The sequence below is a fragment of the Georgenia sp. AZ-5 genome (assembly GCF_043952095.1).
Lineage (GTDB): Bacteria > Actinomycetota > Actinomycetes > Actinomycetales > Actinomycetaceae > Georgenia.
In genome coordinates, this window is the sequence record NZ_JBINOU010000001.1 from 502757 (window position 1) to 559052 (window position 56296).

The 56296-nt window shown below is 71.3% G+C and carries 51 protein-coding genes and 3 pseudogenes (2 of these 54 cut by a window edge); 34 read left to right on the plus strand and 20 right to left on the minus strand.

Annotated features, from left to right (window positions below; all coding sequences use genetic code 11):
• The 8 genes from ACF0H8_RS02390 to ACF0H8_RS02425 all read left to right on the plus strand — a co-directional run.
• On the plus strand, positions 1-1389 hold the 3' portion of the coding sequence (locus ACF0H8_RS02390) for a transglycosylase domain-containing protein (protein ID WP_395287399.1). Its footprint begins 1107 nt before the window's first position; 1389 of the gene's 2496 nt are visible here — the last part of the coding sequence; its start codon lies off the left edge, out of view; it ends in the stop codon at positions 1387-1389.
• Positions 1390-1664: 275 nt separating this feature from the next.
• Positions 1665-1955 (plus strand): 30S ribosomal protein S6, encoded by a 291-nt coding sequence (gene rpsF / locus ACF0H8_RS02395; RefSeq protein WP_395287400.1) that lies wholly within the window; start codon positions 1665-1667, stop codon positions 1953-1955.
• A 46-nt stretch (positions 1956-2001) separates the two neighbouring features.
• Positions 2002-2547, plus strand: coding sequence for a single-stranded DNA-binding protein (locus ACF0H8_RS02400; RefSeq protein WP_395287401.1), 546 nt, complete (start codon positions 2002-2004; stop codon positions 2545-2547).
• A 57-nt stretch (positions 2548-2604) separates the two neighbouring features.
• Positions 2605-2841, plus strand: coding sequence for a 30S ribosomal protein S18 (rpsR, locus tag ACF0H8_RS02405; RefSeq protein WP_123915777.1), 237 nt, complete (start codon positions 2605-2607; stop codon positions 2839-2841).
• A gap of 15 nt (positions 2842-2856) precedes the next feature.
• On the plus strand, positions 2857-3309 hold the full coding sequence (gene rplI / locus ACF0H8_RS02410; RefSeq protein WP_395287402.1) for a 50S ribosomal protein L9: 453 nt from the start codon (positions 2857-2859) through the stop codon (positions 3307-3309).
• Positions 3310-3494: 185 nt separating this feature from the next.
• Entirely contained in the window at positions 3495-3902 is a 408-nt protein-coding gene (locus tag ACF0H8_RS02415; protein WP_395287403.1) for a VOC family protein, read from the plus strand.
• Positions 3903-4209: 307 nt separating this feature from the next.
• Positions 4210-4914, plus strand: coding sequence for a peptidoglycan-binding protein (locus ACF0H8_RS02420; RefSeq protein ID WP_395287404.1), 705 nt, complete (start codon positions 4210-4212; stop codon positions 4912-4914).
• A gap of 69 nt (positions 4915-4983) precedes the next feature.
• Positions 4984-7455 (plus strand): hypothetical protein, encoded by a 2472-nt coding sequence (locus tag ACF0H8_RS02425; RefSeq protein WP_395287405.1) that lies wholly within the window; start codon positions 4984-4986, stop codon positions 7453-7455.
• Between the two features lie 89 nt (positions 7456-7544).
• Here the strand turns inward: ACF0H8_RS02425 and ACF0H8_RS02430 are convergent, their stop codons facing one another.
• Both ACF0H8_RS02430 and ACF0H8_RS02435 read right to left on the minus strand, forming a co-directional pair.
• Positions 7545-8033 carry a VOC family protein gene (locus tag ACF0H8_RS02430; RefSeq protein WP_395287406.1) on the minus strand — a complete coding sequence of 163 codons (489 nt, stop codon included), beginning with the start codon at positions 8031-8033 and terminating at the stop codon, positions 7545-7547.
• 111 nt (positions 8034-8144) lie between these two features.
• The gene (locus ACF0H8_RS02435) at positions 8145-9527 is read right to left on the minus strand and encodes an MATE family efflux transporter (protein ID WP_395287407.1); all 1383 of its coding nucleotides are present in this window, start codon (positions 9525-9527) and stop codon (positions 8145-8147) included.
• A gap of 310 nt (positions 9528-9837) precedes the next feature.
• On the opposite strand from ACF0H8_RS02435, the gene ACF0H8_RS02440 reads away from it, so the two are divergent.
• A complete protein-coding gene (locus tag ACF0H8_RS02440) occupies positions 9838-13704 on the plus strand; it encodes a replicative DNA helicase (protein WP_395287408.1) in 3867 nt (1288 codons plus the stop codon).
• Positions 13705-13968: 264 nt separating this feature from the next.
• Here ACF0H8_RS02440 and ACF0H8_RS02445 read toward each other — a convergent pair whose 3' ends face one another.
• Both ACF0H8_RS02445 and ACF0H8_RS02450 read right to left on the minus strand, forming a co-directional pair.
• Positions 13969-14532, minus strand: coding sequence for a dihydrofolate reductase family protein (locus ACF0H8_RS02445; protein ID WP_395287409.1), 564 nt, complete (start codon positions 14530-14532; stop codon positions 13969-13971).
• A 222-nt stretch (positions 14533-14754) separates the two neighbouring features.
• A pseudogene (locus ACF0H8_RS02450) lies at positions 14755-15216 on the minus strand (transposase); the annotation flags it as partial.
• 1 nt (position 15217) lies between these two features.
• Between ACF0H8_RS02450 and ACF0H8_RS02455 the strand changes: the two are divergent.
• A pseudogene (locus ACF0H8_RS02455) lies at positions 15218-15739 on the plus strand (transposase); the annotation flags it as partial.
• Between the two features lie 127 nt (positions 15740-15866).
• The gene (locus ACF0H8_RS02460) at positions 15867-17174 is read left to right on the plus strand and encodes an ISL3 family transposase (RefSeq protein ID WP_395287198.1); all 1308 of its coding nucleotides are present in this window, start codon (positions 15867-15869) and stop codon (positions 17172-17174) included.
• Between the two features lie 179 nt (positions 17175-17353).
• Here the strand turns inward: ACF0H8_RS02460 and ACF0H8_RS02465 are convergent, their stop codons facing one another.
• The 6 genes from ACF0H8_RS02465 to ACF0H8_RS02490 all read right to left on the minus strand — a co-directional run bounded on the left by ACF0H8_RS02465 (position 17354) and on the right by ACF0H8_RS02490 (position 24769).
• Positions 17354-18283 (minus strand): sugar phosphate isomerase/epimerase family protein, encoded by a 930-nt coding sequence (locus tag ACF0H8_RS02465; protein ID WP_395287410.1) that lies wholly within the window; start codon positions 18281-18283, stop codon positions 17354-17356.
• 149 nt (positions 18284-18432) lie between these two features.
• The gene (locus ACF0H8_RS02470) at positions 18433-19260 is read right to left on the minus strand and encodes a helix-turn-helix domain-containing protein (protein ID WP_395287411.1); all 828 of its coding nucleotides are present in this window, start codon (positions 19258-19260) and stop codon (positions 18433-18435) included.
• A 133-nt stretch (positions 19261-19393) separates the two neighbouring features.
• Positions 19394-20698, minus strand: coding sequence for a TRAP transporter large permease (locus tag ACF0H8_RS02475; RefSeq protein WP_395287412.1), 1305 nt, complete (start codon positions 20696-20698; stop codon positions 19394-19396).
• On the minus strand, positions 20698-21210 hold the full coding sequence (locus ACF0H8_RS02480; protein ID WP_395287413.1) for a TRAP transporter small permease: 513 nt from the start codon (positions 21208-21210) through the stop codon (positions 20698-20700). Before ACF0H8_RS02480 ends, ACF0H8_RS02475 begins: the two co-directional genes overlap by 1 nt.
• A gap of 8 nt (positions 21211-21218) precedes the next feature.
• Positions 21219-22241: a TRAP transporter substrate-binding protein gene (locus ACF0H8_RS02485; RefSeq protein WP_395287414.1), complete on the minus strand. Its 1023-nt coding sequence runs from the start codon at positions 22239-22241 to the stop codon at positions 21219-21221.
• Positions 22242-22255: 14 nt separating this feature from the next.
• On the minus strand, positions 22256-24769 hold the full coding sequence (locus tag ACF0H8_RS02490; RefSeq protein WP_395287415.1) for a TIM-barrel domain-containing protein: 2514 nt from the start codon (positions 24767-24769) through the stop codon (positions 22256-22258).
• Between the two features lie 365 nt (positions 24770-25134).
• Here ACF0H8_RS02490 and ACF0H8_RS02495 point away from each other — a divergent pair, with 365 nt between their 5' ends.
• The 4 genes from ACF0H8_RS02495 (at position 25135) to ACF0H8_RS02510 (ending at position 29395) form a co-directional block, all read left to right on the plus strand.
• Positions 25135-25296, plus strand: coding sequence for a gamma-glutamyltransferase (locus tag ACF0H8_RS02495; protein ID WP_395287416.1), 162 nt, complete (start codon positions 25135-25137; stop codon positions 25294-25296).
• Between the two features lie 17 nt (positions 25297-25313).
• The gene (locus tag ACF0H8_RS02500) at positions 25314-25604 is read left to right on the plus strand and encodes a gamma-glutamyltransferase (RefSeq protein ID WP_395290794.1); all 291 of its coding nucleotides are present in this window, start codon (positions 25314-25316) and stop codon (positions 25602-25604) included.
• 292 nt (positions 25605-25896) lie between these two features.
• Entirely contained in the window at positions 25897-27561 is a 1665-nt protein-coding gene (locus tag ACF0H8_RS02505) for an FAD-dependent oxidoreductase (protein WP_395287417.1), read from the plus strand.
• Positions 27562-27898: 337 nt separating this feature from the next.
• Positions 27899-29395 carry an amino acid permease gene (locus ACF0H8_RS02510; RefSeq protein ID WP_395287418.1) on the plus strand — a complete coding sequence of 499 codons (1497 nt, stop codon included), beginning with the start codon at positions 27899-27901 and terminating at the stop codon, positions 29393-29395.
• A 15-nt stretch (positions 29396-29410) separates the two neighbouring features.
• Here the strand turns inward: ACF0H8_RS02510 and ACF0H8_RS02515 are convergent, their stop codons facing one another.
• A complete protein-coding gene (locus tag ACF0H8_RS02515; protein ID WP_395287419.1) occupies positions 29411-29698 on the minus strand; it encodes a DUF664 domain-containing protein in 288 nt (95 codons plus the stop codon).
• A 301-nt stretch (positions 29699-29999) separates the two neighbouring features.
• On the opposite strand from ACF0H8_RS02515, the gene ACF0H8_RS02520 reads away from it, so the two are divergent.
• A complete protein-coding gene (locus tag ACF0H8_RS02520) occupies positions 30000-31577 on the plus strand; it encodes a methyl-accepting chemotaxis protein (RefSeq protein WP_395287420.1) in 1578 nt (525 codons plus the stop codon).
• Positions 31578-31620: 43 nt separating this feature from the next.
• Here ACF0H8_RS02520 and ACF0H8_RS02525 read toward each other — a convergent pair whose 3' ends face one another.
• The 3 genes from ACF0H8_RS02525 to ACF0H8_RS02535 form a co-directional block, all read right to left on the minus strand.
• Positions 31621-31917, minus strand: coding sequence for a hypothetical protein (locus tag ACF0H8_RS02525; RefSeq protein WP_395287421.1), 297 nt, complete (start codon positions 31915-31917; stop codon positions 31621-31623).
• 451 nt (positions 31918-32368) lie between these two features.
• Entirely contained in the window at positions 32369-32980 is a 612-nt protein-coding gene (locus ACF0H8_RS02530) for an NADPH-dependent FMN reductase (RefSeq protein WP_395287422.1), read from the minus strand.
• A 304-nt stretch (positions 32981-33284) separates the two neighbouring features.
• On the minus strand, positions 33285-33872 hold the full coding sequence (locus ACF0H8_RS02535) for a TetR/AcrR family transcriptional regulator (protein WP_395287423.1): 588 nt from the start codon (positions 33870-33872) through the stop codon (positions 33285-33287).
• A 583-nt stretch (positions 33873-34455) separates the two neighbouring features.
• Here ACF0H8_RS02535 and ACF0H8_RS02540 point away from each other — a divergent pair.
• The 12 genes and pseudogenes from ACF0H8_RS02540 to ACF0H8_RS02595 all read left to right on the plus strand — a co-directional run bounded on the left by ACF0H8_RS02540 (position 34456) and on the right by ACF0H8_RS02595 (position 48049).
• Positions 34456-35445 carry a phosphotriesterase gene (locus ACF0H8_RS02540; RefSeq protein WP_395287424.1) on the plus strand — a complete coding sequence of 330 codons (990 nt, stop codon included), beginning with the start codon at positions 34456-34458 and terminating at the stop codon, positions 35443-35445.
• Positions 35446-35508: 63 nt separating this feature from the next.
• Positions 35509-36441: a phosphotriesterase gene (locus ACF0H8_RS02545; RefSeq protein WP_395290795.1), complete on the plus strand. Its 933-nt coding sequence runs from the start codon at positions 35509-35511 to the stop codon at positions 36439-36441.
• 65 nt (positions 36442-36506) lie between these two features.
• The gene (locus ACF0H8_RS02550) at positions 36507-37619 is read left to right on the plus strand and encodes an FAD-dependent oxidoreductase (protein ID WP_395287425.1); all 1113 of its coding nucleotides are present in this window, start codon (positions 36507-36509) and stop codon (positions 37617-37619) included.
• A gap of 4 nt (positions 37620-37623) precedes the next feature.
• Positions 37624-38547 (plus strand): alpha/beta hydrolase, encoded by a 924-nt coding sequence (locus ACF0H8_RS02555; protein ID WP_395287426.1) that lies wholly within the window; start codon positions 37624-37626, stop codon positions 38545-38547.
• Between the two features lie 34 nt (positions 38548-38581).
• Positions 38582-39520, plus strand: coding sequence for an MBL fold metallo-hydrolase (locus ACF0H8_RS02560; RefSeq protein WP_395287427.1), 939 nt, complete (start codon positions 38582-38584; stop codon positions 39518-39520).
• 24 nt (positions 39521-39544) lie between these two features.
• Complete coding sequence (locus ACF0H8_RS02565; RefSeq protein ID WP_395287428.1) at positions 39545-41290, plus strand: CocE/NonD family hydrolase; 1746 nt, start codon at positions 39545-39547, stop codon at positions 41288-41290.
• A gap of 115 nt (positions 41291-41405) precedes the next feature.
• Positions 41406-42488: pseudogene (locus tag ACF0H8_RS02570) on the plus strand (maleylacetate reductase); the annotation flags it as partial.
• 555 nt (positions 42489-43043) lie between these two features.
• Entirely contained in the window at positions 43044-44573 is a 1530-nt protein-coding gene (locus ACF0H8_RS02575) for a sugar ABC transporter ATP-binding protein (protein ID WP_395287429.1), read from the plus strand.
• A complete protein-coding gene (locus ACF0H8_RS02580; RefSeq protein ID WP_395287430.1) occupies positions 44570-45604 on the plus strand; it encodes an ABC transporter permease in 1035 nt (344 codons plus the stop codon). The genes ACF0H8_RS02575 and ACF0H8_RS02580 overlap by 4 nt, the downstream gene beginning before the upstream one ends.
• 55 nt (positions 45605-45659) lie before the next feature.
• Complete coding sequence (locus tag ACF0H8_RS02585) at positions 45660-46868, plus strand: sugar ABC transporter substrate-binding protein (RefSeq protein ID WP_395287431.1); 1209 nt, start codon at positions 45660-45662, stop codon at positions 46866-46868.
• A gap of 379 nt (positions 46869-47247) precedes the next feature.
• Positions 47248-47772, plus strand: coding sequence for a CarD family transcriptional regulator (locus ACF0H8_RS02590; RefSeq protein WP_395287432.1), 525 nt, complete (start codon positions 47248-47250; stop codon positions 47770-47772).
• 112 nt (positions 47773-47884) lie between these two features.
• Entirely contained in the window at positions 47885-48049 is a 165-nt protein-coding gene (locus tag ACF0H8_RS02595; RefSeq protein WP_395287433.1) for a hypothetical protein, read from the plus strand.
• 13 nt (positions 48050-48062) lie between these two features.
• Here ACF0H8_RS02595 and ACF0H8_RS02600 read toward each other — a convergent pair whose 3' ends face one another.
• Entirely contained in the window at positions 48063-48500 is a 438-nt protein-coding gene (locus tag ACF0H8_RS02600; protein ID WP_395287434.1) for an ATP-binding protein, read from the minus strand.
• A gap of 111 nt (positions 48501-48611) precedes the next feature.
• Complete coding sequence (locus tag ACF0H8_RS02605) at positions 48612-49457, minus strand: TIGR02569 family protein (protein ID WP_395287435.1); 846 nt, start codon at positions 49455-49457, stop codon at positions 48612-48614.
• A 199-nt stretch (positions 49458-49656) separates the two neighbouring features.
• On the opposite strand from ACF0H8_RS02605, the gene ACF0H8_RS02610 reads away from it, so the two are divergent.
• Together ACF0H8_RS02610 and ACF0H8_RS02615 are read left to right on the plus strand one after the other, a co-directional pair.
• Positions 49657-49914: a hypothetical protein gene (locus ACF0H8_RS02610; RefSeq protein WP_395287436.1), complete on the plus strand. Its 258-nt coding sequence runs from the start codon at positions 49657-49659 to the stop codon at positions 49912-49914.
• A 25-nt stretch (positions 49915-49939) separates the two neighbouring features.
• Complete coding sequence (locus ACF0H8_RS02615; protein WP_395287437.1) at positions 49940-50350, plus strand: hypothetical protein; 411 nt, start codon at positions 49940-49942, stop codon at positions 50348-50350.
• 125 nt (positions 50351-50475) lie between these two features.
• Here ACF0H8_RS02615 and ACF0H8_RS02620 read toward each other — a convergent pair whose 3' ends face one another.
• Together ACF0H8_RS02620 and ACF0H8_RS02625 are read right to left on the minus strand one after the other, a co-directional pair.
• A complete protein-coding gene (locus ACF0H8_RS02620; protein WP_395287438.1) occupies positions 50476-50901 on the minus strand; it encodes a hypothetical protein in 426 nt (141 codons plus the stop codon).
• Between the two features lie 40 nt (positions 50902-50941).
• Positions 50942-51139, minus strand: a complete 198-nt coding sequence (locus tag ACF0H8_RS02625) for a hypothetical protein (protein WP_395287439.1) — start codon at positions 51137-51139, stop codon at positions 50942-50944.
• A 287-nt stretch (positions 51140-51426) separates the two neighbouring features.
• Here ACF0H8_RS02625 and ACF0H8_RS02630 point away from each other — a divergent pair, with 287 nt between their 5' ends.
• The 4 genes from ACF0H8_RS02630 to ACF0H8_RS02645 all read left to right on the plus strand — a co-directional run bounded on the left by ACF0H8_RS02630 (position 51427) and on the right by ACF0H8_RS02645 (position 55489).
• Positions 51427-52170, plus strand: a complete 744-nt coding sequence (locus ACF0H8_RS02630; RefSeq protein ID WP_395287440.1) for a hypothetical protein — start codon at positions 51427-51429, stop codon at positions 52168-52170.
• A gap of 224 nt (positions 52171-52394) precedes the next feature.
• Positions 52395-53057, plus strand: coding sequence for an ABC transporter ATP-binding protein (locus ACF0H8_RS02635; RefSeq protein WP_395287441.1), 663 nt, complete (start codon positions 52395-52397; stop codon positions 53055-53057).
• Positions 53058-53240: 183 nt separating this feature from the next.
• Positions 53241-55115, plus strand: coding sequence for an NHL domain-containing thioredoxin family protein (locus ACF0H8_RS02640; RefSeq protein WP_395287442.1), 1875 nt, complete (start codon positions 53241-53243; stop codon positions 55113-55115).
• Positions 55116-55192: 77 nt separating this feature from the next.
• Positions 55193-55489 carry an antibiotic biosynthesis monooxygenase family protein gene (locus ACF0H8_RS02645; protein WP_395287443.1) on the plus strand — a complete coding sequence of 99 codons (297 nt, stop codon included), beginning with the start codon at positions 55193-55195 and terminating at the stop codon, positions 55487-55489.
• A 42-nt stretch (positions 55490-55531) separates the two neighbouring features.
• Here the strand turns inward: ACF0H8_RS02645 and ACF0H8_RS02650 are convergent, their stop codons facing one another.
• Both ACF0H8_RS02650 and ACF0H8_RS02655 read right to left on the minus strand, forming a co-directional pair.
• Positions 55532-56101 (minus strand): hypothetical protein, encoded by a 570-nt coding sequence (locus ACF0H8_RS02650; RefSeq protein ID WP_395287444.1) that lies wholly within the window; start codon positions 56099-56101, stop codon positions 55532-55534.
• Between the two features lie 11 nt (positions 56102-56112).
• Positions 56113-56296, minus strand: the 3' portion of a protein-coding gene (locus ACF0H8_RS02655; protein WP_395287445.1) for a zinc-dependent alcohol dehydrogenase. Its footprint extends 965 nt past the window's final position; the window shows 184 of its 1149 coding nt (coding positions 966-1149); its start codon lies beyond the right edge, outside the window; the stop codon is at positions 56113-56115.

The following is a 56296-nucleotide window of genomic DNA, read 5'->3' on the forward strand; positions in this document are numbered from 1 at the left end:
GACCGGGCCGGCATGACCGACGACGAGATCGACACCCTGGGCCTGGACATCGTCACCACGATCGACCAGCGCAAGCAGGACGCCGCCGTGCAGGCCGTGGACGACCTCCCCGACGACCGGCCGGCCAACAACAAGGTCAACATCGTCTCGATCGACCCCTCGTCGGGCGCGATCGTGGCGCTGTACGGCGGTCCCGACTTCGTCTCGGAGCCGCTGAACGGTGCCACCCAGGGCCACGCGCAGGCGGGCTCGACCTTCAAACCGTTCGGGCTCATCGCCGCCCTCGAGCAGGGCATGTCCCTGTACCAGACCTACAACGCGCCGGCGACGATCGAGATGCCGGGTGGCTGGGAGGTCGAGAACTTCAACGGCCGCAACTACGGCCGGGTCAACCTCATCGAGGCGACCGCCGACTCGATCAACACCGCCTACGTCCAGCTCAACCAGGACGTCGGCCCTCAGAACACCCTCGACGCCGCCGTGCGGGCGGGAGTGCCGGAGGACACCCCCGGCCTCGTGGCCGACGGCTCGAACGTGCTCGGCCCCGCCTCGCCCCGCGCCATCGACATGGCGACGGCGTTCGCGACCTTCGCCGCCCAGGGTGTGCGTCACGACCCCTTTATCGTGGCCGAGGCGCGCGACACCGACGGCAACGTCGTCTACACCGGCGCCGGTCGGGGCGAGCGCGAGTTCGACGCCGACGTGATGGCCGACGCCACCTACGCCATGCAGGCCGTCGTCGAGGACGGCGGCGGCTCGGCGGCGGCGCTGCTCGACCGGCCGGTGGCGGGCAAGACGGGCACCTCGACGGGCCTGAAGTCGGCCAACTTCGGCGGCTACATCCCCCAGCTGGCGACCTTCGTGAACATGTACCAGGTGGCCGAGGACGGCAGCGAGGAGTCGCTGGAGGGCTTCGGGGACATCTCGACGAGGAACATGGGCGGCGGTCAGTGGCCCGCCCGCATCTGGAACGACTACATGGAGGTCGCCACCGACGGCATGGAGGTCGAGGACTTCCCCGAGCCGACGTCGCGCCCGCGCCCGCGGGTCACCGAGGCGCCGGAGCCCACGGTCGAGCCGACGCCGGAGCCGACGACGGAGGCGCCCACCGAGACGCCGTCGCCGACGCCGACCCCTACGCCGACGCCGACCCCCACGCCGACGCCGACCCCCACGCCGACGCCGACCCCCACGCCCACGCCGACCCCCACGGCGCCGGACACCGATGGAGACGGCATCCCTGACAGCCAGGATCCCGACGCCAACGGCAACGACATCCCGGATGCTCAGGAGGCCGCGACGACGCAGCGGCAACGGACGCCGGGTACGTCGCAGCCCGGTGGTGACAACGACGCTTTGGGCAACTTCAGAGATCCCAACGAGTCGTAGCTGATCAGGACGACGGCGGCACTTCGGTGCCGCCGTCGTCGTTTGTGCGGCGAGAGATTGCCTCCGGGAGGCGTCCTGCTCGACGACCGTGCCGTCGCCGTCGTCCACAACGCTGTGACGAGGCTCGCGCCATGTCGGCGCCCGTCCCTACGGTAGGGTTGCCCGTTGGTCCTACGTCCTCGCGTATCCGCGCGCGGCCTGGGACCGACGACGCATCACCCTCCTGTCACGGAGAGACCGTGACCGCCTGAGTCCAGAGGAGGTGGGTACCAAGCATGCGTAGCTACGAACTGATGATCATCCTCGACCCGCAGGTCGACGAGCGCACGGTCGCCCCGTCGCTCGACAAGCTGCTCTCGGTCGTCAAGACCGGCGGCGGGACCGTCGAGAAGGTCGACATCTGGGGCAAGCGCCGCCTTGCCTACGACATCAAGAAGCGTTCTGAGGGCATCTACGCCGTCGTCGACATGAACACGACGCCGGAGCTGGCCCAGGAGCTCGACCGTCAGCTCGGCCTGAACGAGGCCGTCCTGCGCACCAAGCTCATCCGCCCGGACGCTCACTGAGCCACGGCTCGGTCGAGCACCACCGCAAGCCACCAGGGAGCACAGCATGGCAGGAGAGACCGTCATCACCGTCGTCGGGAACCTGACGGCGGACCCCGAGCTGCGATTCACCCCGTCCGGGGCGGCCGTGGCCAGCTTCACCGTGGCGTCCACGCCGCGCACCTTCGACCGCCAGGCCAACGAGTGGAAGGACGGGGAGACCCTGTTCCTGCGCTGCTCGGTGTGGCGTGAGGCCGCGGAGAACGTCGCCGAGTCGCTGACCAAGGGCACCCGCGTGATCGTCCAGGGCCGGCTGGTCCAGCGGTCCTTCGAGACCCGCGAGGGCGAGAAGCGCACGGTCGTGGAGATGCAGGTCGACGAGGTCGGTCCCTCCCTCCGGTACGCCACGGCCAAGGTCACCCGCGCCTCGCGCGGCGGTGGCGGCGGCTTCGGCGGCGGCCAGCAGGGCGGCTTCGGCGGCGGCCAGCAGCAGGGTGGTTTCGCCGGCGCGCGGCAGGGGGGCGGCTACGACGCCCCCGGCGGCGGACAGGCGGACGACCCGTGGGCCACGGGCGGCGGCTCGAGCGCGTTCAACGACGAGCCCCCCTTCTAAGTCAGACCTTTACGTGAGCGCCCGCGGGCGCCGCGCCGATCATCGAGGAGCACCACCATGGCGAAGCCCGTTCTTCGCAAGCCGAAGAAGAAGGCCAACCCGCTCAAGGCGGGGAAGATCGACAACATCGACTACAAGGACACCGCGCTGCTTCGGAAGTTCATCTCCGACCGCGGCAAGATCCGCGCCCGCCGCGTGACCGGCGTGTCCGTCCAGGAGCAGCGCCTGATCGCGAAGGCCGTGAAGAACGCCCGCGAGATGGCCCTGCTGCCGTACTCGAGCTCGGCTCGCTGAGACTAGGAGTCCGAAATGGCAAAGCTGATCCTGACCCACGAGGTCTCCGGTCTCGGTACCGCTGGCGACGTGGTCGAGGTCAAGGACGGGTACGCCCGTAACTACCTCGTCCCGCGCGGTCTCGCCACGAAGTGGACCAAGGGCGGCCAGAAGCAGGTCGACCAGATCACCGCGGCGCGCAAGGCCCGCGCGATCGCGACGATCGAGGAGGCCCGCGACGTGCGTGACCGCCTCCAGGCCAACCCGGTCACCATCGCGGTGCGCTCCGGCGACAACGGCCGCCTGTTCGGCGCCGTGACCACCTCGGACGTCGCGGAGGCCGTCAAGGCCGCCGGCGGCCCGCAGCTGGACCGCCGCAAGATCGAGGTCCCGACCCCGATCAAGTCCCTGGGCGACCACAAGGTCCTCGTGCGGCTGCACGAGGACGTCCAGGCGACGCTCGAGGTCACGGTCGTCCCGGCCAAGTGACCTTCCGCCGGCAGGCCGGCAGCAGCGCGCAGCGGCCCGGTCCCCTCACGGGGGCCGGGCCGCTTTGCTGTCCCGCGCCGCGTCCCGGCTCTGTCGTCCCGCCTCTGTCGTCCCGCCTCTTGCGCCCCCCGCCCGCGTCTCCGCCCCTGGCGTGTCGCCGGGGCGCCCGCGTACCGTCCGGGCGCATGGGAACGGGAAAGGTGCAGCACTTCGAGATCCCCGCGGAGGACGTCGGCCGCGCCCGCACGTTCTACGGCGAGGTGTTCGGCTGGTCCTTCGAGGACATCGAGGGCTACGAGGACGTCGAGTTCATCCAGCCGGGCGGGGAGGAGGGCGAGGTCGGCGTCATCGGCGGCGACATCTACAAGCGCTCCACGCCCGAGCCGCCGACCGTCGTCATCACCGTCGACCGGATCGAGCCCGCCCTGGTGGCCGTGGAGCAGCACGGCGGGCGGCGCCTCGGCGACGTCGAGTCCATGCCCGGCATGGGCCGGTACGCCTACTTCGAGGACACCGAGGGCAACCGCCTGGGCCTGTGGGAGGAGGCGGCGGACTCCGCCGAGGTCTCGCCCGGGCAGGCGGAGACCGGGTAGCCCCCGCGCCGCCGCCGTGCGGCGGGCTCGGTCCCGCTGCGCGACGGGACCCGATTGCCCGCGAGCGTTTTGCGGGGCCGATCGCCACTTGCGCGGCCTTCCTAGCCGGGCATGGTCTGTGCCGCACCTGGCCGTGGTCGCCGGCGCCTCCTGGACGCGGTGGGTGAGCGGCGCCCGTCAGGCGGGCCCGGAGGCGGCCGGGCGGCTCCTGTTGCGGACCCCGGCGAGGCCTGCAAGTTTGGGCATGCTTTTTCGGGATTCCCGCGAGCGAAAGGCGTGAGCGCATCACGTCGGGAGGAGCGCAACGATGAGCGACGAAGAACTCGCACCGCTGTCGGACGACGAGCTGGCGGCTGAGGCCGGCACCGCACTCCCCGACAAGGAGGTCATCAGCCTCCTGGACCTCAACGCCGACCTCGACCTGGGCCTCGACGCCGCCGCGCCCATCGACCTCGCCGTGGCGGCGAACGCCAACGTCGCCGCCCCGATCGACGCCGCCGTCGGCGCCAACGTCCTCTCCTCCGGCTCGGAGGCCCAGGCCCTGGCCGACCAGGGTGTCATCGTCGACCAGGGCATCACCGGCCAGGCCGTGGCCGAGGGCACCCAGGACAGCACGATCGATCAGGCCGCCGACGGAGCGGGCACCTCGGGGACGACGGCTGACCCGGCCGCCCCCGCGGACGGCGCGGCCGCCCCGACCGACGAGGCCGGCTCCACGACGCCGTCGGACACGGAGGTCGAGGACCCCACCGACACCGGGTCGGTCCTGGACGGCGACCTACTCGACGTGGACGTCGACCTCGCCGCCGACCTCGACCTGGCCGCCCCCATCGGCGGCGCGGTCGCGGCGAACGCCAACGTCGCCTCCCCGATCGACGCCGCCGTCGCGGCGAACGTGGGTTCCGTGGACTCGCAGGCCACCGCGGTCGCCCAGCAGGACGCGATCATCACCCAGGACATCGACGCCGACGCGCAGGCCACGGTCGAGCAGAGCTCGCAGATCGAGCAGTAGGACCCCGTGAGCTCGACCGAGGTCAGTACCTCGCCGGGAGGCGCCGGGGGGACGGGCCCGCCTCCCGGCGTGCCCGCGCGCGCGAGCGGCCTCCAGCTGCTCGGCGAGGTCGCCGGTTCCGGCTACCGCGAGCCGCCGGCCCTGGTCCGGCGCTCGGACGGGCAGACCATCCAGCTGACGCGGCTGCTCTACCTGGTCCTGTCAGCGGTCGACGGTGAGCGCAGCCACGGCGACATCGCCGAGCTCGTCGGGCGGCAGGTCAGCCGTGCCGTCACGGCGGACAACGTGCGGGCGCTGTGCGACCGGCTCCGCACGCTCGGCGTGCTGCGACGGGCGGACGGGTCCGAGCCCGAGCTCAGACGTTCGAACCCGCTGCTCGCCCTGCGGTTCAAGTACGTGGTCTCCGACCCAGAAGTGACCAACCGGCTCACCGCGCCGTTCGCCGCGCTGTTCGCGCCGGTGGTCGTCGCCCTGGTCTGCCTCGCCTTCGCTGCGGTCTGCGCATGGCTGCTGCTGGAGAAGGGCCTGGGGTCGGCCACCCACCAGGCATTCGACAGGCCTGGCCTGCTGCTGGTGGTCTTCGTCCTCACGGTGGTCTCGGCGGGGTTCCACGAGGTCGGGCACGCGGCCGCGGCCCGCTACGGCGGCGCGCGGCCCGGTGCCATGGGCGCTGGCCTCTACCTCGTCTGGCCGGCCTTCTACACCGACGTGACCGACAGCTACCGGCTCGGACGTGCCGGCCGCGTCCGTACGGATCTCGGCGGGTTGTACTTCAACGCGGTGATCGCCGTCGTGATGTTCGGGGCCTGGTGGCTGAGCCGGTGGGACGCCATCCTCCTGATCATCGCGACCCAGGTGCTGCAGATGCTGCGCCAGCTCGCGCCCATCGTCCGGTTCGACGGCTACCACGTCCTCGCGGACCTCACCGGCGTCCCGGACCTGTACCGCCGGATCAGGCCGACGCTCCTGGCCCTGCTTCCAGGGCGGTGGCACGACCCCGAGGCCGGGGCACTCAAGCCCTGGGCGCGCGCCGTGGTCACCGCCTGGGTGCTGGTCGTCGTCCCGGTCCTGCTCGGCACGCTCGTGCTGATGGTCCTGGCCCTGCCCAGGCTTCTCGGCACGGCCGCGAACAGCCTTCGCGACCAGGCGGCCCTGCTGGGTCAGCATCTCGGCGACGGCGACGTGCCCGGCGCCCTGGTCCGCCTGCTGGCCGTCGTGGCCATCGCCGTGCCGGTGCTCGGCGTCGTCTACCTCCTCGGCCGCACCGTCCGCCAGGTCCTCGAGCACACCTGGGGCAGCACCGAGGGCCGGCCCGGACGGCGCACGCTGGCCGCCGTCGCGGCGCTGACCGTGGCGGCCGGGCTGGCCTGGGCGTGGTGGCCGGCCCCGGGCACCTACCGTCCGGTCCAGGCCTACGAGCGCGGCGCCCTCCAGGACGCCCTGCCCGCCGCCCTGCTCGAGACTCTGCCCGTGACCCTGGACCGGGGGACGCCCACGGGCCTCGTGGAGGGAAGGCCCGGCCAGGCGCAGGCCGTGTGGCCCGCCGGCACGACCCTGCCAGCCGCAGACGCCCCCGCGCTCGCCGTCGTCCTCGTCCCACGGAGCGGCGCGGACGCGGCGACGCAGGGTTCCTCGACAGACTCGGGAACGTCCGCCGCCCCCGCCGCGCCGACCTGGGTGTTCCCGTTCGACCGGCCGCTGCCGCCGGCGGAGGGCGACAACCAGGCCCTCGCCGTCAACACCGAGGACGGCGGAACGCTCTACGACGTCGCCTTCGCCCTTGTCTGGGCCGACGACGAGACCGTCGCGAACACCAACGAGGCCTACGCGCTGGCCAGCTGCACCGATTGCCGGACGGTGGCCGTGGCCTTCCAGGTGGTGCTGGTCGTCGGCCAGGCCGACGTCGTGGTGCCGCAGAACCTCGCCGCGGCCGTGAACTACAGCTGCGTCGAGTGCGTCACCCACGCCCTGGCCACCCAGCTCGTCGTCACCCTCGCCGGACCGCTGGAGGACCCGACCACCGCGCAACTCCAGGAGCTGTGGCGCGAGATCCAGGCGTTCGGCGCCTCCGTCGAGGGCATGCCGCTCTCGGAGCTGCAGGCCAGGCTCACCGCCTACGAGGAGCGGATCCTCGAGATCATCCGCGAGGATCCCGCGGCCCTCCCCGCCGACGATGCCCCCACGTCCTCGCCCCCGACCTCATCGGGCACCTCGCCCAGCCCCACGTCCTCGCCCGCGCCGACCGGGGCGGCATCCACTCCCCGGCCGGCGCCGACGGCCGGCACCACTCACGGATCGTCCCCCTCCGGCGCACCGGGCACGACCGACTCTCCATCCCCCGCACCCACGGCCGGCCCGACGGGGAGCGTCGCGCCCGACCCCACGCCCGCGCCCGCGACGACCGGGGACGACGCCACCACGCCCACGCCGTCCGGGGACGACGCCACCGCGCCTACGCCTTCCGGGGACGACACCCCGGCGCCCACGACGACCGGGGACGACGAACCGGCACCCACCACGGGCGGCGTCACGACGCCCTGACCCGCCGGTCGAGTGGGGCCGAGGCCGCGCCTGGGCGGGTTGCTCAGCGCCCGCACCCGCGGGTCGAGCGGCCGCCCGAGGCGCCGCACCTAGGCGGGCTGCTCGGCGCCCTCGAACGCGGCGCGCAGGGTGGCGACGTCGAACTTGCCCTGCGTGGCGAGCATGGCCTTCATGGCCCGCCGGACCTTCTCCGGGTCGGGGTCGGTGGCCATCGCGTACCACTCCTCCGGCACGACCTGCCAGGACAGGCCGTAGCGGTCCTTCAGCCACCCGCAGGGCCCGGGCTCGCCGCCCTCGACCAGGGCGTCCCAGAAGTGGTCGACCTCCGCCTGGTCCCTGCAGCGGATCTCGAAGGAGACGGCCTCGGTGAACCGGAACTCGGGGCCGCCGTTGATGCCGACGAACTCCTGCCCGCGCAGCTCGAACTCGACGGTCATCACCTGGCCCTCCGGGCCCGGCATGTCCGGCCCGTAGTGCGTGATCTCCTTGACCCGGCCCTCACCGAAGACGGAGATGTAGAAGTTCGCGGCCTCCTCGGCCTGGGTGTCGAACCAGAGGTTCGGGATGATCTTCTGCACGGCCGGCTCCCTCGGCGTCGTTGTGGACGGTGTCGGAGCCCCGGGCCGGTGCCACGGCGGCTCCACCCCCACGTCGAACGAGCGGTCCGGGGATCGACACAGCGGCTCCGGTCAGCGCTGCGCGCCGAGCACCATCCACGCCGTGCCCCGCGCCCGCAGCCCGGTCGTCGCGGCCCGGGCGAGCATGAAGGCGCCGCCGAAGGCCAGCCACAGCCAGGCCTCGCCGGCGGCGCCGGCGGGCGCGTAGCGCTGCACCGCCCACGCCAGCGGCAGGTACACGACCAGCGTCGCGACCCCTGCCCGCGCCAGGTACCGGCCGTCCCCGGCGCCGATGAGGACGCCGTCGAGCATGTACACCCAGCCCGCGATCGGCAGGCACGCCCCCGCCACCGCGAGCCCGACGGCCGCGGCGAGGCGCACGTCGCCGTCGGCGGAGAACAGCGGCGCCAGCCACCACCCGCCGGCGGCGAACACCAGGCCAAGCACCGCCCCGGCGCCCGTGCCCCACTGCAGGCAGCGGCGCATGACGGCGCGGACGTGGCCGACGTCGCCCGCCCCGAGCCCACGGCCCACCAGCGCCTGGGCCGCGATGGCCAGGGCGTCGAGCGCGAACGCGGCCAGGCCCCACATCACGTTGACGACCTGGTAGCCGGCCAGCGTGACGGCCCCGAGGGAGGTGGCCACCGCCACCGTGGCCAGGATCGCGAGGCGAAGCGTGAGGGTGCGCACGAACAGCGGCGCGCCGGCGAGGGCGCTGCGCCAGATGCCGGCGGCATGCGGGCGCAGCCCCACGCCCAGGGCCCGCGCGCCGTGCACCACGACCACGCCGAGGGCCACGCCCATCCCGGTCTGGGCGAGGGCGGTGCCCAGGCCCGAGCCGGCCACGCCGAGCCCCAGCCCGTAGATGAACAGGGCGTTGAGGGCGACGTTGGCCAGCGCTCCGGCGACGGCGACGACCAGCGGGGTGCGGGTGTCGAGCAGCCCCCGCAGCGTCCCGGTGGCGGCGAGGACCACCAGCATGCCCGGCAGCCCGGGGGCGGAGGCGCGCAGGTAGGCGACGGCGTGCGGCGCCACCGCGTCGGGGGCGCCCATGGCGTCGACGATCCACGGCGCGGCCAGATAGGCGGCAAGGGCGGTGACGGCGCCCAGGCCGACGGCGAGCCACATGCCGTCGACGCCGGCCGAGACGCCACCGGCCCGGTCGCCCGCACCGAGACGCCGGGACGTCGCGGCGGTCGTGGCGTACGCCAGGAAGATGAAGATCCCGACGGCGGTGGTCAGCAGCGTCGAGCTGAGCGACAGGCCGGCGAGCTCGGCGGTCCCCAGGTGCCCGACCATCGCCGTGTCGACCAGGATGAAGAGCGGCTCGGCGACCAGGGCCCCGAGGGCCGGCACGGCCAGGGCGAGGATCTGCCTGTCGAGGGCGCGGCCCGCGGGCCTCGCCGCCTCAGGGGCGAGTGGAGGGTTGCCGCCCCGCCCGGGTGTGTCGTCCACGGATTCGCCGACCTCTTTCTGTCCACACTGTGTGCACGGCCCCGGGGATGGAAATTCGCCCGCTCGCGCGATTCGGCGCGGCCTTCTCCACAAAGTTGTCCACCGGCTGTGCACAACGCTGGGGATAGCGTCCACACGCCGTCCACAGGATAGGGGCCGGTCGTGCACAGGGACGTTTTCCCAGGTGGCCCCGGGTGGGCTTACCGTTCGCGTGGCGCGGTGCGCGCCCGCCGACCCGTGTGGGTGGGTGGCGGTAGAACGGTGCCGTGGCGGCCTCGGGGCCGCGAGCGGTGCGGGCTGAGGAGGTCGGTTGTCTCTCGTCGACGAGCAGGTAGGTAGTCGGGAGGGCTTCGACCGGACGCCCCCGCAGGACATCGCCGCCGAGCAGAGCGTGCTCGGCGGCATGCTGCTGTCGAAGGACGCCATCGCGGACGTCGTCGAGGAGCTGCGCGGCAACGACTTCTACCGGCCCGCGCACGAGATGGTCTACGAGGCGATCCTCGACCTGTACGGGCGGGGGGAGCCGGCCGACGCCGTCACGGTCGCCGCCGAGCTGACCAAGCGGGGCGAGATCGCGCGTGTGGGCGGGGCGCCGTACCTGCACACGCTCATCTCCTCGGTGCCCACGGCCGCCAACGCCGGCTTCTACGCGCGCATCGTGCGCGAGCAGGCGGTGCTGCGCCGGCTGGTCGAGGCCGGCACCCGCATCGTGCAGCTCGGGTACTCCACCGACGGCGGGGACGTCGACGAGCTGGTCAACAACGCCCAGGCCGAGGTCTACGCGGTCACCGAGCGGCGCACCAGCGAGGATTACGTCCCGCTGCGGGACACGATCAACCTGACGATGGAGGAGATCGAGCGCGCCGCCGACCGGGGCGAGGGCATGACCGGTGTGCCGACGGGGTTCACCGATCTGGACGCTCTCACCAACGGCCTGCACGGCGGCCAGATGATCATCATCGCGGCCAGGCCGGCCATCGGGAAGGCGCTCGCGCTGGACACGCCCCTCCCCACCCCCACCGGGTGGACGTCCATGGGGGAGGTCCAGGTCGGCGACGAGCTCATCGCCGCGGACGGCACCCCCACGAGGGTGGTGGCGGCCACCGAGGTCATGGTGGACCGTCCCTGCTTCGAGGTCACCTTCGACGACGGCACCACCATCGTCGCGGACGCGCAGCACCAGTGGCTCACCGAGACGCGGGCGTCGCGCAAGTCCGCGCAGGCCGCAGCAACGGGCTACAACAGGTACCGCAACCAGCGAACCTTCGCCGAGGTGCGCACCACCGAGGAGATCGCGCGGACGCTGCGCTGCGAGACCGTCGATCGCCGCCTCAACCACTGCGTCACCAACGCCAAGCCCCTCGAGCTGCCCGCGGCCGCCCTGCCGATCGACCCCTACGTGCTCGGGGTGTGGCTCGGCGACGGGCACAGCGCCGGCGCCCGGTTCACCTCAGCCGACGCGGAGATCCCGGCGTTCGTGCGTTCCGCGGGCTACGTGGTGCGGGCCGGTGCCGCACTCAATTTCTCCATCGGCCTTCCGCGGGACCCGGAGGTCCCCGGGCGGGCACGTCCCACGATGGTCGCGGGCCGGCCCGCGACCACCACCATCGCTCAGGCATCCTTGGCGCCGCACGACCGGCCCGCGAGGCGGGGCGGGTGGAGGTGTACCCACTGCGGCGGCCCGACCTCCACCGCGTCCGCCCGGCTGTGCATGCCGTGCTGGCGGGACCGGGGAAACGTCCAGGCCCAGCTCCGCACTCTGGGCGTGCTCGGTAACAAGCACATCCCGTCCCTGTACCTGCGGGCCGGCGTGAGCCAGCGGCGTGCGCTCCTCGCCGGCCTGCTCGACACCGACGGCACCGTGAATCCCACCGGGTCCGTGCAGTTTGCAGTGAGGAGCCGGCGGCTCGCGGAGGACTTCCGGGAGCTCGTCCACAGCCTGGGGTACCGCACAGGGTGGTCCGAGAAGACCGTGCACGGTCGCCACGCGGAGACCTCCACCGCATACACCATCACCTTCACCACCGACGACGAGGTGTTCAGGCTCGCGCGCAAGCAGCGCGCGCAGCGAGAGCGGCGACGGTCGGCGACCCCGCGGCGTACCTCGCGGTTCATCACGAGGGTCCGTCGGGTGGAGAGCGTGCCGGTCAGGTGCGTGCAGATCGACCATCCGAGTCACCTGTACCTGGCCTCACGGGCGATGATCCCCACCCACAACTCGACCCTCGCCCTGGACATCTGCCGATCGGCGTCGATCAAGAACGGCCAGACGTCGGTCATCTTCTCCCTGGAGATGGGCCGCACCGAGCTGACCATGCGTCTGCTCTCCGCCGAGGCGCAGGTCCCGCTGCAGAACATGCGCAAGGGCACCATGCGCGAGGAGGACTGGACCCGCATGGCCACCGCCATGAGCCGGGTGTCCGAGGCGCCGCTGTTCATCGACGACAGCCCCAACATGTCGCTGATGGAGATCCGCGCCAAGTGCCGCCGGCTCAAGCAGAAGCACGACCTGAAGCTCGTGGTCGTCGACTATCTCCAGCTGATGACCTCCGGCAAGCGCGTCGAGTCCCGCCAGCAGGAGGTGTCGGAGTTCTCCCGCGCGCTCAAGCTGCTGGCCAAGGAGGTGGAGGTGCCGGTCATCGCCGTGGCCCAGCTGAACCGTGGTCCTGAGCAGCGCACCGACAAGAAGCCGATGATGTCGGACCTTCGTGAGTCGGGCTGCCTCACGGCGGACACGCGCGTGATGCGCGCCGACACCGGCGCCGAGGTCACCATGGGGGAACTGTTCCTCTCCGGCGGGAAGGACCTGCCGGTGTGGGCCCTGGACGACCGCCTGAAGTACGTGCGACGCCACATCACGTCGGTCTTCTCCACCGGGGTCAAGCCGGTCTTCCGGATGAAGCTCGCCTCGGGCCGGGAGATCACGGCCACGGGGAACCATCCCTTCCTCACCTACACCGGGTGGACCGCGCTGGAGGAGCTTCAGGTGGGCTCCCGAATCGGTGTGCCACGACACGTGCCGGCGCCTGATCACGAGGCCGACTGGGACGACCGGAAGGTCGTCATGCTTGCTCACCTGCTTGGCGACGGCTCTTTCGTCCGGCGCCAGCCGATCAGGTACGCGTCGATCGACGAGCAGAATCTCGCTGCGGTGCAGGACGCCGCGACGGTCTTTGGGATTACCCCTGTGCGAGACGACTACGCGGCGGCCCGTTGCGCCACGCTGCGCCTGCCGGCGCCCCATCGGCTCACGCATGGCAAGAGCCACCCCATCGCCGAGTGGCTGGACGGGTTCGGCCTGTTCGGGATGCGCAGCCACGAGAAGTTCATCCCCGATGAGGTGTTCCACCTCCCCAAGCGGCAGATCGCGCTCTTCCTGCGCCATCTGTGGGCTACCGACGGCTCGATCGTGCTGCACCCGAACGGCCGGGCCGGGCGCGTGTACTACGCGACCACCTCCCGCCGTCTCGCCGACGGCGTGGCGAACCTGCTGCTGCGCTTCGGGATCGACGCGCGGATCAGCTCCGCGACGAAGCCGGGTTATCCGCCCGGGTACGCAGTAGACGTCTCCGGGCTCGAGGAGAAGCGCGTCTTCCTCGAGCGGATCGGCGTGCATGGTGAGCGAGGACGAACCGCGGCCGTGCTCCTCGAACGGATCAGAGACATCAAGGCCAACACCAACGTCGACACGGTGCCGCTTGAGGTGTGGCACGACGTGCGCCGCGTCCTGACCGAGCAAGGCATGACCCACCGCGCCTTCCAAGCCGCGCTCGGCACGCAGTATTGCGGCAGCACGCTGTTCACGACGGCGCCGTCACGGGAGCGGCTGGGACGGATTGCCGCGGTGCTCGAGAGCGACGACCTCGAGATGATGGCCGTCAACGACTTGCTGTGGGACCGCATCGTCTCGATTGAGCCTGTTGGAGAGGAGAAGGTTTTCGACGCGACGGTCGCCGGGAGCCATAACTTCATCGCCAACGGCATTGCCGTGCACAACAGCCTGGAGCAGGACGCTGACGTGGTGATGCTCCTGCACCGCGAGGACGCCTACGAGAAGGAGTCGCCGCGAGCGGGAGAGGCAGACATCATCGTGGCGAAACACCGTAATGGTCCGACGGACACCGTGACGGTGGCATTCCAGGGGCACTACTCGCGATTCGTCGACATGGCGCGGTAGTTGTGCCGAGGGTTCGTTGTTCCTGCAATTTAGGCAGTCACCACTGCAAGGGCTGCAAGAACGGCCCGAAACTGAGGGCGTTCCCGCAAAGACCTCTCGACGCGTCCGGCCTAAGACCTGGTCTCAGAACCTGCTCGGCAGTCTCATATGGGGATCCCTTACATACACGGTCTGTGATCCGGGACGGGTATCACGATCGCCTCGAAACACAGCGCCACGAGATCCTTGGGCGGCCCGAAGCCCGGCCGATCCGAGGTTGGGTACTCAGCGCCTGGTCTCGTACCTGGTCAGGACCACGCCGTCAGGGAACGTCCGGGTCTCCACCAGGGTCAGGTTCACCCAGTTGTCCAGCGCCGCAAAGAACGGCGTGCCGCCACCTACCAGGACCGGATGGGTGACGATCGCGTACTCGTCGATCAGCCCGTCCCACATGGCCACTGCGGCGAGTGTGGCGCCGCCGATATCCATGGGGCCGCCGTCCTCGGCCTTGAGCCGGGTGATCTCGGTGACCGCGTCGCCGGTGACCAGGCGGGTGTTCCAGTCGACCGTGCTGGTCGTCGAGGAGAACACCACCTTCGGCATGTCCCGCCAGCGGCGGGCGAACTCGATCTCCGCCGGTGTGGCACCCGGCTGCTGGTCGGCGGTCGGCCAGTGGGAGCTCATCGTCTCCCACAGTTTGCGCCCGTACAGCGCCATGCCTGTCGCCCTCACCCGGTCGGACCACCACTGGAACAACTCGTCGCTCGGCACACTCCAGCCGAGGTCGTCGCCGGGCGCGGCGATGTAGCCGTCCAGGCTCAGGTTCATGCCGAAGGTCAGTTTTCGCATGGTGTCAGGCTCCCGTGAGTCGGTACTCGGTGTACAGACCAGCACGGCGCGGAAAAATCATCGGTCAGGCCACACCGAGGGCCGGTTCACCACCACGCCAAGCGGATGTGCGTGGGTACGGAAGGGAACCCCAATCGGACAGCAGCTGATCGGTGGCGGCAATCCGTTGAGCTGCACCCCAGCTGACCAGCGTCGTTTCAGATACCTGGTACGCATTGATTCTCAGTGACCGGGGGCCAACCGTACAGCTACCGTTTGCGAGCGGAGCGGCCGCGGAGCAGGCTCTGCTTGGATCAGGCGTCGTAGGTTGATGATTGACGAGGCGAGGGTCAGCAGCGGGCGCAGGGTTGCCTCGGTGAGGTCGTAGCGCAGCCCGAGGCGTTTGAACCGCAACAGCCAGGACACCGTGCGCTCGACCACCCAGCGCACGCGGCCCAGCCTGGCCTTGTCTTCGACACCGCGGCGGGCGATGCGGACACCGATTCCACGGCGGTGAAGATGGCTGCGGCACCGGCGGTAGTCGTAACCCTTGTCGGCGTGCGCCTTGTCCGCACGGCGGCGTGGCCGTCCCGGCCGTCCGCGACTGCTGCGCACGCCCGGGTTGGTCTCCAACAGCGGAACGAACATCTGGCTGTCGTGGGTGTTGGCCGCCGATGCCAGCACGCGCCCACAGCGACCCGATCGAGCCGGGGACGCCCTGGACCAGTGCCGCCGGCGCGTCCAGCAGCACACCCGCGGGCGCCGCGGCCGCAAGGGGGATCCCCTCTACGCCGCCCGGCGGACCCTGCACACCGGGACCGACCTGCTCACCGACAAGCAAAAGCAGCGGTTGGAGGACCTCTTCGACGGCGACGCCCCCGTCGCGGTCGAGGCGACCTGGGCCGTCTACCAGCGCATGATCACCGCCTACCGCCACCCCGACACCACCCGAGGCCGCGAACTGCTGCACGCCGCGATCGACTCCCTCAGCCACGGCGTGCCCACCGCCCTGACCGAGCTGCGCACGCTTGGCCGCACCCTGAGCCGCCGCGCAGAGGACGTCCTGGCCTACTTCGATCGTCCCGGCACGTCCAACGGGCCCACCGAGGCCATCAACGGACGGCTCGAGCACCTGCGCGGCTCCGCACTCGGGTTCCGCAACCTCACCAACTACATCGCCAGATCCCTGCTGGAGGCCGGCGGATTCAGACCCCAACTACACCGTTAATTCTGAAGAGCCCCAAAGGCTCTTCGCAGTTGAGGGTGTAACGGGAGTCGGCGCGTCGGTCGCTGGATAGGGGTCGAGGTCTTCCGATGATGAGGGTTCCTACGCCGCTCATCCGAAAGACCTCGACGTGCCCGACGTTACCTTCGCTCGCCCTGACCTGACCACGTTCGCCCGCCTCGACGAGCTCGGTTTGGAGGTCGTGGGGCAGCGGCTCGAGCCGGACCGAGCGGTGTTGGCCTGCCGCGTGGTCGAGCCCGACGAGTGGTGCCGCCGGTGCGGGTGCGAGGGCTCGCCTCGGGACACGGTGATCCGGCGGTTGGCGCACGAGCCGCTGGGGTGGCGTCCGACGACGCTGGTGGTCACGGTCCGCCGCTACCGGTGCACCGGGTGCGGGCACGTGTGGCGCCAGGACACCACGAAGGCCGCCGAGCCGCGGGCGAAGCTCTCCCGCCGGGGCCTGCGCTGGGCGCTGGAGGGCATCGTGTGCCAGCACCTGACCGTGGCCCGGGTCGCCGAGGGCCTGGGCGTGTCGTGGAACACCGCCAACGCCGCGGTCCTGGCCGAGGGAAAGCGAGTCCTCATCGACGACCCCGCCCGGTTCGACGGCGTCAAGGTCGTCGGTGTGGACGAGCACGCGTGGAGACACACCCGCCGCGGGGACAAGTACGTCACCGTGATCATCGACCTCACCCCGATCCGTGAGGGCACCGGACCGGCCCGGCTGCTGGACATGGTCGAGGGCCGCTCCAAGCAGGTCTTCAAGCAGTGGCTCGCCGAACGAGACAAGTCCTGGCGTCAGGCGGTCGAGATCGTCGCGATGGACGGCTTCACCGGGTTCAAGACCGCCACCGCCGAGGAGCTTCCCGACGCCGTCGCGATCATGGACCCCTTTCATGTCGTCCGCCTGGCCGGGGACGCCCTGGACCAGTGCCGCCGGCGCGTCCAGCAGCACACCCGCGGGCGCCGCGGCCGCAAGGGGGATCCCCTCTACGCCGCCCGGCGGACCCTGCACACCGGGACCGACCTGCTCACCGACAAGCAAAAGCAGCGGTTGGAGGACCTCTTCGACGGCGACGCCCACGTCGCGGTCGAGGCGACCTGGGCCGTCTACCAGCGCATGATCACCGCCTACCGCCACCCCGACACCACCCGAGGCCGCGAACTGCTGCACGCCGCGATCGACTCCCTCAGCCACGGCGTGCCCACCGCCCTGACCGAGCTGCGCACGCTTGGCCGCACCCTGAGCCGCCGCGCAGAGGACGTCCTGGCCTACTTCGATCGTCCCGGCACGTCCAACGGGCCCACCGAGGCCATCAACGGACGGCTCGAGCACCTGCGCGGCTCCGCACTCGGGTTCCGCAACCTCACCAACTACATCGCCAGATCCCTGCTGGAGGCCGGCGGATTCAGACCCCGACTACACCGTCAATTCTGAAGAGCCACAAAACCCGTATTCTCCTCACGAGCGCCGCGAGAACAGCAGCGTGAACGCCCATCACAGCAAGCCGTTCACCACGAACCGCGAAGAGCCCCCATCACAGCAGGCCGATTCACCGCGAACCACGAAGAGCCGCCAAAGGCGATGCAGTTGCCGCGCGGGTGTGCATCACGCGTTCAGTCATCGACGAGATAAGGCGCAAGGCCGCTTCGGCTGCTTTCGTGTGACTCGATCAAGTCGGCCAGAGCTTTGGTAGCCCACTGGAACGACGCCTCGTGTGACTTGTAGATAGAGTCAGTACTGGGTCGGTCGACCTCGGTGACGAAATCTCCATCGAAATCTGGAGGGAGAGCCGCCAGGACGGCCGGAAAGTCGACCACGCCAGTACCCAGACCTGCCCACAGGCGACCGGTTGCGATGAGCTCCGCGGCATTGGACTCCCTTGTAGCAGGCCTGAGGTGGTCCTCGAAGACGTCACTGAGGTGGATGGCGCCGATGCGGTCCGGGTAATGTCTGATCATGTCGGCAGGGTCGACTCCGGCCCAGCACATGTGGCCCGTGTCTGGGCCGAAGCCGATGAAAGCTGGGCCGAGGGTGTCAAGCACGGTGCGGATTTCGAGTTCCGTCTCCACGAGTCCACCCACCAGCGGATGGAGAAGTGGTCTCAATCCTTCAGCGTTGAGGGCTTCACAGATGAGGCCGATTCCGTCAGTGACGCGGGCGAGGCGGCTTTCGGAGTAGCCGGCGCCGACCGCTGGCTGGGCCCACCGGTCCCGCACCGGCGCCGCTGCGAGCATCGTGCAGTCGAGCCCGAGCTCAACGTGCACGGCAGCGAAGCGACGGGCCCGGGAGACTTCAGCGGATAAATCTACTCCTTCGATCGGGGAGGAGAAAAAGCCTACCGCGGGCTCAAGGTCATAGATCGAGAGCCAATGCCGATAATCATCGGCGGCCATACCATCGGGGACGTCAGCGACAACGGCGCGGTAACCGATGTCATGGAGGTCTGCAAATGCTAGCGCGAAGGCATCGACAGTCTTTCTGACCTCCCCGCGGCGCAACCAGTAGGGAATGGGATTCGCGGCAAGTCTTGATCTTGGGCTCATTACGTGTCTACTTTCGTCGATGCCTCAGGGGGCAGTTCGAGCATCGAACTCGTCGACCTGTCGGGTGGGACGCGGACGGTGAGCGAGAGGCGGCGCCGGGGAGGTAGCAGGAATCGCCAGCTCGTCCTCGTCGGTATCGATGCTGTCGCCTACGCCGTCTCCCCGGTCTTCTCCCGCGCCCTGCACTGTGACGGAGACATCGCTGTGCGGGCGCGGAAGACTCGGTTGAAGTGGGAGACGTTGGCGAACCCGACCTCGGTGCTGATCTGACTGATGGGGTCCTCGGTCTCCTGGAGGAGTCGCTCAGCCCGGCCGACCCGTAGCCCGTTGACATAGCCGATGATCGTCGTGCCGGTGTGCTTCTTGAACTCGCGCGATAGGTAGAACGGGCTGATGAAGAATTGCTCTGCCAGCGTCGTGAGGTCGATCGGCTCGGCGTAGTGGTCGTGGAGGTAGTGGATGACGTCGGCGATTCGCCCCTCGCGGGGCGCCAACCTGGCGTCGCGGTGCTCCCCGCGGAGCAGTTTGACGAGCAGTTGTGTGATGAGCAGCTTCATTTCGTCCTGGGAGCCGTCGCCCAATACGTCTTGTGCGGCGAGGAGCTGCTCGACGACGTTTTGCGTTGCGCGCAGGCCCGTTCCTTCGGGCCGAACGACTGAGACCTCGGCTCTGACCGCCTCGAGGACGTGCGGGTATAAGACGGCGTCAGGCGTGAAGTAGAGGACGACCCGGCGGAACGGGACGCCGTCGTCGCCGTATGAGAAGTGCTCGACGTCGGGCGGGAAGATGATGAGCTCGGATTGCTCGATCCGGTACAGGGTGTGGGCCGTCCGGTGATAGCGGCTGCCCGCCTCGAGGAAGTAGATCTCGAAGTAGTCGTGCCGGTGCGGCCGCACCATGTTGTCGTTGACGCCGCGGATCCGCGCCACGGCAACATCGCGGCCGCTGGCCATGAGATCGCCGGCGAAGTCCAGCACCTCGTCCCCTACTTTCGTGGATGTTCGGCCGGGGAGGCCGGTCGGTTCACAGGATGGACTGGCCCCCTGGCTGGGTCTGTTCCTCGCCCCACACCTGGCTTCCTTCTGCTGGTGCGGCGAGGCTGCCACGCCGTCACCCGAGCAGGCCCATCCATCCGGGTATCCCGAGGGAGAGGCCCGGGATGTAGGTGATGGCGAGGAGCAGGAGGATGAGTCCGACGAAGTACGGGACAAGTTTCGGGACAACCTGCTCGATCGTCACCCCGCTCGCACCGCTCGCGACGAACAGCACGGAACCTACCGGCGGGGTCATCGTGCCGATGCACATCGCGAGGATGAGCATCATGCCGAAATGAACCGGATGCATGCCCAGCTCGGTCGCGATGGGCAGGAAGATCGGGGTGAAGATGAGGATCGCCGGCGTGATGTCCATGAACGTCCCGACGACGAGCAGGACGACGACCATGAGCAGCAGGATGAGCGTCTTGGACTCTGCCGCTGACAACAGCGCATTGGTGATCGCCGTCGGGATACCCGTGTAGGCCATGATCCAGGACATCGCCGACGACGCGGCGATGAGGAACATGACGACGCCGGTCGACACTACGGTGCGGGTGACTACCTCTTTGAAGTCGGTCCACGTCATGCTGCGGTAGATGAGCGACAGGACGAGGCAGTAGAGCACCGCGGCGCCCGCGCCCTCGGTCGCGGTGAAGACGCCGGCGACGATGCCGCCGACGACGACGACGATGAGCAGCAAGCTGGGGATCGCCCGGAGGAAGACCTTGGCTCCCTGACCAGCCGTGAGCCCGCGCGTCGTGGGATACCGGCGGCGCCGGGCGTAGAGGTATGCGACCGTCATGACGACGAGTCCCATGAGGATGCCGGGTACGTAGCCGGCCATGAACAGCGCCGAGACCGACACGCCACCGGCGACGGTCGAGTAGACGATCGCGGCCGTCGTCGGGGGGATGAGAAGCCCCGTCGAGGCGGAGGCGATGTTGACCGACGCGCTGAAGGCGGGGTCATACCCCTCCTCCTTCTGGCGCTCGTGCAGCGTGCCTCCGATCGCGGCGGCCGCTGCGACGGCCGAGCCGGACAGGGACCCGAACAGCATGTTGCCGAGGACGTTGGTGTGGGCGAGGGCACCGGGCACCCTGCCGGCGAGCACGAGGGCCAGATCGACGAGTCTCCGCGCGATGCCGCCGTTGTTCATGATGTTCCCGGCGAAGATGAACAGCGGAACGGCGAGCAGCGAGAAGCTTTCGATGCCGACGTTCATCTGCTGGCCGACGATGTACGTGGCGTCGTCCCACGAGAGGAACACCAGCGCGGTGAGGAATGAGGCGACACCGATCCCGACCGAGATGGGGATGCCGGCGAAGAGCAGGATGAAGAACGCGGCGAACAGGACGGCGGCAGCGGTCAGGGCTTCCATTAGTCGGTTCCCTCCGTCTCGATCGAGGGAGCCCCGGTTAGGTCTTCCCAGATGTTGAGCACCTGTGCGGCGGTGATCGCGAGCCCGGCGATGGGCGCGATGGCGTAGACCAGGCCGCGCGAGATTCCGAGCAGGGCCGAGTAGTCGTTGCGCGCGCTCAGCGCGAGCATCGTGCCGCCGACCACGAGCACGACGACGGCGAAGAGCAGGACGAGCACGTCGGTCCCGATGATCAGGCCACGCCTCGTTGCCGGCGCGAACCTGTCCCGCACGACGAGAAGCGCCATGTGCTTGCGGTGCAGGAACGCGTAGGCGGCACTGATGAACGATGTCCAGATGAGCGCGTAACGCACGAGCTCCTCGGTGAAGGCCGCCGGGTTGCCGAGCGCGTAGCGGGTGAACACCTGGTAGAGCACCAGGACGGTCATGCTGACGAGGAGGATGCCGGCGAACCACACGAGGATCCCACCCAGCACTCTTCTCACCCTGTTCAGACGGTCGTGCGTCGTCATGGCGGTCCTCACTCCCTGGCCGACTCGATGACCGAGAGGAGCTCCGCGACCTCGGGGTACTCCTCGGCGTACCCTTCGACGACCGGCCGGGTGGCGTCGCGGAAGGCGTCGGTGTCGACGTCGGTGAGGAACTCGACGCCCATCGCCTCGGCGTCGACCACCGCCTGCTCGATGCTCTCCGCCCAGGCGACTTTGTGCTCCTCGGTGGACGCCCGGGCGGCCTCGGAGATCAGCTCCTGGTCCGCCCCGTCGAGCCGCTCCCACGCGTCACTGCTGATCACCAGCATGTCGGGGATCCGCGTGTGCTCCGTCATGGAGAAGACCTTCGCGACCTCGCCGTGAGCACTCTGGGTCAGCACGGTCTCGTTGCTCTCGGCACCGTCGATGAGACCTGTCTGCAGCGAGGTGTACGTGTCGCCGAACGCCATGACGATCGGCGCGGCGCCGAGCTCATCCATGAAGTCGGTCTGCGACCGCATGTCCTGGACGCGGATCTTCATGCCCCGTAGGTCCTCCGGCGTGCGGATCGGAGTGCTGGGGGTGTAGAACGATCGCGCGCCCGAGCTGTAGTACGTGAGGCCGACGAAGCCGTCGTCGACGGTCGAGCGGAAGTACTCGGCCATCTCCGGCGAGTCCATGACGTCGTAGTACTCGTCCTCGGACTCGAAGATGTACGGCAGGCCGAACGTGTGATAGCCGGGGTCATAGTTCGCCAGGCCCGGGGCACTCACACGAGTCATGTCGACGATCCCCTGGTTGAGCTGACCGAGGACCTGGGTCTCGGAGCCCAGCTGGCCGCCACCGTACATCCTGACGACGATGCGCCCGCCGCTGCGCTCCTCGACGTCCTCGGCGAACGCTGTCAGCGCCTGGGAGGTGACGTGTTGGTCGGTGAGGTTGTGCGCGAGCCGCAGGACGAGCGGGTTCTCGGGAGTGGCCTGCGCACTCGTCGAGCCAGAGCTCGACGCGCAGGCCGTGAGCGATGCCGCGGCCAGCAGGGCCGCGACGCAACCGAACAGATGTGTTCTCATGTTCCTTATCTCCCTCACATGCCGAGCATGTCGACGGGCTCGAACGAGATCGTGACGACGAGATCGCCGTCGGGGTTCGGCGTCTTGATGAGCACTGACCCGAGCGTGGGCTCGTAGTGCCAGCCGACGTCCGCGGCGTCGAAATGCTCGCGGTAGAGAAGCTGCGGGATGCGGTCGCCGTCGAGGGCGACCCAGTGCGGGGCCCGCCCGGGGTGGATGACGTCGAAGAGCAGCGTCCTGACGGCGCTGCGGTAGTCGCCGCGACGGGTGAGGTCGAGGACCACCTGGTCGCCGGCGGTCATGGTGATCTGGGTCTCCCTGAACGCTCCATCCTCGTGGGCGCGGGTGAGCCCGTCGTCCTCGTAGAGCAGGAAGTGGCCGTCGCGGTCGGCGGCGCAGACGAGGCGCAGGTCGGTGACCTCGTCGCGGGTGAGGCTGTCGAGCTGGTTGGCCGAGAGCGGAACGATGCCGCCGCCGTGGACGAAGAGCGGTATCGAGCCGGGGTCGACCGGCAGGTCGACGGTCTGCCCGCCCTCGTAGCGTTCCCGTGTCCACGCGTCGTAGAACACCTCGCCGGCCGGGAATCGGACCGTGCGGGTGGTCGCCCCCGGCGTGAGGACGTTCGCAACGAGGAGGGAGTCGCCGAGCATGAAGTCGTCGGAGTTATCGTCGCCCGCGGGGTCCCCCTGGAAGGCGCTGACGAGCGGTTCCATGAGGGGCAGGCCGGTCCGGTGGGCGCGCGCCATGAGCGAGTACAGGTACGGGAAGAGCCGGTAGCGCAACTTGATCGCGTCCCGAATATGCGAGGTGCGGTCGCCGTACATCCAGGGCTCGGTGACGGTGTTGTCGGAGTTCACCGAGTGGATCGAGAAGCGGGGCTGGAAGATGCCGTGCTGCACCCAGCGGACGAGGAGCTCGGGCTCGGGCGCTGGCCCGTGGAAGCCGCCGATGTCGGCGCCCTGGTTGGGGACCCCGGACAGGCCCATGCCGAGGATCGTGGCGACGTTGTGCCGCAGGCTCGCCCAGGACGTCGAATTGTCGCCCGCCCAGGTCTGCGCGTAGCGCTGGATGCCGGCGTGGCCGGCACGGCAGACGATGTAGGGGCGGACCGAGAGATTCTTCTCGGCGATGCTGTCGCGGGTCACCTGACACATGAGGTTCGCCATGACGGTGCGCAGGCGCCCGATCGTCGCGCCAGCGCCGTCGAAGTCGCAGCGGGAGTCCTTGTCGATGATCCCGTCGTACTCGCAGTTGTCGTTCCACACAGACGTCGTGCCCTTGTCCAGGACGGCCTCGGTGAGCCAGCGCTTCCACGCCTCGCGGGCCGCGGGCTTCGTGAAGTCGACGAACCGGCCCGGACCACCCCACCAGGCGCCCACCGCGGGGCCCTCGCCGACGCTCGCGGCTGCGTCGGCGCTTCGGGCGACGAAGACGTCCTCGGCGGCGAACTCTCCGAGCCTGGGGTGGACGTCGAGAACGGCGGGCTTGACGTTGGGGGAGACGGTGATGCCCCGCTCGGCCATCGCTGTGAAGAACCCCTCCGGATCGGGAAAGCGGCGCTCGTTCCACGTGAAGACGCAGCGCTTCGGACCCGCCTCGGTCTCCTGCGTGGAGTAACCGGAGGACAGCTGGAAGCCATCGACGGGGATGTCCTCGGCCCGGGCGATGTCGATGAAGTCGGTGATCGCCCGGTCGCTGCCGGCGTCGAGCTCGGCGTAGTACATCGACGAGGCGAGATAGCCGAGAGCGTACTTGGGCAGCAGCGGCGGCCGGCCCGTCAGCGTCGTGTAGCGCTGCACGACGTCGCGGATAGCGGGCCCGGCGATGAGGAAGAGGTCGATGTCGCCGCCGTCGGCACGGTAACGGCTGTGCGGGGCCCAGTAGTTGCTCTTCTCCCGGCCCAGGTCGAAGTCGCACTCGAAGGTGTTGTGGTAGAAGTACCCGACCGCCTTGCGGGTGGCCCGGTTCAGCTTGAGGTAGAACGGGATGTGCTTGTACAGCGGGTCGGTTTCACGGGCGTCGTAGCCGAGGGCGTCCTTCGGGCTCATTGTGATGAGCTTCTGGGCCTTGTTCAGCGGCCCCGTCGTCTCTCCGAAGCCGTAGAAGGCGTCGTCGGAAGAGATTTCGCTCGCGTGGACACGGCGCCGGTTCGAGTCCTCCAAATAGCCGAGGCCGACGATGTCCGCGTGGAGCAGCGTCCCCTCGCCGTCGTAGACGCAGATCCGGAACGGGTCCTTCTCGATCTCGACGCGGAGGTTGCCGCCAGTCACGGAGACGCCATCGGTCCGGTCGTCGAGGCTGACCCGTGCCGGGGTGACGCGGGTGCGCTCGGCGCCCATGAACTCGTCGAGCCGGTCCGGCCAGGCGGTCGTGACCAGCGTGTACGACTCCTCGGCGAAATCGCCGTCGAACCCCGCGCGGATGCGGAGGATGTCCTCGGTCATGAGGAGAAGGCGGATCTCGACGCCGTCCGTGCGGACGCGGACCCAGCCGTCGACCAGCTCAACCTTCTCAACTCGTGTGGTCACACGCACGGGCGCTCTCTCTCCGTCGGGATTCGCTCTCCAGCCGGTCAGCGCTGACAACGTCCACGTCACCCGTGATCGGCTGGAACAAGGCTACGAACGTCGCAGAAACCACCACTTGACCGAATTTGCCGTCTTTGGGCCGGGGCTTGACGGATCTTGCCCTTCTGGTGCCCACCGCGTTCGCGCAAGCTTCGCCGAGGAGTCCTGGGTGACGGTGGGCGTCCTGCGTCACGGCAACGACACCGTCAGCGCTCGGCTATGAGGCTCTGACGTCCGCTGGCCCGGGCCCCACGCTGCTACCGGATCTCGACCGCCTGACATCAGAGGCAGTCGGTGCGGCCCACCCGGCCGCCGTCGAGGCAGGCATGAGCGTGCTCGAGAACGGCGGGGACGCCGTCGACGCCGCGATCCGCACCGCCCTTGCCGTCTCCGTGGTCGAGCCGTTCGCCTCCGGCATCGGTGGCGGAGGCTCGGCCGTCGTCGCTCCCACCGGCGGTGAGCGCAGAGCTACGACTATCGCGAGGTAGTTGCCCACGACGGTGTCATCCCGGCGTCCGGCACGGGCATCCCTGGGTTCGTCGCCGGCATGGCCGCCCTGCACGAGGACCACGGCGAGATGGAGTCGTCCGAGCTGCAGCAGCCGGCGATCACCCTGGCGGCGGAGGGGTTCCCGGTCTCGGACTTCCTCGCCCTGCGGCATGCGCAGCGACCACGGCCCAGGCGACATCAGCGACCAGACACAGTTCAACAGCCTGGGTGGGCTCGTCCCCCTCGAAGCCCGCCTCCGACGGGTACGTGCCCTGGCCAAGAATTGCCGGCGGGGGCTCTGTCTTGAGAATGGCTTGCAGCGGCATGGGGCGGGTCTGGGACCTCGGCCGACCACACCGTTCGACCGGGAGCCTCCTCCCTCGCGGGCGTAGGCGACGCCGCGGTCCGGCCGATCGCCTCGGCAGGCGTCGGGCTTGCGCAGCGGTTCATGGCGGAGGCCTCGATTGCCCCCTGTGCTCAGAGGTCGCGCCGAGTTTCACGGGTGGCGAGATGGTCTACGGCGAAGCCTGGCACCGCAGAACGTTCGCTCGTACGATCGGGCGCGTGTGGGCAGCAGCCCGACCGCCCGACCAGCCGGCATGAGCGGCCCTCTGCTGGTCGCGGTCGATGACGACCCCGACCTGCTGCGAGACGTCGAGCGCGAGCTGCGCAACCGGTACGTGCCCGACTACCGCGTCCGCTGCCTGCGCTCGCCGAGCGAGGCGCTCTCCACGCTGGAGGCGCTCGCGGCCGCCGGCGAGCAGGTCGCCCTGGTGCTTGCCGGCGAGGTCATCTCGGACGCACCCGGTACGCGGCTGCTGGCGGAGGTGCGGCGCACCTTCCCGCACGCCCAGCGCGTCCTGCTCATCGGCTGGGGCCGCCTCGGGCACCCGGCGACCGGTGAGGCGATCTTCGACGCGATCGCCGGTGGGCGCATGGACCACTACCTGGTACGGCCCGCCCGGCCGCCCGACGAGCGGTTCCACCAGGCGATCTCGAGCCTCCTGCTCGCGTGGGCCGAGGCGCGGCACAGCGCCCCGCACACGATCAACGTGGTGGGGGAGACCTGGTCCGGCCGGGCCTACGAGCTGCGCGAGGTGCTGGAGCGCTGCGCGCTGCCGCACCGGTTCTTCCTGGCCGGCTCCGACGAGGGCCGCGCCGTTCTCGCCGGCGCCGGTACGGGTGCGAGGCTGCCGGTCGTGGTGATGCCGGACGGGCACGTCCTGGAGGACCCCAGCGACGAGGACATCGCGCGAGCGGCGGGGACGGCGGTCGACGCCGCGGGGGACGAGTACGACCTCGTGATCGTCGGCTGCGGACCCGCCGGCCTCTCCGCGGCCGTCTACGGCGCCTCGGAGGGGCTACGCACCCTCATCATCGACTCCGGCAGCCTCGGTGGCCAGGCCACGTCCAGCTCGTCGATCCGCAACTACCTCGGCTTTCCCCGTGGCGTGAGCGGCGGGGAGCTGGCCCGCCGGGCATACGAGCAGGCGTGGGTCTTTGGCGCCCGCTTCGCCTTCATGCAGCGGGGGAGCAGCCTCCGGCGGGAGCGCGACGCGACCGTCCTCGACCTGGCCACCGGCGGTGTCGTGGCCGGTCGCACGGTCGTCCTGGCGACGGGCGCCAGCTACCGGCGCCTCGGCGTCGCGGCCCTCGAGAGGCTGCACGGTGCCGGGGTCTTCTACGGCGCCGCCGCCTCGGAGGCACCGCTCGTGGCGGGGGACGACGTCTACGTCGTCGGGGGCGCGAACTCCGCCGGGCAGGCAGCACTGCACCTGGCCCGCTACGCCCGGCGCGTCACGCTCGTCGTGCGGGCCGCGACGCTCGACGCCGGGATGTCGCACTACCTGGTCCGCGAGGTCGAGGCGACCCCCAACGTCGAGATCCGGACGCGCACCGAAGTCGTCGGCGGCGGCGGTGACGGCCGGCTGGACCACCTGGTGCTGCGCGATCGCGTCGGCGGCGAGGAGGAGACGGTCAGCGCCCACGACCTGTTCCTGACGATCGGGGCCCGGCCGCACACCGAGTGGCTGCCTCCGACGGTCGAGCGGGACCCCGATGGCTTCCTCATGACCGGAGCGGACCTGAGTGCCGATGCGCTCCGGGCGCTCGGGCGCCGCCCGATGGCGCTGGAGACCAGCGTCCCGGGAGTCCTCGCGGCGGGGGACGTCCGCCATGGATCCGTGAAGCGCGTGGCGTCCGCCGTCGGTGAGGGCTCGATCGCGATCCAGCTCGTCCACCGCCTGCTCGCCGCGCGACCCTGACCACGTCGCTGTGACGGGCGCGCGCCGCGTCCCGGCGAGCGCACAGCAGCTCCCGTCCGCCTTTCGGGGTACCTGTGGAACGCGGAGCGCTCACCGACAGCGGGTCCTGTGAGCACGGGAAAGAAGTAGAGCGGGGAGTGGACGTACCACAACCCGGACGGCAGCATCCAGAAGACCACCAACCACCGGGCCAAGCCGCCCCGAAAGGGCTCCTACGAGGGAGCTGCCGGGAGCGCCCAGGGCCACGCGACCGCCGCATGCGCGCTCGCCGGGCCCGTGAGAGGCTGCGGCACGCACGATCAGCTCCGGCTCCGGCCGGCGGTCGAGGAGGCGCGCCGTGGCCGCACGAACCCGCGTCAAGTCCGTCGAGGACTCGATCCGTGACACCGAGGAACCGGAGCACCGGCTCAGCAAGAGTCTCTCGGCCCTGGACCTGGCGGTGTTCGGGGTCGGCGTGATCATCGGCACCGGGATCTTCGTGCTCACCGGTGTGGTCGCGAAGGAGCAGGCCGGCCCCGCGGTCGCAATCTCCTTTGTCATCGCCGGCGTGGTGTGCGGCCTGGCCGCGCTCTGCTACGCCGAGTTCGCCTCCACCGTGCCGGTGGCCGGTTCCGCGTACACGTTCTCCTATGCCACCTTCGGCGAGTTCGTCGCCTGGCTCATCGGGTGGGACCTGGTCCTCGAGCTGGTGCTCGGCGCCGCCACCGTCTCCGTCGGCTGGTCCGGCTACTGCAACAGCCTGCTGGGCGACCTCGGCGTTCCCCTTCCCGCGTCCATCGCGGGGGAGACGGCGACGGTGAACATCCCGGCAGTGGTCATCGCCCTCGTGGTGACCGGTGTGCTGGTGCTCGGCATCAAGCTGTCCTCGCGGGTGACGGCGGTCATCGTGGTCATCAAGCTCGCCGTCGTGCTGCTCGTCATCATCCTCGGGCTGTTCTTCGTGAGGGCAGAGAACTACACGCCCTTCATCCCACCGTCGGAGCCGGGGACGTCGGGCGGCACCGGCTGGACCGCGCCGCTGATCCAGCTCATCGCCGGCTTCTCGCCCAGCACCTTCGGGGTGAGTGGCATCTTCGCGGGCGCCGCGATCGTCTTCTTCGCCTTCCTCGGCTTCGACATCGTCGCGACGGCGGCCGAGGAGACCAAGAACGCGAAGCGGGACCTCCCGCGGGGGATCATCGGCTCGTTGGCGATCTGCACGGTGCTGTACGTCGCGGTCTCCCTGGTCGTCGTCGGAATGCAGCACTACACCCAGCTCTCGACCGACGCACCGCTGGCCGAGGCGTTCCGGAGCGTCGGGCTGACGTTCACGTCCGGGTTGATCTCCGTCGGGGCGCTGGCCGGCCTCACCTCGGTCGTCATGATCATGATCCTGGGCCAGTCACGGGTGCTGTTCGCGATGAGCAGGGACCACCTGCTACCGCCGCCGTTCGGCGAGGTGCACCGCCGCTACCGCACTCCCCACCGGATCACGATCGCCACCGGCGTGGCCGTCGCCGTGCTCGCGGGGTTCGTCCCGCTCGGGACGCTGGCCGAGCTCGTGAACATCGGAACGCTCTTCGCGTTCCTGCTGGTCTCGATCGGCGTGATCATCCTGCGACGCACGCGCCCGGACCTTCCGCGAGCCTTCCGGGTGCCCGGCGTGCCCGTGCTGCCGGCACTGTCCGCCGCAGCGTGCGTCTGGCTCATGCTCAACCTGCCGGCGGAGACCTGGGTGCGGTTCGGGCTCTGGATCGTCGTCGGGCTGATCCTGTACTTCCTCTACGGCCGGCGGCACAGCCGGCTGGCCACCGGAACGCCCGGAACCCTGGGTGCGCGGCGGGGACCGGCCTAGCGGCAGCCGGGGCTCTCACGGCGTCCACCCCGGCGGCGGGTCCTCACCCACCAGGCCGTCGACCGCCTCGCGCAGCAGGTCCGCGTGCCCGGTGTGACGGCCGTACTCCTCGACCAGGTCGCAGATGAGCCGGCGCAGGCTGGCGTGCACCCCGGCGTCGGCCACGTGCGCCTGGTACCCCTCCGCGTCCAGGCCACCGGCCTTCCACCGGAAGGTCGCACGCATCCGCTCGAGGGCGCCGAGCAGGTGCTCGACCTCGGTGCCGGCGAGCGGGGGCTCCCACGGGGTGTCGCCGGTCGACATGGCCCGAGGCTAGATCGTCGACAGAAGAAGCCAGGCCCATTCGGTAACGAACGGACAGGTGATGCCGAACTAGAGGGCGTAGGGCCGACCGTCCCATGCGGTGTGGTCGGCGGTGCGCACTGGTGCCACCACCGCCGCCCGGATGCCGGAAGCCGGGCCGCCGCCTCGAAGAAGCTCGTCCCTGGAGTCGAAGATGACCATGACGCTGTCCCGCGGCACCGGCACTCGCAGGTCGCGTCCGCTCCCGAGGCGCCCACGCGCGGCGGCGTCCGGACCCGCCCAGAAGCGTCGGCGCAAGAAGATGACGGACCTGAGGGTCGCCACCAAGATCCTCATCGCGCTGGGCGTCTCCACCGCTGTCGCGGCCGGCGTGGCCGTCGTAGGCACGGTCGGGGCGACCAGGCTGGAGGGCACCGTCGAGAGGCTGTACTCGCGTGACGTCCGGGCCACCGCCCTCGCCGGGGACATCAAGTCGGAGTTCGTGCTGGCGAACTACGACGCCGTCAGCGCCGCCATCGCGGTCGACCCGGAGATCAAGGAACAGCTGCGCGAGTCCGCGGACGCGGGCCTGTCGGACGTCGTCACCCGCAGCGAGGAGCTCCTGAGGGACTACGCCTTCCCGGAGCAGCGCGGCGTGCTCGAGCAGCTGGTCGCGGACGTCAGGGAGTACAGGGCCCTCCTGCCCCAGGTCGACGCGCTGGTCGACGCCGGCCGCCTCGAGGAGGCCTCCGCCATGGGGGAGGGGCAGCTGGAGTCCCTCCAGATCTCGATCACCGCGGGCATCGACGAGGTCATCGCGCTGCAGCGGGAGGAGTCGCTCGCCGGCAAGGAGCTCGCCGAGTCCACCGGCAGGACCGTGCGCGCCACGATCATCGCTGTCGCCCTCGTCGGCACCGCCATAGCCATGGCCATCGGCCTGCGGGTCGCGCGCCGGATGAGCAGGCGGGTGAGAGAGGTGAAGGAGGTGGCTGAGGCGCTGGCCTCCGGCGACCTCACCCGCTCGACCGACATCGCCGACCGTGACGAGATCGGCCGGATGGCCGCGGCGCTCGACACGGCGTCGGCCAGCCTCCGCACGCTGGTCGGCCAGGTCGCCGGCGCCGCCCGGGTGGTGGCCGCCGCGGCGGACGAGCTCGCCACGAGCAGCACCCAGATGGCGGCCGGGTCGAGCGAGACCTCCGCCCAGGCCGGTGTGGTCGCCGCCGCGGCCGGGCAGGTGTCCGACAACGTCCAGACCGTCGCCGCCGGCGCCGAGCAGATGGGCGCCTCCATCCAGGAGATCGCCCGCAACGCCACCGAGGCCGCGAAGGTCGCCTCGCATGCCACCGAGGTCGCCGCCGCGACGAACCGGACGGTCGCGAAGCTGGGCGCCTCGTCCCAGGAGGTCGGCGACGTCGTCAGGCTCATCACCTCCATCGCCGAGCAGACGAACCTCCTCGCGCTGAACGCCACGATCGAGGCGGCGCGGGCGGGGGAGGCGGGCAGAGGATTCGCGGTGGTGGCCGCGGAGGTCAAGGAGCTCGCCCAGCAGACCGCCAGGGCGACGGAGGACATCGCCCGGCGCGTCGAGGCGATCCAGGCCGACACGGGCGGCGCGGTCACGGCCATCGACGAGATCCTGCTGATCGTGGGCGGGATCAACGACTACCAGACATCGATCGCCTCGGCGGTGGAGGAGCAGACGGCCACCACCGACGAGATGTCCCGTGGCGTGGCCGAGGCCGCCGCGGGCGCCGGCGAGATCGCCGGGAGCATGTCGAGCATGGCCCGGGCGGCCGCCGCGAACAGCGAGGTCGCGGGGCAGATGGGCACGGCCGTCGGGGAGCTCGCCCGCATGTCCGCGGATCTGCGGGCGCGGGTCGGGCAGTTCACCGTCTGACCAGGGCCAGGGGGTCCTCGCCGTCGGACCCACGCGGGAACGGTCAGCTGCGCCCGCTCTGGAGGAAGGTGTCGATCTCCTCGACGAGCTCGGCGCCCGCGAGCCCGCGCTCCCAGTCCGCTACGGCCCACAGGACCGCACCGGCAGCCGCTGCCGCGACGGCCATGCCGGCGAGGGCCTCCGCCATGGCCACCAGCCCGACGGGGGTCATCACCGGGGCGAGCACGGCCACCCCGAGAAGGATCAGTGCGGCGACCGCTGAGGACAGCGCCAGGCGGGCGGACGCCCCCACGACGTCGTGCGCGCCCAGGAAACGGCGCAGGCGGACTGAGGTGCTCATCCGAGTGTGTCTCCCTCGACGATGAAGGACGGTATTTCTCCGTTACCCCTGACGCTAGACCGCGCTCGCGGGCACGCCTCTGGGTGCTCTCGCCTGAGCGGTCAGCGGCGGGCCGTCGGCGGCAGCGTGTCGAGGAACGAGCCGATCTCCTCGACCAGCTCGGCACCCGCCAGGCCGCGCTCCCACTCCGCCACCAGCTACAGCGCCCCGCCGGCCGCCGCGGTCACGCCGGCGATTCCGGCCAGGGCCTCCCGCCCTCTTTGGGTATTTCGTCCCGCACGGCCCCGGCCTCAGCCGACGACGCGACGCAGCTCCGCGCGGCAGCGCCTGTAGTACTCCACCGGGTTGCCCGCCTCGCCCTCGACCGCCAGCTCGCCCCACCGCTCCCAGGACGTGCGCCACACCGACCCGTGGTCTTCTCGAGGACGAGGCCGGGGCGCCGGCGCGCGTCCTAGCTGCGGGCGAGCGCCAGGTCCGCACCACGACGCGCCGGGAGCAGCAGCCGTGTGAGGCGGGCGAGCTCGTCGAGCATCGCGGTGGCGGACGCGCTGACGGTGTCCGTGGGCTGCAGCGAGCCCTCCTCCCCGAGGAGGTTGGCGACGAACGGGATGGTGACGGCCTCCACGGCGGGCACCATGCGCAGCGCGGCCAGCACGGGCTTGAGCTGCTGGACGGCGCGGGTGCCGGCGGCCACGCCGCCGTAGCTCACGAGGCCCGCGGGCTTGTCGGCCCACTCCTGGTGGAGGAAGTCCAGGGCGTTCTTCAGCACGGCGTTGTAACCGTGGTTGTACTCGGGGGTGACGAACAGGAACGCGTCCGCGCCGTCGACGACGGCGGACCAGTCCTTGGTGTGCTGGTGCTCGTACTGGCGCAGCTTCGGGTGGCGCGGCTCGTCCATGAACGGCAGAGCCAGCTCCGCGAGGTCCACGAACCGCACGTCGAAGCTGCCGTGAGCCTCCGCGTGCTCGCGGATCCACTCGCCGACGTGGATGCCCACCCGGCCGGGCCTGGTGCTCGCGACGACGACGAGGAGCGTGGGCAGTGAATCAGCAGGGGCAGTCATGGATGTCCTTTCGGTCGACAACGTTGAGAAAGTATTCCGGGACGCCGCGGCGTCCAGGGCCCGCCGGGAGGTCCCGGTCTGACTGCCGCGTGGTTGGGTAGAGCCCGGTCCGGCCTGGCGGAAGGCTGGGCAAAGGCTGGAGCCGTGGCGTGGCGGAGGAGATGGCACGGCCCGGTCTGGGTCGGGCCACGCCGGGCGGAGGGCGGAGGCCGAAGCCGGCGTGTCACGTCACTGGCCCGAGTGCCGAAGGAGGAACCGGCGCAAGGGGTGCCGAGGTGCCGGACGACGCTGCGTGACCGCAGTGCTACTCGGTCAGGAGGGAGCACCAGCCGTCGACCAGGAGGCCCAGCGCCGTCTCACGGTCGGCGTCCCAGCCCAGTCGCTTCCACCGCAGGGAGAGGAACTGCAGCTGCCCGAACGCCAGGGCGCACCGCGTGCGGCGGGTCGACGGCTCGAAGCGATCGGCCCGGTCGAGGCCGATGGCCATGTCCTCGATCGTCGCGTCGAACCATCCGTCCACGGCGTCCCTGACCTCGGGGTCGACGCCGGCAGCCTGCTCCCCCGCGTGCACGTACGGGAGGATCGTGGGCCACTGGTCCATCTTCCGTGACAGCCAGGCCCGGATCCCGGCACGGTCACCCGACTGCACGACCGTGGTCAGGGGCGGGTCGTCGGTGCTGGTGATGATCTCGTTGACCTCGGTCACCAGCTCGCGCATCAGGTGCGCCTTCGAGGGGAAGTGCATGTAGAACGTCGTCCGCGTCGTGCCGGCGCTGACGGCGATGTCGTCGATCGTCGTCGCCGCGTACCCCTTCGTCTCGAAGAGCTCCAGGCCCTTCTCGAGCAGCAGGCGCCGCGTCATCTGCTTCTGGGCTTCCCGGAGGCGCGTCACGCGGTCAGGCTAGTGCAAGTCCGGTGAGCGGACGGTCCACCCAAGAACCGCCGAGGCGGATGAGCTGACACCCTGCCAGCTAGCAGACGTGATGAAGTGCGATAGCCCCCCGGGGTGGCGCCCACCCGGGAGCAAAGCTCCAGAACGGCCAGCGGCTCCTCGCTTCAAGTACCGGCGCGTCACGAGCTGGTGAGTCCCCGGAGGCCGCCGGCGGATCTGCGCTCTCCGGAGTCGGCGCGACGTCAACCGGCGCAGCGGCCCATCGTGTGCCCCCGCTCAGACTTTCGGGATGGCGGCCCACTCGGGAGAGCGGCCCACTCGGGAGAGCGGCCCACTCGGGAGAGTCCTTCTTGACTTTGGCATGACAGCATGTCAACTTAGTGGGCGTGACGTAAGGAGGATCACACCCACAAGGCGGTGGACTACGGCCCGTCTGACCGACGCCAGGCTCCCCGGTGCACTGCCTTCCTTCGTTGACTGCCGCCCGCACCCTCGGCGAGGAACCGAACCAGATGTGGCCGTGCATGATCCTCCACAACGCGTGACGCCCCCGCTGGCGTGACGCTGACGAAAGGTAGCGCCAATGACGGACGCACAGACCGCCAGGGGCAAAACGGTCAACACCGTCCTCGGCCCCGTTCCCGCTGACGACCTGGGGGTCGTCTCGGTTCACGAGGCCCTGCTCTCCGTGGTTCCGGGGGCCGAGCACGCGTACGACATCACCATCGACCGCGCGGAGATCTTCGAGATCCTGGCCCAGAAGCTGACGGACTTCCGCCACCACGGCGGGAGGACGATCGTCGACAGCACCGGCATGTTCCACGGCCGCGACGTGAGGCTGTACGAGGCACTCTCGCGCTCGACCGGCGTGCACATCGTCGCCTCGACGGGCATGGGCCCCGAGGAGATGCTGGGCGGCTACTTCCTGACGCCGCAGACCAACCCGCCGACGCCGTGGCCGGCCGAGAGGTTCGCGGACCTCTTCACGAAGGAGGTCACCGAGGGCATGGTGGTCCCGCGCGTCGAGCGCCGCGCTGCCGCGGGCCTCGTGACCACCACGGCCACTCGCGGGGGCATGACCCCGACCGACGAGAGCCTGTTCCGCGGAGCGGCCCGGACCGCCCTGAACACGGGCGTCGCCGTGTCCATCCGGTACGGGAAGGATGCGCTGCACGACCTCGACGTCGTCCTGGACGAGCAGCTCCCGGCCGACCGCGTCGTCGTCGGCGGGCTCGACCGCAAGGACGCGGTCGCCGCCGGCGTGCCGCTCGAGGTCGCCCGCCGGGGCGCCTTCGTCGCCCTGGACCACGTGGGCCTGGACGACGACGACGCCCACCTCACCGACCGGGAGCGTGCCTCCCTGGTGCTCGACCTCGTCAAGGCCGGCCACGGGAACCGGATCCTGCTCTCGAGCAACGCGCTCGGCGTGGCCAAGGGCCAGCCGGACTACGACCTGCCGTTCAGCTACGTCGCCTCGACGTTCGTGCCCTTCGTGAGGTCGCTGGGACTTTCCGACGAGGAGGCCCGGCGCATCCTCGTGGACAACCCGCGGGAACTGCTGACCCTGCGCTGAGAACGCGCCCGTCGACCATTCTTTTCGAACTTAGAGGTGAGAATTTTGTCGAGAGTCAACACCGTGCTGGGGCCGATTCCAGCTGAAGAACTCGGCGTCGTAGCCATTCACGAGCACATCGGGTATGGGATGCCCGGCTCTGAGCTGGACACGAAGTGGTGGAAGACGCCCGAGGAACGGTACGAGGAGACCGTGCCGAAGCTGCGAAAGTTCCACGAGTACGGCGGCGGGACGTTCGTCGACGCCACCGGCATCTGCAACGGCCGCGACGTCGACTACTACAAGTCGCTCTCCGCGAAGACCGGGGTGCACATCATCGCCTGCACGGGCTTCGTCGGCGGCGACACCGCCCTGCCGCACTTCGCCCGGGCCACCGTCGACTACCTGGCCCGCCACTTCGTCCACGAGATCACCGTCGGCATCGGGAACACCGGCAGCCGCGCCGGTGTCATCAAGGTCGGCGTGAGCCGCGGTGGGCGCATGACGGACCTGGACAAGCGCATCTACCGCGCCGCCGCCCGCGCCGCCCTGGCGACCGGGGTGCCGGTCCTGACCCACCTGGCGATCGACGCCGAGAACGCCATCGCCATCTTCCAGGAGGAGGGCCTCCCGCTGGACCGCGTGCTGTTCGGGCACGCCGACGACGGCGTGAACGCCGAGAAGACCCGGGACACCTGGATCGCCGAGCAGGGCGGTCGTGTCGGCTTCGACACGTTCGGCTACGAGACCGAGCTCGAGGACCCGCCGTTCTGGGCCCGCCCGCGCAAGGAGCGGCTGGACCACTTCATGCGCTTCATCGACAACCACCTCGCCAAGGCGCTCGCCTCGGCCGACGCCAACTGCAGCCCCCTCGGCTGGCCGGGCGTGAAGGGCCACACCGTGAACTACATCTTCGAGGACCTCATCCCCGACCTGCGTGCGGCCGGCGTGGACGAGGCCACGATCACGAAGTTGTTCGTCGACAACCCCGCCGACTTCCTGACCATCCAGTCCTGATCGCACGCACGCGATCACCCATACCCCCGGGCGCACCGCCGCGCCCCCCTCGAAAGGCAGCTCCCGTGAACACCTCAGACCTGAAGAACGTGAACGTCGCCATCGTCGGCGCCGGGTACGGCGGCGCGGCCGCGGCGAAGGCCCTCAGCCTGCTCGGCGCGAACGTCAGTGTGTACGAGCAGGCAACCCAGACCGGCGAGGTAGGCGCCGGCATCGGCCTGCGTCCTGCCACCATGCACCGGTTCCGCCAGTGGGGCATCTTCGACGCGATCGCGGAGGTGAGCTCGCCGAGCGACTACTTCGAGATCCTCAGCGCCACCGGTGACCCGATCATGAAGGACACCTGGCCGGAGTTCGGCGAGGAGACCAAGACCTACCTGATCCACCGCGGGGACTTCATTCACGCTCTCCTGGGCGTGCTCCCCGAGGGGATGGTGCACCTTGGTCACAAGCTGGAGACCGTCGAGGACAAGGGCGACCACTCCGTCCTGACGTTCGTAGGCGGTGAGACCGTCGAGGCCGACCTGGTCGTCGGGGCCGACGGCATCAAGTCGGTGGTGCGCAAGCAGCTGTTCAGCGACAAGGGCCCGGTGTTCTCCGGTGAGCACGCCTACCGCGCGGTGATCTCGTCCGACGACGCGTACGGGATGGTCGTCGACGACAACCTCCGGATGTACATCGGCAAGGGCACGAAGGTCTACCTGCTGCCGCTTCGCCACCGCAACCAGATGTCGTTCGACATCACCGCCCTGTGCCCGGACAGCACCTGGGCGCCCAAGATCACGAAGGACGACCTCCTGAAGACCGTGGAGGGCTTCGACGAGCGGATCGTCAACATCGCGCGCAACCTCGACATGGACACCGTCAACGTCCGCGCCGTCTACGACATCGACCCGGTCGACACGTGGCACTCGGACTCCGTCGTCCTCCTGGGCGACGCGGCCCACTCGATGCTGCACCACCAGGGCCAGGGCGCGAACTCGGCCATCGAGGACGCCGGCGCCCTCGCCGACGCCCTCGCGCAGGCCGGGTCCGTCAAGGACGCGCTGGCGTCCTACCAGGCGACCCGCAAGCCGGTGACCGACGAGCTGCAGCGCATCTCGCGCCAGGGCTGGACCGAGGACGAGCTCAACGACGTCTTCCCCGGTCAGAAGCCCCGAGCCCAGCAGGAGGCCTGACGCCATGGCGCTGCACCCCGAGATCGCCAAGATCGTCGCCAACCTGCCGGCGCCGCCCCCGGGTCCGATCGACCCGGCGGTCCTGCGCGCCGGCGAGGAGGCGATGGTTCCCCCGCCGGAGGAGCGGCTGCCGCTCCTCGCGGTCGAGGACCTGACCGCGCAGACTCCGGCGGGTGAGGTGCCCGTGCGCATCTACACCCCGGTCCAGGCCGACTCGTACGGCCTGCTCGTGTACTTCCACGGCGGCGCGTTCTTCCTCGGCAGCCTGGACACGCACGACCACGTCGCGCGGTCGCTGGCCAAGGAGACCGGGCTCAAGGTCGTCTCGGTCGGCTACCGCCGGGCACCTGAGGCGGCCTTCCCGGCCGGTCTCGAGGACTGCTACGGCGTGGTCCGCTGGGCCGCGGAGAACGGCGACAGCCTGGGGTGGGACGCCTCGACCCTGGCGATCGCCGGCGACAGCTCGGGCGGCACCTTCGCCGCCGCCGTCGCCGCGATGGCCCACGACGAGGGGTTCGACCGCATCACCCACCAGGTGTTGTTCTACCCGTCGCTGGACCTCGACTTCGACGTCGACCGCTACGCCTCCCTGCGGGAGAACGCGCAGGGGTACGGCCTCGAGACGGCCGGGCTCAAGCCCTTCAACGCCTTCTACATCGACAGCGGGGCGGACCCGGCGGACCCGCGCGTCTCCCCCATCAAGCGCGAGGACCTCTCCGGCCTGCCGCCGGCCCTCATCGTCACGGCGGAGCACGACCCGCTGCGCGACGAGGGCGAGCTGTACGGCCGGCGGCTGCGCGAGGCGGGAGTGGACGCGACGGTCAGCCGGTACGCGGGCGCCAACCACGGGTTCGTGCAGAACTTCTCCTGGATCCCGGACTACTACCGGACCTTCGAGGACACCGCCGCGTTCCTCGGCCGGCGTTGACCTGCCGGGCCCCGGCCCACGTGAGAAGAGAGCCATGACGCACCACGTACCTGTCCACCCCCTGGTGTCCCCGTGGGGCCGTTTCGGGCTGTACAGCTTCTTCATCGACGCTCCCGAGCCCGCAATCGTCGACACCGGGATCGCCTCCTCCCCCGCGGAGGGCATGGCTCCCGCGCTGGAGGCCCTCGGCCGCCGCATCGAGGACGTCCGGTGGATCCTGCTGACCCACGGCCACATCGACCACCTCGGCGGGGCGCACGCCCTGTGGGAGCTGACGGGCCGGCGCGCGCAGGTCGTGATCCACGAGGCGGACGCGCACCTGCTGCGGTCGCGGCGCGCGCACGTCCAGCAGTACCTGGACGTGCGCCAGCGGTACCTGCACGACCCGGAGGGCGAGGCCAAGCAGACCGCGACGGCCGCGCAGGTCATCTCCGGGGAGATGGAACCGACCGTGCTCGTCCGTGGCGGCGAGACGTTCTCCCTGGGAGGCGGCGTCACGGTGTCGGTGCACGCCATCCCGGGCCACACGGCCGGGTCCGTCGCCTACGTCATCGACGGCCAGGACGACGTGTTCGTCGGTGACGCCGTGCAGGTCCACGGCGCCGCGAACGGCTTCCCCGGCTTCGAGGACCCGAGCTCCTACCGGGCGAGCCTGGCGCACCTGCGCGACCTGCGTCCGCGGCACCTGTACCTGGGCCACCCGTACCGCCGCCCGGACGGGGTCCCGTACGGCGTCGAGCTCGACCGCGAGCAGGCGCAGGAGGCCCTCGAGCACAGCCTGGACATCGAGGCACGGGTCGCCGACGCCGCCCACCGGTACCTGCAGGAGGGGCTGCAGGAGACCGACTCGGCCTACTCACCCTTCGCCCGTGTCGCCGAGGAGCTCGGCTACCAGGGCGACCCCACGCTCGAGCCGTCGCCGTTCTTCACGACGCTGCACGGCTACCGCGAGCAGCTCGCCGAGAAGCTGTGAAGAACGACAAGGAGCCAAGCGTTCATGGTTGAGATCCACGTTGACATCCAACGACTGCGGGCCGGTAGGCAGACGATCGCCGTCCGCAAGGATCTGCGGGTCCCGATGCGCGACGGCGTCGCGCTGGCCGCCGACGTCTACCACGGCGTCGAGGAAAGGCCGCGCCCGGCGCTGGTGGCCCTGAGCCCGTACGGCAAGGAGCTGCAGGCCCTCGCGCTGACCACCCCGCCCCAGCGACGGCCCTCCCCGATGTGGGACGGCTGCATCGAGGCCGGGGACATCGCGCGCGTGGTCGCCGAGGACTACGCCCACGTCATCGGTGACCTCCGCGGCTCCGGCGACTCCGAGGGCGAGCACATCGGCAACTACAACGCCGGCGGCGTGCCACTGGGCCAGGACGCCTACGACTTCATCGAGTGGGTCGCCGAGCAGCCGTGGTGCGACGGCAACGTCGGCATGATCGGCATCTCGTACTTCGGCTCGATGCAGATCTTCGCCGCCGCCGAGCGTCCGCCGCACCTCAAGGCGATCTTCATCTCCGGCGGTCACTACGACTTCTACGAGACCACCTACCACGGCGGTGTCATGTGGTTCATGCCGCGCGCCGCCCGCGAGGGACGCGGTGGCGACTCCGGCTGGGCGTTCACGGACCGCATCAAGTCCCGCATGCTGGAGACGTTCTCCCCGGAGGAGATCAAGGAGCGCGTCGCCGAGCGCCTGCAGGACCCGGACGTGGCCGCGTGGCCGAACCTGGTCCACCTGCTTCACTACCCGAAGCACCACGAGGCGTGGTTCGACATCGTCATGAACGAGCTGGACGGGCAGTGGTACGAGGAGCGCAACCCGGTCAACCTCGCCAGGAACATCGAGATCCCGGTCTATCTCCAGATCGACCAGGGACGCGGCTGGACCGTGGACGGCCACATCGAGCTGTTCAACGTGCTGAAGGGTCCCAAGAAGCTGGACATCGGCTCCTACCCTCCGATGCAGTCGCGCCCCTGGGTCGAGGAGCACGACAAGATGTTCCGCTGGTACGAGTACTGGCTCAAGGGCGTCGACAACGGCGTCATGGACGAGCCGGCCGTGAGCGTCTTCGTGGAGGGCTCGCGCGAGGTGGTCACCGCGGAGCAGTGGCCGCCGAAGGACATCGAGTACACGTCGCTGTACCTGCGCCCGCGCCACAAGCTCTCCTCGGAGCCCGAGCCGATGGGCCCCGAGCACGCCGCCCCGGACGGCTTCTACCAGGCGCCGCTGACGGTGACCGACAAGGTGGAGATCCTGAGCTGGAGCACCGAGCCGTTCGAAGAGCCCACGGAGCTGATCGGCACCGGTGCCGCGCACCTGTTCGCAGAGATCGACGCCGAGGACACCAACTTCATCATGCGGCTGTGGGACGCCGCCCCGAACGGGACCCGGCAGCTGATCACCACCGGCTTCCTCAAGGCCTCGCACCGCGAGCTGGACGACCGCACGACCGAGGGCAACCCGTACCACCCGCACACCCGTGCCGTGCCGGTGGAGCCGGGGAAGATCGAGGAGTACGTGCTGCGCCTCTACCCGTTCGCGAACACGTTCAGGCCGGGGCACCGCCTGGTGGTGGAGCTGTCCAACGACGAGCCGCTGGCCGACGCCCACAACTCGCTGCTACCGCCGGACGCCTTCCACCTGCCGGTGGGCCGGCCCGTCACCCACAAGATCTACCGCGACGCCGCCCACCCGTCCCGGCTCGTGCTGCCGTTCACGATGCGCAAGGCGGCGGAGAAGAAGTAGCCTCGTCGACTGCCTGGCGCCATGAGAATGGCAAGGACCACCGGCCGTGACGTCGAGGATGCCCCTGAACGTCACGGCCGGAGGTTGTCCAGCGCAGACGTAAGGAAGCAAGGCCATGACCATGACCTTCGACCACACGACGCTGGGCCAGCGGGTGCTGTTCGGCGCCGGGAGGGGCGCCGAGCACCTCGCCGCGGAGGTGCGGCGGCGGGGCGCGCGCCGGGTGATGGTGGTGACCCCCGAGCGGGAGCGGGCCGTCGCCGAGCAGGTGTGTGGCGACATCGAGCCGGCGGTCTGGTTCGACGACGTGGTCCGGCACGTGCCGGTGGAGAAGGCCGAGGCCGCCCGTGCGGTGGCCGCCGCGCACGGGGTCGACCTTCTCGTCTGCGTGGGCGGCGGCTCGACCACCGGCCTGGCCAAGGCGGTCGCGCTGACCACCGGCATCCCGATCGTCGCGGTGCCGACTACCTACGCCGGGTCGGAGGCCACGAACGTGTGGGGGATGACGGAGCATCGGACCAAGACCACCGGCGTGGACGACCGGGTCCTGCCGACCACGGTCATCTACGACGCGACCCTGACGCTCTCGCTGCCGGTGGGTCTGTCCGTGGCGTCCGGCCTGAACGGCCTGGCGCACTGCGTGGACTCCCTGTGGGCGCCGCGGGCGGACCCGATCAACCAGGCGCTGGCGCTCGAGGGGACCCGCGCTCTGGCGCTGGCCCTGCCCGGGATCGTCCGTGACCCGAAGGACCTTTTCGCGCGGGAGCAGGCGCTGTACGGCTGCTACCTCGCCGCGGTGGCCTTCGCCTCCGCCGGGTCAGGCCTGCACCACAAGATCTGCCACGTCCTCGGCGGTACCTTCGACCTCCCGCACGCCGAGACCCACGCCACCGTGCTGCCCTACGTCCTGGCGCTGAACGCCCCCGCCGTCCCCGAGCTCGCCGGCCGGCTGGCCGCGGCGCTGGGCGCCGCCGTGGAGCCGGGGGCGGACCCGGCCGCCGCGGCCGTGGCCGCGCTCAACCACCTGCGCGAGGTGCTCGACGCCCCGCGCCGCCTGGCCGACCACGGGCTGACCGCGGGCGACCTCCCGGAGGCCGTGGCCCGGGTGCTCAAGGCCGCCCCGCCGTCCAACCCCGTGCCGGTCACCGAGGCCAACGTCACCACCCTGCTGACCGACGCCCTCACCGGCGCCACCCCCACCCCCACTGCCGGGCTGCAGGGGGGTGCGCTGAGCCGCCACCTCACCGGGGAGGAGCACCGCTGGGCCAGCGGATCGCGCCACAACTGGGGCGCGTGGGACATCGCGGCGAACGGCGACCTGCGCGGACGCCGCTGCCCGCAGTCACTCCAGCACCAGTTGTGGCGCGATCCGGGTGCCCGCGCCGCGCACGCCCTGCCCCCGCGGCCGTCACGCCCAGCGCGCGCAGTGCGTCGTAGCCGGGCGCTGCCAGGCGCCGTCCCACCCTGCCCCGTCGAGCGGTGCCACCGACTTCGCGGGCAGCCGTCGCAGCGAACTTCCCGCCCAGGACAACTTCTCTCGACATACAACCTGCACGTGACTCATCCGTGACGCCAAGCCACTAGACGCGTTGTCAAGTGACTGCTACAACTGTCCCGAACGAGAAGCGCGTCACTCGACGAAGAGCCGCGCCTCGTTCGGCCACACAAGGAGGTGCGTGCTGTTGCTGTTCCCCCCACGACCCAGGCGCGGCGGTCGATCGGCCGCGACACGCGCCCGTGCCGGAGGCGTGCGATGAGCGCCCCGCGTCTCGAGGTGCGCGACCTGTCCAAGACCTTCGCGGGGGTGACGGTGCTGGACCGAGCGTCCATGAGCATCGCCCCGGGTGAGATCCACGCGCTGGTCGGGCAGAACGGCTCCGGGAAGTCGACGCTGATCAAGCTCATCAGCGGCGTCTACCGGGCCGACCCGGGCGGCGACGTGCTGGTCGACGGGGCCCGGGTGGGACCGCCGGTCCATCCCGGCCAGCTGCACCAGCAGGGCCTGGCCTTCGTGCACCAGGACCTCGGCCTCGTGGCCGATCTCAGCGTGCGGGAGAACGTCCGCGTCGGGCGGCACGCGACCCGCCGGATCTCGCGCTGGATCGACAAGGCCCGAGACCGCGACGCCGTCCGCCAGACCTTCGACTTCCTCGGCATCCAGATCGACCCGGAGGCCAAGGTCGCGTCCCTGACGCCGAGCGAGCGCGTGGCCGTCGCGGTGGCCCGGGCCCTGCAGGACCGGGCCGAGGGCTCGGGCATCGTCGTCTTCGACGAGTCCTCCCGGGCGATCCCGCGCGAGGCGCTGCCGGCGTTCTACGAGATGATCCGGCTCCTCGCGGACCAGGGCACGTCCGTCCTCCTGGTCAGCCACAACCTCAAGGAGGTCCTGGCGGTCACCGACCGCGTCACCGTCCTGCGCAACGGCCGCGTCGTCGAGACCGGCGTCCCGACCGCCGACCTGGACGAGGCGGCGCTGACCCGGCTCCTGCTTGGCCGCGAGGGAGCGCTGGACAACCTCGTCGAGGCGCGGCCGCCCAAGCTTGCGCCCGGCGAGATCGAGATCCAGGGTGTCTCGGGCGGGCGTTTGGAGAACTTCACGGCCCGGCTCTCCCGCGGCGAGGTCGTCGGGGTGACGGGGGCAGTGGACTCGGGCCTGCTCGACGTCTCCGCGCTGCTCGGCGGTGCCCGGCCGGGGGAGGGGCGCATCGCGGTCGACGGCGCCGCCCTCGACCTTTCCCGGGCGCGCGTGAGCGACTTCCTGAACGCCGGCGTCGCCCTCATCCCACAGGACCGCGCCGGTCAGGGCCTGGCGCTGGCGCTGACCGTCGAGGAGAACATCACCGCCCCGCACCTCACCACCCGCGGGTCCCCATGGTGGACGGGCCGTCGGTGGCGTCACACCGAGACCGACAGCGTCCTCGACACCTTCGGCGTCCTGCCCCGCAAGCGGGACGCCGTCGTCGCGACCCTCAGCGGCGGCAACCAGCAGAAGGTCCTGATGGGCAAGTGGCTCCTCGGCGGGCCCAAGCTGCTCATCCTCGACGACCCCACCCAGGCGGTGGACGTCGGCGCCCGCGCCGCCATCCTCGAGGCGACTCGGAAGGCGGCCCACCAGGGCACGGCGATCCTGCTGTGCTCGGCCGAGGTCGACGACCTCGCCGCCGTGTGCGACCGGGTCCTCGTCCTCGTCGACGGGGTCGTCGCGCGGGAGCTCACCGGCCCGCTCACCCCCGAGGCGGTCCTCAACGCCATCTTCACCCCCGTCGCAGGAGGCGCGGCATGACCACGACATCGACTTCCCCCACGTCGGAGCGCGCCGGAGTCCCGCATCGGGGTTCGCGCTCGGGCGCCGCACCGGGCCTGCTGCAGCGCACGGGGCGCGTGGTGCTCCAGCGTTACGGGCTCGTCCTCATCTGGCTGGCGATGGTCGGCCTGTTCACCGTGCTGCTGCCCGGCGAGGTCAGCGGCGCCGAGGCGCTTCGGGCCGTGCTCGGCTCGCAGACCCCGCTGGTCTTCCTCGGGCTGGCGCTCGTGTGCACGATGGCCGTCGGGGAGTTCGACCTCTCCTTCGCGTCGATCTTCGGCCTGGCCGCAACGACGGTCCCCGCGCTCGTCATGCTGCACGGCTGGTCGTTCCCGGCCGCGGCCGCGGCGGCGATCGTGATCGCCGGGGTGATCGGGGCGATCAACGCCGTCCTCGTGGTTCTCGTGGGCATCAACTCTGTCATCGTCACGCTCGGCATCGGCAGCGTGGCGGGCGGCGGCGCCTACTTCATCTCCAAGGAGACCTCGGTCAGCGGCATGGACGCGGCGCTGTCGGCCATCGCCCTCGACCGGTTCCTCGGCCTGCCGCTGATCTTCTGGTACGGCGCGATCCTCGTGGCGGCGTTCGCCTACATGATGGGCGCCACCCCGCTGGGCCGGCACATCCTCTTCGTCGGCTCCAACCGGGAGGTGGCTCGGCTGGCCGGCATCCCGGTCACCAAGGTCCGCGTGGGCGCCTACATGACGTCGGCGCTGATCTGCGGGGTGGGTGGCGTCGTCATCGCCGCCGGGCTGGGCGGCTTCGACCCGGCGACGGCGGAGACGAACCTCATGCCGACGTTCGCCAGCGTGTTCCTCGGCACTGTTGCCGTGGTGCCCGGCCGGTTCAACCCGGTGGGGATGTTCATCGCCGTGTACTTCCTCCTCACGGGCGTCTTCGGCCTCCAGCTCCTCGGCATGGCCGGCTGGGTCACCAACGTCTTCTACGGCATCGCGCTGGTCGTCGCCGTCACCGTGTCCTTCCTCCTCCAGCGACGCGTGCGCGGCTGACCGCCACCCGCTGGCCCCTCCATCAATTCCTCCAACGAGAACGGAAATGGTCCACATGAAGAAATCCGTCAGGGTCCTCTGGGGGAGCGTGGCGGCCGCCTCGGCGCTGCTCCTCGCCAGCTGCAGCAGCGGGACGACCGAGGCGACCGGCGCCTCGCAGGCCCCCAGCTCCTCGGCGAGCGCCAGCGCCACCGCCGACCCCGCCGTCGCGTCCGCCGACCCCGCCGTCGCGTCCGCCGAGGAGGCGGTCGCGGAAGCCTCTGCCGCGGTAGAGGAGTTCACCCCGCCCGGTCCCGAGCTCGGGGACTTGTCCAGCCTCAAGGGAAAGACCGTCTACTACGTCCCCGCCAACTACAAGATCCCCTTGTTCCACCTCGTGGGTGACGCGATGGCTGAGGCGCTCGCCACCGCGGGCGTGGACGTCCAGGTGTGCGACGGGCAGGCCAGCCCGTCCTCCATGGCGGGCTGCCTCACCCAGGCGATCGACGCCAAGGCCGACGCCGTGGTCTCCGGCTCGATCCCCGACGACCTCGCCTCCGTCGCGTTCCAGCAGGTGCGCGACGCCGGCATCCCGCTCCTCTACATGCTCGTCGCCCCGGCCGGACCCGGCGAGCCCGACAAGGTCGCCTACCTGACGCCGGACAACGTCGCGATCCAGGCGATCAACGCGAAGTGGGTCATCGCCGACTCCGCCGGGAAGGCCAACGTCCTGGTCATCAAGGTGACCGACACCCCCGCCACGACCCTGTGGATGGATGAGGGCGCGCTCGCCGAGTACGAGAAGAGCTGCCCCGACTGCAAGGTCACCGTGATCGAGACGAACACCGGACAGCTGCAGAAGCTCCCGAGCCTGGTCAGCTCCGCAATGGTGCGCGACCCCGACATCACGCACGTCCAGGCCGAGTTCGACGTCACCGTCCAGCCCACGGTCCAGGGTCTGCAGTCCGCGGGAAAGACCGACGGTGTGAAGATCATCAGCGGGGACGGCACCCTCGCCGTCCTGCAGATGCTCGGCGAGGGCCGCTTCGTGGCCGGCGCCTCCGGCGTCAACCTCGACGCCCTCGGGTGGTACGGCGCGGACCAGGTGCTCCGCATGATGTCCGGCAGCCCGAGCGTCCAGAACCTCGCCTTCCCCTACAAGCGGCTCTTCACCGCCGAGAACGTCGACGAGCTGGACCTCACCGCGGAGGGTGAGTCCTCGGGGTCCTGGTACGGCGCCAACGACTACAAGGAGGGCTTCAAGCAGCTGTGGGGCGTGAGCTGAGCACCGCCTCGCCCTCAGAACCGGTCGCCTGATCCGCTGCCGCCCCGCCTGCCGGGGCGGCAGTGCGGCGCCAGCGCCCAGCCGGCGTTGCGTGCCTCCCGTTCGCCGCTCGCGCGGCTCCCGACCGGGGTGCGGGACGGGCCCTTCTTAGCCGTGTGACGCAGATCACCCCGGAGACGTGCGAACCACCGATGGGACAATGGGAGGGCTGGCTCGCGGGGGTCGGGCGCACCCATCAGGGGTGGGTGCGAGTGCCCCCGCGCTCCCGTCGGGGTGCCGCTGCGGCGGCGCGCACGGTGGGACGGCCGCTCGCGCCTGGCCGCGTCCGGCGTGCGCGGCCGAGTGTGGCGACCGCGCACACACACCGAAGGTTCACGAGATGAAGTTCTCCCAGGGGCAGATCGTCGTCCACCCGCACCACGGGCCGTCCACCGTCACAGAGATCTCGACGAGGTTCGTCAGGAACGTCCCGGCGCGCTACCTCCGGCTGCAGGTCCACCACAGCAAGCTGGAGATCGGCGTTCCGGTCGCCAACGCCGAGGACCTCGGAGTGCGGCCGCTCCTCGACGTCGACAGGCTCCGGGACCTGTTCGACGTGCTGTGCGCGCCCACCGGTCACGAGGAGCAGGGGTGGTCGCGCCGGTTCAAGGACAACCACGAGAAGCTCCGGGCCGGAGACGTGCTCGTCACCGCCGGGGTCGTCAGGGACCTGACCCGGCGGCGGCAGGCCCACGGGTTGTCGATGGGGGAGAAGGACCTGCTGAAGGACGCCCAGCGGCCCCTGGTCGCCGAGCTCGCGCTCGCACTGGCCGTCGCCGCCGAGGAGGCCGAGCGCATCCTCGAGGCGGCGATCGTCGACGGCGAGAGGCCGTCCCTCGACTGCGAGCTCGCCGCCGCAGGCTGACCGGGGCCGCGCCGCGCGCGTGAGGGCTCGGCTCGCTCGTTCCTCACTCGCGCTGACCGACCCGCGGGGGCGCCCGCCGGCGGCGGGCGCCTTCCGCCGGGAGGCGCACGTGATGATCCTGACCAGGCGGCTCACGCCGGAGCTGGCCGGCTACGTGGCGGTGATCGTGCTCGGGCTGTTCGTGCCGCTGGCCACCGTGCTCGGCTACCTGGCGATCGCCGTCTACGTCATCCTGCCGCTGCGCCCCCTCCGGCGCCGCGCGCCGATCCCGCGGTAGCCCACCCGCCGGCTCACTGTCGCTCGAAGCGCGCCCACACGTGCTTCGCCGACCCCTCGGTGAACCACCCCACGTCCAGCGCCATGCGCAGCGCGATCTGAAGCCCGAGCCCGCCCTCACCGGCGGGGCGGCCGAGCGAGAGCTCGGGGACCTCGTCGGGGGTGTGGTCGACGACGTCGAGCACGAACTCGTCCTCGGTCTTCAGCAGCTGGACCACCGTGGGCGGCAGGGCGTGCACGATCGCGTTGGTCGCCAGCTCGGTGGCCACGAGGACCATCTTGTCGGCCACCCCGGTCAGCCCGTCCGTGTAGTGCGTGCCGGCCTCCGCAAGCTTCTCCGTGAGCCCGGCCCGAAGGCCGGCCAGCTGCTCCGGCGCGTCGAGCACCCAGCGTGCCACCGGCTCGAACTCCTCCGGCGGGTAGGTCGACTCAGACTGCAAACCCGATGTCACGGGACTCCCTCGGTTGACTGTGCGGCCATGCTCGCGGGCGGCGCGGCACCCGGCAACCGCAGTCCGGGGGCCACCGGTCGACTCCACGTCCGAGCGCCGCGCCCCGGTGCCTCACGGCCCTGCGGCCGGCACCGCACCCGCGAGGTCGACGGCGGCGCGGACCGCGGGCGCGAACATCTCGACCCACGTGGGCACCTTGTCCGGCGCGAGGAGCTGGTCGCCGACCGCCCGGAACAGCAGGGCCCTGACGAGGAGCTGCGGAAATTCTGCGCCCTCGCGTGCCGCGGCCCGCCAGATCAGGCCGGGTGCCGCGCCGCGGAATACCACGGCGTCGGCCACCACGACGGCCGAGGCGTAGGCGATCGGGCGCCAGCAGGGAGAGAAGTCGAGTACCACGGGCGGCAGGCCGGGGGCGAAGTGCACGTTGTCGGTGAGGTCGCCGTGGACGAGCTGGGGCGGCGCCGTCACAGGGCGGCGGGCGGCGAGCAGGGCGCCGACGTGCGGGAGGCCCGCGCCGGCGTGGAACGCGTCCTCGCCCCAGGCCACGCGGTCCGCCACTGCCCACGGGTCGTCGCGCCGGTCGAGGAACTCCGGCCGCGAGTGCCCGCGGAGGTGGCCGTGGAAGGCCCGGCCGGCGGCCATGACGTCGAGCCACCGCCCCGCCGCGAGGGCCCCGCGCTCGAACCGCCAGCCGGTCCAGCCGTCGACGACCAGCCGGCCGTCCCGCGCGCGCAGCGGAGGCGCGACCCGCACGTCGTCGGCCCGGTCGACGTCGGCGAGGACCCCTGCCTGCCACTCGAGCGCCTCGGCGGGCATGTCGAGGGGCTTGAGCACGATCCCGCCGGCGCGCCAGGCGGTGCCCTTCCCGCCCCGCAGCGGGACCGGCTCGGCAGGCGCACCGAACGCCTCGAGCACGGCCGCGCCGGGTCGGCCGGCCGGCCGGGGTCGGCCGGGCATCACGCCAGCTCGCGCATCGTCGAGCTGATGAAGACCCGGTGGTCCGGCGTGCGGATGCCCGACATGTCGCTTCGCATTTCGCCCCCCGCCCGGAGGTGCACGGGTCACCATGGACAGCGTAGGCAGGGGGGCCGCCCCCGGCCACGGACCGACCCGGAGCCACGCCGCGCCCGAGCAGCGGCCGGGGGTTGGAGGAGTCGTGACACGTCAGGAGAAGCGTGCCGCCGGGCGCCGTCCCCGGCCGGTGCCCGCCACCGCCGCCGCCGCAGGGGCGACGGGTGCCACCAGCATCGCCGCCGCGGCCGTCCTCGCCGCCGCCGGCGGCGCGGTCGCGACGGGCTTCGTCGCCGTCTGGAGCCTCGCCGTGCGCCGGGCGGTGGTCCGGCACCTGCGGATCAAGCGGCTGGAGGTGGACGACCTGACGGTGCGGCGGCTGCACGTCGCCGAACGAACCTAGCGCCCGTCGAAGAGAGGGCCGAGAGATGTCGACCGCCTCCCTCACCACCGCCGCGATCCTCCTCATCGCCTTGCCCACTGTCGAGATCGGCGGGCTCGCGCTCCTGAGCATGATCAAGCGCCGGGACCCCGGGTACATGGACAACCCGGTCCGCCAGAACCTCTTCCGCGCCGGGCACGCCCACGCCGGCGTCTGGATCGTCCTGGCGCTGGTCGGGATGTTGCTGGTGGATCAGGCCGCCCTCTCCGACGGCCTGAAGATGCTCGTGCGCGTGGGCTTCGCCGTCGCGCCGATCCTCATGCCGCTTGGCTTCTTCCTCTCCGTCGTCCCGGCCCGGGCCGACCGCCCGAACGGCGTGATCTCGCTGGTGTACGTGGGCGGCCTCGCGCTCGCCCTCGCCACGGTGACGCTCGGTGTGGGGCTTCTGCTCGCCTGAGCCGCCCGGGGCCTCCGGGCGCCATCGGTGAGCAGGGGCGCGCCGGTGCGCCCGGCGGCTGCACCCTCAGCCGCGCCCCGGCCTGATGGTGTGCTCGGACTCCCGCTCCCAGCCGCGTGGGCCCGTTACGGCGCGGCCCGCAGCAGCCCGGCGGCGCGCGCCCCCGCGAGGGCCCCGACGAGCGCGGTCCCGGTGACCAGCCCCACCTGGAAGGCGACCTGGCCGCGGGAGAGCTCGTCCGCGGCGAAGGCGCCGTCGAAGAACCCCGAGACCGCGCTGACCAGGCAGGCGGCGGCGAGCCCGGCGGACCCGCCGACCGCCACGCGCCGCCGCGGGCTCACCGCCAGGGCGGTCAGCACGCCCTGCGCGGCGATCATCTGCCAGGGCGCCGCCAGCCTCGCGTCCGGGCCCCAGGCGTCCAGGCCGTCGTTCACGCCGCCGGCGACGGCGAGCGCACCCCCGGCGACGTCCATGGCGACGAGCGTCAGGTAGCCCCCGACGAGCCGGCGCGACGACCCGAGGTCCCGCGGAAGACTGCCGCTCGCGGCCATGCTCCTCCTGCCACCACCCGCCGTGGAGCCCTGGTCGGCGCTACCGGTCCTCTGCCTCCTCGCCGCCCTCTCCGGCGCCCACGGCGCCGCCGGAACTCTCTGCCCCCGTCCCGACGGCGGAGGTGGCGGCGTCCGCCGCTGTGCCACCTTCCGGCGACGCCCCGGTCCCGGACGCTTCCTCCTCCGTGTACGGATCGTTCGCCATCCCCATGGCCTCGTCCGGGTCGGGCGTGCTCATGTGAACCACCTCCGTGGCAGCAACCGGCAGCACCACGAGTCTCGGGGAGGCGTCGGCCACTGGCAAGGCCCGCGGGCGCGGGACGAGATGGTCGGACCTCGCCCGGCAGATCGCGGCCGACGGCCGCGTCTGCGCAACCAGAGCTCGCACGACCACCTGAGCGGCTGGTCGGCGCACCTGCACCGCCCGGCCGGGCAGCCGCCGCCCTGACGGGCCACCGCACAGGCGCCGCCGGACCCCGCCCGCGGGGTTGCCCAGTCCGGGAGCGACGGCGGATCGTGGGACGCATGGTGGCGCTGACGTCGTCACACCCGCCGGCGGCGACGGCCGGGCCGGGCTGCGAGGCCGTGACCGGGAGCCTGATCGCCGAGCCGGTGGCCACGGCGTCCAGCCTGGCGTTCGTCGCGGCGGCCGCGGCGATCCTGGCGGTCCACCGCCGCGGCCCCACCGGTGACGCCCGAGCCGTGGAGGGCGACCTGCGCGGCTACGCGGCGCTCGTCGCGGGGATCGGGCTGGGGTCCGTCGTGCAGCACGGGCCCGACCCGGCGTGGTCGGACCTCGCCCACGACCTGCCCCTGCTCGCCACGCTCACGTTCGTGGCCGCCGACTGCGTGGCCGACCTGACGGGCCGGGCGCGGCGGTGGTGGGGGTGGGCGGCGCCCACGGCCGCCCTCACCCCGCTCATCGTCGCCGCGCCGCGGGCCGGGGACCTGGCCCAGGCCGGGGTCGCCGCAGCCGCCGTGGCCCTCGCCGCCTCCCGCGCCCGGGCGGTCCCGCGCCTCCGGCGCCGGATCGGCTGCTCCCTGGCGCTGCTGGTCCTGGGGGCGTCGATCGGGACCCTGTCCCGGGCCGGTGGGCCGCTGTGCTTCCCGGAGAGCCCGTGGCAGGGGCACGCCGCCTGGCACGTGCTCGCCGCCGCGGCCCTGGTGGTGCTGGCGCCGGTGATCGGCGTCAGGCACGCCTCCGCCCGTGAGGTGCGCCCGGCGGAGGGGTCACCGGAGGCTCCCCACCGCCGGCCCTCCGGCGGCTGAGCGTCACCCCGCGTGCACCAGCCTTCGGGCACTTCGCCGATCACCTGTTGCGCGCGCGGCACACGCCGTGTTGGCTTGTCCCACTCAACGCCTCAGGGCCTTCTGGATGCCCGTCCGGCCATCGGTGCCGCCGGGTCAGCTCCGCCCAGCAGGTGGCGCCCGAACGGTCGAGCAGCCGCCCCGGTCTCGCGCCACCGTAGGACCTTCGATCAGGAGTGGCTGTCGTGTTCGATCTGGATGGCGTGACCCAGGCCCGCAACGACGGGGGCCGGCGGGTTCCCGTGCTCGAGAACGTCACCCTGCACCTCCCGGCGGGGCAGTACGTGGCCGTGAACGGCCCCGCGGGGGCCGGAAGGTCGGCCCTGGTGAAGATCCTGGCCGGGCTCGAGCGCCCCGCGTCGGGTTCGGTGAAGCTCGGGGGTGAGGACCTCGCCGCCATGACCGACAAACGTCTGGCGCAGGTCCGGGCCCGGGAGATCGGGGTCGTCCGCGACCCGCCGGACCTGCGTGACGCGCTCACGCTCACGGAGAACGCCGAGGTCAGCCTCGCGCGGCTGGGCGTGGCGGCGGTCTCACGGCGGCCCTGGGCCGTAGCCGCGCTCGCCGCCGTGGGGCTCGTCGACCGGTCCGACCGTACGCCGGCGAGGCTGTCCAAGGGGGATCGCCAGCGGGTCGCCCTCGCGCGGGCGCTCGCACCGGAGCCCCGGCTGCTCGTCGTCGAGGAGCCCACCGAGGACGTCATGACGCTGCTCGAGCGCCTGCGCCGCGAGCGGGCGCTGACCCTCGTGGTCACCACCCGCCACGAGCGGATCGCGGCACGGGCCGAGCGGGTCTTGACCCTGCACGGCGGCCGGCTCCGCGAGGGGGCCCTGGCGCGGGTCGCCTGAGCCGGACGTCGCCCCGGCCGGCGCGCCCGAGCCGGACGGCGCTCCCTTCGCGCGGGGCCCGAGCCTGCCGCGGCGGTCACGCGGGCACGCCGCCACGACCGGAGTGGTCCCGACGCGTCCGCATGGTGAGCGCGTTCCGTCCCGTCGTCGCACCGAACGCGCCCGGCGCGCGACGATGGCCGCATGACGACGAACACCACCCGCGCCCCCCGGGTCCGCGCCGCCGAGCTCACCGGCCGCGGCTGGCTCAACACCGGCGGCAAGGAGGTCAGCCTGGCGGACCTGCGCGGCAAGATCGTCGTGCTCGACTTCTGGACCTTCTGCTGCATCAACTGCCTGCACGTCCTGGACGAGCTGCGCGAGCTGGAGGAGCGCTACCGCGACGTCCTGGTCATCGTCGGGGTGCACTCGCCCAAGTTCGTCCACGAGGCCGACCCGGACGCGCTCGCGGCGGCGGTGCAGCGCTACGGCGTCGCCCACCCGGTCCTGGACGACCCCAAGCTCGTCACCTGGTCCGCCTACACCGCCCGCGCCTGGCCCACCCTGGTCGTCGTGGACCCGCAGGGCTACATCGTCGCCACGATGGCCGGGGAGGGGCACGCCGCCAACCTGGAGATCCTCGTCCAGGAGCTCGTCGCCGAGCACGAGACCGCGGGCACCCTGCACCGGGGCGAGGGCCCGTACGTGGCGCCCGAGCCGCCGTCGACCACCCTGCGCTTCCCCGCCAAGGCGGTCCAGCTGCCCGGCGGCAACCTGCTCGTGGCGGACGCCGGCCACCACCGCCTCGCCGAGCTCGCCCCCGACGGCGAGACGCTCGTGCGGGCGATCGGCACCGGCGAGCGCGGCCGCGCGGACGGCGCGCCCGACGTCGCGCGCTTCAGCGAGCCCAACGGCCTCGCGCTCGTGCCGGAGGGGCTGCGGGAGCGGCTCGGCTACGACGTCGTCGTCGCCGACACCGTCAACCACCTGCTGCGGGGCGTGCGCCTGACGGACGGGCGCGTGTCCACCCTCGCCGGCACCGGCCGGCAGTACCTGGTCGGCGGCCCCGACAACGGCGAGGGCTACGACCCGCTCGCGCTGCGGATCAGCTCCCCGTGGGAGGTCGCCTGGTCCGAGACCGCCGGCGCGTTCGTCGTGGCGATGGCCGGCAACCACACCCTGTGGGCCTTCGACCCGGTCGAGGGGGCGCTGCGGCACCTCGCCGGCACGATGCACGAGGGTCTGGTGGACGGCGAGCTGCGGCAGGCCTGGTTCGCCCAGCCCTCTGGCCTGGCCGTCGACGGCGAGGGAATCTGGCTCGCCGACTCCGAGACCTCGGCGCTGCGCCGGGTGAACCTCACCGGCCGGTTCGACGGCGCGGTCCGCACCGCCGTCGGGCAGGGCCTGTTCGACTTCGGGCACCGTGACGGCGCCGCCGCCGAGGCCCTGCTGCAGCACCCCCTGGGCGTGGCCACGCTGCCGGACGGCACCGTCGCCGTGGCCGACACCTACAACGGCGCCGTGCGCGTCTACGACCCGGCCACCGGGGAGGTCTCCACCCTCGCGAGCGGCCTGGCCGAGCCGTCCGGGCTCGTGGTGGTCGACGGCGGCACCCACCTGCTCGTCGTGGAGTCCGCCGCGCACCGCCTCACCCGGCTGGCGCTGGGGGAGAAGGGGCGCCGGCACGACGGCGGCGCCCACCGCACCCGCCGGCCGGTCACCGAGGTGGCGCCCACCTTCACCCTGCGCGTGGTGTTCACCCCGCCCACCGGGCAGAAGCTCGACCAGCGGTTCGGCCCCTCCACCCAGCTCGAGGTCGCGGCGTCCAAGCCCGGGGCGCTGCTGGACGGCGCCGGCGCGGGGACCGACCTCGAGCGCGTGATCACCCTCGCGCCGGGCGCGGGGCCGGGAGGGGAGGAGGCGGACACCGTGCTGTCGGTGACCGCCAAGGCGGCCTCCTGCGACGCGGACCCGGCGGTGGAGTTCCCCGCCTGCCACCTCGCCTCCCAGGACTGGGGCATCCCGGTGCGGGTGGTCGAGGGCGGTCCGGCGGAGCTCGTGCTGCCGCTGCACGGCTGAGTTGCCGGCGAAAGCCCGTTCCGCCGGCCCGGCCAGCGGTAGTGTCGGCCTGTCGCCTGCGGGGGAGCTGATCGGCGATGATCGTCGAGGTCTCGCAGTTCCGGCTCGTGCCGGGCGCGGACGAGGACGCCTTCCTCGCGGCCGCGGAGGAGACGCAGACAGGGTTCCTCGCGACGCAGCCGGGGTTCGTCGGCCGCGAGCTGCTGCGCGGGCCGGACGGCTCGTGGCTCGACATCGTGCGGTTCGAGAGCGCGGACGCGGCGCACGCCGCCTTCGCCGCGTTCGTCGGCCATCCGAGCACGAGCGCCTTCGAGGCCATGCTCGACCCGGAGGCGGTGTCGATGACGCACTGGGCGGTGGCGCGAAGCTGGTGAGCCGGCTCCGGGGTCAAGCAGGCCGGGGTCCCCGCCGCGACGTCAGCTGCGCCGTCGCCGGCCCAGGCGCCGCAGCGCGGTCACGCCCAGCGCCCCGGCCGCCACCCACGGCCCGGCGATGATCAAGGGGTCCAGCCACTGGTGGTTCACATCGGCGCGCTTCTGCCCGAGCCGGGAGGCGACCGGATGGTGCTTGAGCTCGCTCAGCACGCCGGTCTCCGTGACGGGGTTGTCGGGGTGCAGGGTGGCGAAGGAGCGGAGGTGGCTCTCGACGGCGTCGACCCGGTCGGCCGCGATGAGCAGCAGCCAGTGCGCCGCGCGGCCCTCGCTGTAGCGGGCGTAGGCGTACTTCCGGATGACCCCCGACAGGCCCTTGGGCGGGGTGGAGGTGCCGAAGACGGGGGTGAGGAACTTGTGCTCGATGGACCGCTCGCGCGGCCACTTCTCCTCCTGCCGCTCGGGGAAGTCCCAGTGGGCGCCGGTGGGCAGGAACTGCTCCCTGGGCACCGACGGGCGGTCCTTGGGATCGAGGTCCGCGCCCCAGCCCGGGATCCTCGCGCGCAGCTCCTCGCGCGAGGGAGCGAGGGCGGGCCTGTCGGCGGTGTAGGCCATGGCGCGCTCCTTCAGGCTGCGTCCGGGACGATGAGCGGCTTGATGCAGCCGTCCAGCTTGGCGGAGAAGATGTGGTACCCCTCGGCGATGTGCTCCAGCGGGATGCGGTGCGTGACGATGTCGCTGGGCCTGAGGTAGCCGTTCTTGATGTGCTCGAACAGGCGCGGCCACTGCCGCTTGACGTGGGCCTGGTTC

What these genes read in the sequence shown, in the direction of transcription:
- rpsF (WP_395287400.1), top strand. Translation starts at nt 1,665, where the DNA reads ATGCGTAGCTACGAACTGATGATCATCCTCGACCCGCAGGTCGACGAG.
- ACF0H8_RS02400 (WP_395287401.1), top strand. Translation starts at nt 2,002, where the DNA reads ATGGCAGGAGAGACCGTCATCACCGTCGTCGGGAACCTGACGGCGGAC.
- rpsR (WP_123915777.1), top strand. Translation starts at nt 2,605, where the DNA reads ATGGCGAAGCCCGTTCTTCGCAAGCCGAAGAAGAAGGCCAACCCGCTC.
- rplI (WP_395287402.1), top strand. Translation starts at nt 2,857, where the DNA reads ATGGCAAAGCTGATCCTGACCCACGAGGTCTCCGGTCTCGGTACCGCT.
- ACF0H8_RS02415 (WP_395287403.1), top strand. Translation starts at nt 3,495, where the DNA reads ATGGGAACGGGAAAGGTGCAGCACTTCGAGATCCCCGCGGAGGACGTC.
- ACF0H8_RS02420 (WP_395287404.1), top strand. Translation starts at nt 4,210, where the DNA reads ATGAGCGACGAAGAACTCGCACCGCTGTCGGACGACGAGCTGGCGGCT.
- ACF0H8_RS02445 (WP_395287409.1), bottom strand. Translation starts at nt 14,532, where the DNA reads ATGCGAAAACTGACCTTCGGCATGAACCTGAGCCTGGACGGCTACATC.
- ACF0H8_RS02465 (WP_395287410.1), bottom strand. Translation starts at nt 18,283, where the DNA reads ATGAGCCCAAGATCAAGACTTGCCGCGAATCCCATTCCCTACTGGTTG.
- ACF0H8_RS02475 (WP_395287412.1), bottom strand. Translation starts at nt 20,698, where the DNA reads ATGGAAGCCCTGACCGCTGCCGCCGTCCTGTTCGCCGCGTTCTTCATC.
- ACF0H8_RS02480 (WP_395287413.1), bottom strand. Translation starts at nt 21,210, where the DNA reads ATGACGACGCACGACCGTCTGAACAGGGTGAGAAGAGTGCTGGGTGGG.
- ACF0H8_RS02485 (WP_395287414.1), bottom strand. Translation starts at nt 22,241, where the DNA reads ATGAGAACACATCTGTTCGGTTGCGTCGCGGCCCTGCTGGCCGCGGCA.
- ACF0H8_RS02495 (WP_395287416.1), top strand. Translation starts at nt 25,135, where the DNA reads ATGAGCGTGCTCGAGAACGGCGGGGACGCCGTCGACGCCGCGATCCGC.
- ACF0H8_RS02505 (WP_395287417.1), top strand. Translation starts at nt 25,897, where the DNA reads ATGAGCGGCCCTCTGCTGGTCGCGGTCGATGACGACCCCGACCTGCTG.
- ACF0H8_RS02515 (WP_395287419.1), bottom strand. Translation starts at nt 29,698, where the DNA reads ATGTCGACCGGCGACACCCCGTGGGAGCCCCCGCTCGCCGGCACCGAG.
- ACF0H8_RS02520 (WP_395287420.1), top strand. Translation starts at nt 30,000, where the DNA reads ATGACGGACCTGAGGGTCGCCACCAAGATCCTCATCGCGCTGGGCGTC.
- ACF0H8_RS02525 (WP_395287421.1), bottom strand. Translation starts at nt 31,917, where the DNA reads ATGAGCACCTCAGTCCGCCTGCGCCGTTTCCTGGGCGCGCACGACGTC.
- ACF0H8_RS02530 (WP_395287422.1), bottom strand. Translation starts at nt 32,980, where the DNA reads ATGACTGCCCCTGCTGATTCACTGCCCACGCTCCTCGTCGTCGTCGCG.
- ACF0H8_RS02540 (WP_395287424.1), top strand. Translation starts at nt 34,456, where the DNA reads ATGACGGACGCACAGACCGCCAGGGGCAAAACGGTCAACACCGTCCTC.
- ACF0H8_RS02555 (WP_395287426.1), top strand. Translation starts at nt 37,624, where the DNA reads ATGGCGCTGCACCCCGAGATCGCCAAGATCGTCGCCAACCTGCCGGCG.
- ACF0H8_RS02560 (WP_395287427.1), top strand. Translation starts at nt 38,582, where the DNA reads ATGACGCACCACGTACCTGTCCACCCCCTGGTGTCCCCGTGGGGCCGT.
- ACF0H8_RS02565 (WP_395287428.1), top strand. Translation starts at nt 39,545, where the DNA reads ATGGTTGAGATCCACGTTGACATCCAACGACTGCGGGCCGGTAGGCAG.
- ACF0H8_RS02575 (WP_395287429.1), top strand. Translation starts at nt 43,044, where the DNA reads ATGAGCGCCCCGCGTCTCGAGGTGCGCGACCTGTCCAAGACCTTCGCG.
- ACF0H8_RS02580 (WP_395287430.1), top strand. Translation starts at nt 44,570, where the DNA reads ATGACCACGACATCGACTTCCCCCACGTCGGAGCGCGCCGGAGTCCCG.
- ACF0H8_RS02585 (WP_395287431.1), top strand. Translation starts at nt 45,660, where the DNA reads ATGAAGAAATCCGTCAGGGTCCTCTGGGGGAGCGTGGCGGCCGCCTCG.
- ACF0H8_RS02590 (WP_395287432.1), top strand. Translation starts at nt 47,248, where the DNA reads ATGAAGTTCTCCCAGGGGCAGATCGTCGTCCACCCGCACCACGGGCCG.
- ACF0H8_RS02595 (WP_395287433.1), top strand. Translation starts at nt 47,885, where the DNA reads ATGATCCTGACCAGGCGGCTCACGCCGGAGCTGGCCGGCTACGTGGCG.
- ACF0H8_RS02605 (WP_395287435.1), bottom strand. Translation starts at nt 49,457, where the DNA reads ATGCCCGGCCGACCCCGGCCGGCCGGCCGACCCGGCGCGGCCGTGCTC.
- ACF0H8_RS02615 (WP_395287437.1), top strand. Translation starts at nt 49,940, where the DNA reads ATGTCGACCGCCTCCCTCACCACCGCCGCGATCCTCCTCATCGCCTTG.
- ACF0H8_RS02620 (WP_395287438.1), bottom strand. Translation starts at nt 50,901, where the DNA reads ATGGCCGCGAGCGGCAGTCTTCCGCGGGACCTCGGGTCGTCGCGCCGG.
- ACF0H8_RS02625 (WP_395287439.1), bottom strand. Translation starts at nt 51,139, where the DNA reads ATGAGCACGCCCGACCCGGACGAGGCCATGGGGATGGCGAACGATCCG.
- ACF0H8_RS02630 (WP_395287440.1), top strand. Translation starts at nt 51,427, where the DNA reads ATGGTGGCGCTGACGTCGTCACACCCGCCGGCGGCGACGGCCGGGCCG.
- ACF0H8_RS02640 (WP_395287442.1), top strand. Translation starts at nt 53,241, where the DNA reads ATGACGACGAACACCACCCGCGCCCCCCGGGTCCGCGCCGCCGAGCTC.
- ACF0H8_RS02645 (WP_395287443.1), top strand. Translation starts at nt 55,193, where the DNA reads ATGATCGTCGAGGTCTCGCAGTTCCGGCTCGTGCCGGGCGCGGACGAG.
- ACF0H8_RS02650 (WP_395287444.1), bottom strand. Translation starts at nt 56,101, where the DNA reads ATGGCCTACACCGCCGACAGGCCCGCCCTCGCTCCCTCGCGCGAGGAG.